The organism is Desulforhabdus sp. TSK, assembly GCF_022836495.1.
GTDB lineage: Bacteria > Desulfobacterota > Syntrophobacteria > Syntrophobacterales > Syntrophobacteraceae > Desulforhabdus.
Genome location: NZ_BQXM01000020.1, coordinates 1 through 57,671, shown reverse-complemented (window position 1 = coordinate 57,671; position 57,671 = coordinate 1). Strand labels below are relative to the sequence as shown.

The 57,671-nt window shown below is 58.1% G+C and carries 48 protein-coding genes and 1 pseudogene; 28 read left to right on the top strand and 21 right to left on the bottom strand.

Features of this window, described 5'->3' with window-relative positions; all coding sequences use genetic code 11:
- Positions 1 to 439: 439 nt before the first annotated feature.
- Both MWC30_RS12980 and MWC30_RS12975 read right to left on the bottom strand, forming a co-directional pair.
- Positions 440 to 1,834: a sigma-54 dependent transcriptional regulator gene (locus MWC30_RS12980; protein ID WP_244084618.1), complete on the bottom strand. Its 1,395-nt coding sequence runs from the start codon at positions 1,832 to 1,834 to the stop codon at positions 440 to 442.
- 279 nt (positions 1,835 to 2,113) lie between these two features.
- Positions 2,114 to 3,577: a nitrogen regulation protein NR(II) gene (locus MWC30_RS12975; RefSeq protein ID WP_244084617.1), complete on the bottom strand. Its 1,464-nt coding sequence runs from the start codon at positions 3,575 to 3,577 to the stop codon at positions 2,114 to 2,116.
- 390 nt (positions 3,578 to 3,967) lie between these two features.
- Between MWC30_RS12975 and MWC30_RS22530 the strand changes: the two genes are divergently transcribed.
- Positions 3,968 to 4,090, top strand: coding sequence for a hypothetical protein (locus MWC30_RS22530; protein ID WP_256461252.1), 123 nt, complete (start codon positions 3,968 to 3,970; stop codon positions 4,088 to 4,090).
- 418 nt (positions 4,091 to 4,508) lie between these two features.
- Positions 4,509 to 5,240, top strand: a complete 732-nt coding sequence (locus MWC30_RS12970; protein WP_244084616.1) for a tetratricopeptide repeat protein — start codon at positions 4,509 to 4,511, stop codon at positions 5,238 to 5,240.
- Between the two features lie 186 nt (positions 5,241 to 5,426).
- On the opposite strand, the gene MWC30_RS12965 is transcribed toward MWC30_RS12970, so the two are convergent.
- The 4 genes from MWC30_RS12965 to MWC30_RS12950 form a co-directional block, all read right to left on the bottom strand.
- Positions 5,427 to 5,990: a Uma2 family endonuclease gene (locus MWC30_RS12965; protein ID WP_244084615.1), complete on the bottom strand. Its 564-nt coding sequence runs from the start codon at positions 5,988 to 5,990 to the stop codon at positions 5,427 to 5,429.
- A gap of 153 nt (positions 5,991 to 6,143) precedes the next feature.
- Positions 6,144 to 6,758 (bottom strand): flavodoxin family protein, encoded by a 615-nt coding sequence (locus MWC30_RS12960; protein ID WP_244084614.1) that lies wholly within the window; start codon positions 6,756 to 6,758, stop codon positions 6,144 to 6,146.
- An 82-nt stretch (positions 6,759 to 6,840) separates the two neighbouring features.
- Positions 6,841 to 7,728, bottom strand: coding sequence for a peptidoglycan-binding protein (locus tag MWC30_RS12955; protein ID WP_244084613.1), 888 nt, complete (start codon positions 7,726 to 7,728; stop codon positions 6,841 to 6,843).
- Between the two features lie 42 nt (positions 7,729 to 7,770).
- Complete coding sequence (locus MWC30_RS12950; protein ID WP_244084612.1) at positions 7,771 to 8,547, bottom strand: lysozyme inhibitor LprI family protein; 777 nt, start codon at positions 8,545 to 8,547, stop codon at positions 7,771 to 7,773.
- Positions 8,548 to 9,276: 729 nt separating this feature from the next.
- Here MWC30_RS12950 and MWC30_RS12945 point away from each other — a divergent pair.
- The 6 genes from MWC30_RS12945 to MWC30_RS12920 all read left to right on the top strand — a co-directional run bounded on the left by MWC30_RS12945 (position 9,277) and on the right by MWC30_RS12920 (position 16,050).
- Positions 9,277 to 9,903, top strand: coding sequence for an RNA polymerase sigma factor (locus tag MWC30_RS12945; protein ID WP_244084611.1), 627 nt, complete (start codon positions 9,277 to 9,279; stop codon positions 9,901 to 9,903).
- Between the two features lie 126 nt (positions 9,904 to 10,029).
- On the top strand, positions 10,030 to 10,359 hold the full coding sequence (locus MWC30_RS12940) for a hypothetical protein (protein ID WP_244084610.1): 330 nt from the start codon (positions 10,030 to 10,032) through the stop codon (positions 10,357 to 10,359).
- Between the two features lie 161 nt (positions 10,360 to 10,520).
- The gene (locus tag MWC30_RS12935; RefSeq protein ID WP_244084609.1) at positions 10,521 to 10,970 is read left to right on the top strand and encodes a DUF1682 domain-containing protein; all 450 of its coding nucleotides are present in this window, start codon (positions 10,521 to 10,523) and stop codon (positions 10,968 to 10,970) included.
- Complete coding sequence (locus MWC30_RS12930; RefSeq protein WP_244084608.1) at positions 10,967 to 12,310, top strand: efflux RND transporter periplasmic adaptor subunit; 1,344 nt, start codon at positions 10,967 to 10,969, stop codon at positions 12,308 to 12,310. Before MWC30_RS12935 ends, MWC30_RS12930 begins: the two co-directional genes overlap by 4 nt.
- Before the next feature lie 27 nt (positions 12,311 to 12,337).
- The gene (locus MWC30_RS12925; protein WP_244084607.1) at positions 12,338 to 14,482 is read left to right on the top strand and encodes an ABC transporter permease; all 2,145 of its coding nucleotides are present in this window, start codon (positions 12,338 to 12,340) and stop codon (positions 14,480 to 14,482) included.
- Positions 14,483 to 14,565: 83 nt separating this feature from the next.
- Entirely contained in the window at positions 14,566 to 16,050 is a 1,485-nt protein-coding gene (locus MWC30_RS12920) for an efflux transporter outer membrane subunit (protein WP_244084606.1), read from the top strand.
- Between the two features lie 120 nt (positions 16,051 to 16,170).
- Here MWC30_RS12920 and MWC30_RS12915 read toward each other — a convergent pair whose 3' ends face one another.
- Entirely contained in the window at positions 16,171 to 17,010 is an 840-nt protein-coding gene (locus MWC30_RS12915; protein ID WP_244084605.1) for a substrate-binding domain-containing protein, read from the bottom strand.
- Positions 17,011 to 17,116: 106 nt separating this feature from the next.
- Complete coding sequence (locus MWC30_RS12910) at positions 17,117 to 18,145, bottom strand: zinc-binding dehydrogenase (protein WP_244084604.1); 1,029 nt, start codon at positions 18,143 to 18,145, stop codon at positions 17,117 to 17,119.
- A 256-nt stretch (positions 18,146 to 18,401) separates the two neighbouring features.
- Here MWC30_RS12910 and MWC30_RS12905 point away from each other — a divergent pair, with 256 nt between their 5' ends.
- The 4 genes from MWC30_RS12905 to MWC30_RS12890 all read left to right on the top strand — a co-directional run bounded on the left by MWC30_RS12905 (position 18,402) and on the right by MWC30_RS12890 (position 24,894).
- Positions 18,402 to 20,786 (top strand): penicillin-binding protein 1A, encoded by a 2,385-nt coding sequence (locus tag MWC30_RS12905; protein WP_244084603.1) that lies wholly within the window; start codon positions 18,402 to 18,404, stop codon positions 20,784 to 20,786.
- 94 nt (positions 20,787 to 20,880) lie between these two features.
- Entirely contained in the window at positions 20,881 to 22,815 is a 1,935-nt protein-coding gene (locus tag MWC30_RS12900; protein WP_244084602.1) for an ATP-dependent DNA helicase, read from the top strand.
- Between the two features lie 140 nt (positions 22,816 to 22,955).
- Positions 22,956 to 23,912, top strand: a complete 957-nt coding sequence (locus MWC30_RS12895; RefSeq protein WP_244084601.1) for a universal stress protein — start codon at positions 22,956 to 22,958, stop codon at positions 23,910 to 23,912.
- A 31-nt stretch (positions 23,913 to 23,943) separates the two neighbouring features.
- A complete protein-coding gene (locus MWC30_RS12890; protein ID WP_244084600.1) occupies positions 23,944 to 24,894 on the top strand; it encodes a DUF523 and DUF1722 domain-containing protein in 951 nt (316 codons plus the stop codon).
- Positions 24,895 to 25,119: 225 nt separating this feature from the next.
- Here the strand turns inward: MWC30_RS12890 and MWC30_RS12885 are convergent, their stop codons facing one another.
- Complete coding sequence (locus MWC30_RS12885) at positions 25,120 to 26,508, bottom strand: deoxyribodipyrimidine photo-lyase (RefSeq protein ID WP_244084599.1); 1,389 nt, start codon at positions 26,506 to 26,508, stop codon at positions 25,120 to 25,122.
- Positions 26,509 to 27,039: 531 nt separating this feature from the next.
- On the opposite strand from MWC30_RS12885, the gene MWC30_RS12880 reads away from it, so the two are divergent.
- The 5 genes from MWC30_RS12880 to MWC30_RS12860 all read left to right on the top strand — a co-directional run bounded on the left by MWC30_RS12880 (position 27,040) and on the right by MWC30_RS12860 (position 31,510).
- Complete coding sequence (locus MWC30_RS12880) at positions 27,040 to 28,560, top strand: PAS domain S-box protein (protein ID WP_244084598.1); 1,521 nt, start codon at positions 27,040 to 27,042, stop codon at positions 28,558 to 28,560.
- Positions 28,561 to 28,743: 183 nt separating this feature from the next.
- Positions 28,744 to 29,529 carry a TVP38/TMEM64 family protein gene (locus MWC30_RS12875; RefSeq protein ID WP_244084597.1) on the top strand — a complete coding sequence of 262 codons (786 nt, stop codon included), beginning with the start codon at positions 28,744 to 28,746 and terminating at the stop codon, positions 29,527 to 29,529.
- Positions 29,530 to 29,537: 8 nt separating this feature from the next.
- Positions 29,538 to 30,191, top strand: a complete 654-nt coding sequence (locus tag MWC30_RS12870) for a DedA family protein (RefSeq protein WP_244084596.1) — start codon at positions 29,538 to 29,540, stop codon at positions 30,189 to 30,191.
- 260 nt (positions 30,192 to 30,451) lie between these two features.
- Positions 30,452 to 31,129: a hypothetical protein gene (locus MWC30_RS12865; protein ID WP_244084595.1), complete on the top strand. Its 678-nt coding sequence runs from the start codon at positions 30,452 to 30,454 to the stop codon at positions 31,127 to 31,129.
- Positions 31,130 to 31,162: 33 nt separating this feature from the next.
- Entirely contained in the window at positions 31,163 to 31,510 is a 348-nt protein-coding gene (locus MWC30_RS12860) for an ASCH domain-containing protein (protein WP_244084594.1), read from the top strand.
- A 206-nt stretch (positions 31,511 to 31,716) separates the two neighbouring features.
- On the opposite strand, the gene MWC30_RS12855 is transcribed toward MWC30_RS12860, so the two are convergent.
- From MWC30_RS12855 to MWC30_RS12835, 5 genes are all read right to left on the bottom strand, one after another.
- Complete coding sequence (locus MWC30_RS12855; RefSeq protein ID WP_244084593.1) at positions 31,717 to 32,862, bottom strand: acyl-CoA dehydrogenase family protein; 1,146 nt, start codon at positions 32,860 to 32,862, stop codon at positions 31,717 to 31,719.
- A gap of 205 nt (positions 32,863 to 33,067) precedes the next feature.
- Complete coding sequence (locus MWC30_RS12850; protein WP_244084592.1) at positions 33,068 to 34,333, bottom strand: TRAP transporter large permease; 1,266 nt, start codon at positions 34,331 to 34,333, stop codon at positions 33,068 to 33,070.
- On the bottom strand, positions 34,318 to 34,827 hold the full coding sequence (locus MWC30_RS12845; RefSeq protein ID WP_244084591.1) for a TRAP transporter small permease: 510 nt from the start codon (positions 34,825 to 34,827) through the stop codon (positions 34,318 to 34,320). The genes MWC30_RS12850 and MWC30_RS12845 overlap by 16 nt, the downstream gene beginning before the upstream one ends.
- 15 nt (positions 34,828 to 34,842) lie before the next feature.
- On the bottom strand, positions 34,843 to 35,919 hold the full coding sequence (dctP, locus tag MWC30_RS12840; RefSeq protein ID WP_244084590.1) for a TRAP transporter substrate-binding protein DctP: 1,077 nt from the start codon (positions 35,917 to 35,919) through the stop codon (positions 34,843 to 34,845).
- Complete coding sequence (locus MWC30_RS12835) at positions 35,903 to 36,805, bottom strand: TRAP transporter TatT component family protein (protein WP_244084589.1); 903 nt, start codon at positions 36,803 to 36,805, stop codon at positions 35,903 to 35,905. The genes dctP and MWC30_RS12835 overlap by 17 nt, the downstream gene beginning before the upstream one ends.
- A gap of 374 nt (positions 36,806 to 37,179) precedes the next feature.
- Here MWC30_RS12835 and MWC30_RS12830 point away from each other — a divergent pair, with 374 nt between their 5' ends.
- Positions 37,180 to 38,379: a PLP-dependent aspartate aminotransferase family protein gene (locus MWC30_RS12830; protein ID WP_244084588.1), complete on the top strand. Its 1,200-nt coding sequence runs from the start codon at positions 37,180 to 37,182 to the stop codon at positions 38,377 to 38,379.
- Positions 38,380 to 38,392: 13 nt separating this feature from the next.
- Here the strand turns inward: MWC30_RS12830 and MWC30_RS12825 are convergent, their stop codons facing one another.
- On the bottom strand, positions 38,393 to 38,986 hold the full coding sequence (locus MWC30_RS12825) for a cob(I)yrinic acid a,c-diamide adenosyltransferase (protein WP_244084587.1): 594 nt from the start codon (positions 38,984 to 38,986) through the stop codon (positions 38,393 to 38,395).
- Between the two features lie 573 nt (positions 38,987 to 39,559).
- On the opposite strand from MWC30_RS12825, the gene MWC30_RS12820 reads away from it, so the two are divergent.
- On the top strand, positions 39,560 to 40,858 hold the full coding sequence (locus MWC30_RS12820; protein ID WP_244084586.1) for an ATP-binding protein: 1,299 nt from the start codon (positions 39,560 to 39,562) through the stop codon (positions 40,856 to 40,858).
- A 27-nt stretch (positions 40,859 to 40,885) separates the two neighbouring features.
- Here the strand turns inward: MWC30_RS12820 and MWC30_RS12815 are convergent, their stop codons facing one another.
- From MWC30_RS12815 to MWC30_RS12805, 3 genes are all read right to left on the bottom strand, one after another.
- Positions 40,886 to 42,073 carry a hypothetical protein gene (locus tag MWC30_RS12815; protein WP_244084585.1) on the bottom strand — a complete coding sequence of 396 codons (1,188 nt, stop codon included), beginning with the start codon at positions 42,071 to 42,073 and terminating at the stop codon, positions 40,886 to 40,888.
- Positions 42,074 to 42,086: 13 nt separating this feature from the next.
- Positions 42,087 to 42,854 carry a YbaY family lipoprotein gene (locus MWC30_RS12810; RefSeq protein WP_244084584.1) on the bottom strand — a complete coding sequence of 256 codons (768 nt, stop codon included), beginning with the start codon at positions 42,852 to 42,854 and terminating at the stop codon, positions 42,087 to 42,089.
- A 200-nt stretch (positions 42,855 to 43,054) separates the two neighbouring features.
- A complete protein-coding gene (locus tag MWC30_RS12805) occupies positions 43,055 to 44,140 on the bottom strand; it encodes an acyltransferase (protein ID WP_244084583.1) in 1,086 nt (361 codons plus the stop codon).
- Positions 44,141 to 44,271: 131 nt separating this feature from the next.
- On the opposite strand from MWC30_RS12805, the gene MWC30_RS12800 reads away from it, so the two are divergent.
- A complete protein-coding gene (locus MWC30_RS12800; RefSeq protein ID WP_244084582.1) occupies positions 44,272 to 45,468 on the top strand; it encodes an acyl-CoA dehydrogenase family protein in 1,197 nt (398 codons plus the stop codon).
- A gap of 204 nt (positions 45,469 to 45,672) precedes the next feature.
- Here MWC30_RS12800 and MWC30_RS12795 read toward each other — a convergent pair whose 3' ends face one another.
- Genes MWC30_RS12795 through MWC30_RS12785 form a run of 3 tightly spaced genes read right to left on the bottom strand, consistent with a single transcriptional unit; the run spans position 45,673 to position 49,414 of the window.
- The gene (locus tag MWC30_RS12795; protein ID WP_244084581.1) at positions 45,673 to 47,472 is read right to left on the bottom strand and encodes a YgiQ family radical SAM protein; all 1,800 of its coding nucleotides are present in this window, start codon (positions 47,470 to 47,472) and stop codon (positions 45,673 to 45,675) included.
- 2 nt (positions 47,473 to 47,474) lie between these two features.
- Positions 47,475 to 49,013: an aldehyde dehydrogenase family protein gene (locus MWC30_RS12790; protein ID WP_368860846.1), complete on the bottom strand. Its 1,539-nt coding sequence runs from the start codon at positions 49,011 to 49,013 to the stop codon at positions 47,475 to 47,477.
- A 38-nt stretch (positions 49,014 to 49,051) separates the two neighbouring features.
- Entirely contained in the window at positions 49,052 to 49,414 is a 363-nt protein-coding gene (locus MWC30_RS12785; protein ID WP_244084579.1) for a DVU0772 family protein, read from the bottom strand.
- 727 nt (positions 49,415 to 50,141) lie between these two features.
- Here MWC30_RS12785 and MWC30_RS12780 point away from each other — a divergent pair.
- From MWC30_RS12780 to MWC30_RS12745, 8 genes and pseudogenes are all read left to right on the top strand, one after another.
- Complete coding sequence (locus tag MWC30_RS12780; protein ID WP_244084578.1) at positions 50,142 to 50,672, top strand: nucleotidyl transferase AbiEii/AbiGii toxin family protein; 531 nt, start codon at positions 50,142 to 50,144, stop codon at positions 50,670 to 50,672.
- Between the two features lie 139 nt (positions 50,673 to 50,811).
- Positions 50,812 to 51,213, top strand: a pseudogene (locus tag MWC30_RS12775) (tyrosine-type recombinase/integrase); the annotation flags it as partial.
- Between the two features lie 337 nt (positions 51,214 to 51,550).
- Positions 51,551 to 52,393 carry a site-specific integrase gene (locus MWC30_RS12770; protein WP_244084577.1) on the top strand — a complete coding sequence of 281 codons (843 nt, stop codon included), beginning with the start codon at positions 51,551 to 51,553 and terminating at the stop codon, positions 52,391 to 52,393.
- 19 nt (positions 52,394 to 52,412) lie between these two features.
- Complete coding sequence (locus tag MWC30_RS12765) at positions 52,413 to 53,513, top strand: IS91 family transposase (protein ID WP_244084576.1); 1,101 nt, start codon at positions 52,413 to 52,415, stop codon at positions 53,511 to 53,513.
- A gap of 361 nt (positions 53,514 to 53,874) precedes the next feature.
- Positions 53,875 to 54,660 (top strand): nucleotidyltransferase domain-containing protein, encoded by a 786-nt coding sequence (locus MWC30_RS12760; RefSeq protein ID WP_244084575.1) that lies wholly within the window; start codon positions 53,875 to 53,877, stop codon positions 54,658 to 54,660.
- Positions 54,661 to 54,921: 261 nt separating this feature from the next.
- Entirely contained in the window at positions 54,922 to 56,148 is a 1,227-nt protein-coding gene (locus MWC30_RS12755) for a DNA cytosine methyltransferase (RefSeq protein ID WP_244084574.1), read from the top strand.
- 13 nt (positions 56,149 to 56,161) lie between these two features.
- Positions 56,162 to 56,584 (top strand): very short patch repair endonuclease, encoded by a 423-nt coding sequence (locus MWC30_RS12750; protein ID WP_244084573.1) that lies wholly within the window; start codon positions 56,162 to 56,164, stop codon positions 56,582 to 56,584.
- Positions 56,562 to 57,476 (top strand): HNH endonuclease, encoded by a 915-nt coding sequence (locus tag MWC30_RS12745; RefSeq protein ID WP_244084572.1) that lies wholly within the window; start codon positions 56,562 to 56,564, stop codon positions 57,474 to 57,476. Before MWC30_RS12750 ends, MWC30_RS12745 begins: the two co-directional genes overlap by 23 nt.
- Positions 57,477 to 57,671 lie beyond the last annotated feature (195 nt).

Below are 57,671 nucleotides of genomic sequence, written 5' to 3'. Positions count from 1 at the left end.
AAAGGCAATAAGGCAGCTCACGAGTAATAGGGTACCAGAACTGTAGGAGCGGCTTCCAGCCACGACATCGGAGAAGCCGCCATGCCCCCTGGTCACGGCTGGAAGCCGCTCCTACAAAACAAGCTACCCTTTGGGAGGTTATTTCTTTGGTATTGCCTAAAGCGCTATCAGGCGATGGGGAAGGTGCATTTCATGCTTCCGCCTTCACTGTGCTGTTAACGGGTAATACCTGGATTTTGTAGGAGCGGCTTCCAGCCGCGACTTTTTCAATCGTTCATTTTTGTCGCGGCTGGAAGCCGCTCCTACAAGGAGCTCGGGTAGTCCAGATCTCAGCCTTGCGGTGTAGTCAGGATTTGATGCGCTTGCTCTCTTTGTGCATTTCCTGCTTTGGAGCTGCCTGCAACGGACTGCCGAGGACGCCTTGATGAAAAGGTCGGCGCTACGAAACGCCCTGGGACATCCCCTCGTTGGATTCCTGGAGTCCGTGCTTCTGGATCTTTTTCCACAGGTTTTTGGGGTTGAGGCCCAGGAGCTTCGCGGCTCCGCATTGCTTTCCGCCGCACTTGCGCAGGGCGTTGAGGATCAGGTTGCGCTCCACGTTGTCGAGGGTTTCCCCCAGGGAGATGGGGGCGGCCTTGTCATCTCCATGGGGAGGGTAGGGCCGGTTGCTGAGGGTCATGCGCATGTCCTGGGCGCTCAGGATGGCTCCACTGCTCATGATGACCGCCCGTTCGAGGGTATTGGCGAACTCGCGGATGTTTCCCGGCCAGTCATGCTCCGTGACGATATCCAGTCCCTCGCGGGAAATGCCGCTCACCCGGGTGCCGAGCTTCCGGTTGATTTGGTGGATGAAATACTGGGCGAGAAGGGGCAGGTCTTCCTTCCTTTCCCGCAGGGGAGGAAGATGCACGGTGCCGACGTTCAGGCGGTAGTAGAGGTCCTCGCGGAAGTTCTTTTCCTTGATGAGGGACTTGAGGTCCTGGTTCGTGGCGGCGATGATCCGCACATCCACGGAGAGGGTTTTGCTTCCCCCGAGCCTTTCGAAGCCCTTCTGCTCCACCAGCCTCAGCAGCTTGGCCTGAAGCGAAAAAGGCATGTCCCCGATTTCATCCATGAGGATGCTTCCGCCGTCGGCCAGCTCGAACTTCCCCGGCTTGGCCAGGGCGGCCCCGGTGAACGCTCCCTTTTCGTGGCCGCAGAGCTCGCTTTCCAGGAGATTTTCAGGGATGGACGCACAGTTGATTTTGACAAAAGGGCCCGACGCGCGTTTGCTCAGGGCATGGATCACATCCGCAATGAGCTCCTTGCCGGTTCCGCTCTCGCCCGTGATGAGGACGGTGGTATCGAGAGGGGCGATCTTTTCGAGGACCGCCTTGACCCCTTTCATGCACTCGCTTTCCCCGATGATGCGGCTGAGGGGGCCGTTGCTCTGGAAGCGGCATTTTAGCTGACTCAGCTCCTTTTCAAGCCGCCGCTTTTCCAAGGCCCTTTTGATCACCACGTCCATCTCTTTCAAGCTGAACGGCTTGGTGAAATAGTCGTAGGCGCCCATGCTGATGGCTTCCAGGGTGACATCCTTGGACCCGTGGGCCGTCATGAGGATGATTTCCCCCTGGTTGGCCAGCTGTTTGATTTTTGGAATGGCCTCCAAGCCGGACATTCCCGGCAGCATGATGTCGAGGAGGAGCAGATCGAAGGATTTTTCCTCCATCTTTTCCAGGGCTTCTTCGGCGGACCCCGCCAGTTCCCCCTCATACCCCCGCTTTTTCAGCACTTCATTCAGAGCCGACTGCATACCGGGATCGTCGTCCACAATAAGGATATTCCAGGACATAGGCCTACCTTTCTTTTCCCTGCATGAAAAATCCCCCTCGATCCCCCTTTGACAAAGGGGGAGGGCGACATCACATTTCTCCCTTCATTAAAGGCATTGCGTTTCCGCTTTTGTACTCGATGCGGTACAAAGCTTTTGAGAAGGGGTAAAAAGTTTTTGATTTGGTGTACAAAACTTTTGATTTGATGGCTCCCTGTTTTTTGTAGGAGCGGCTTCCAGCCGCGACAGTGAGCCGGTCGCGGCAGGATGCCGCTCCTACAAAAAAGAAGTTTTCAATCCTTAAGGCGTATATGTTTCCGAAGTCTCCATGGGGAGAAGGACCGAAATCGTTGTCCCCCCCGAGGCGCCGCTCTGCACCTCCAGGCGGCCCCCATGGGCGGTGACGATGTTATGGGCGGTGGCCATCCCCAGCCCGGTTCCTGAAGGCTTGGTGCTGTAAAAGGGCTCGAAGATTCTTTCAGGCGGATCGACGCCGACCCCTGGGCCGTCATCGGATATTTTCACCAGGACATGGCCGGGGTCCCCGTTGCGGCCGTGCCGGCAGTCTGTGGCGATCCGGATCGCACCCTCCTTGCCGCAGGCTTCAAAGGCGTTGCGCAAAATGTTGAGGAAGACCTGGGAGAGCTTCGCCTTGTCTCCCAGGGGAGACGGAAGCTCCGGCGGGTAGCATTCCGCAACAGAGATGTTCTTTTGTGGGAAGCAAAGCTGCGCCGTACGGACGGCTTCGGCCATGAGTCCATTGAGGTCCACCGCTTTTTTCTCGTTCACGGGGTTTCTGGAAAAGCTCAGCACCTCTTCCACCAGGTGATTCAAGCGTTCGATCTGTACCAGGATATCCTCCACGTACTTGTGATGGGGATCCTCCCGGCTGAGATCCTCCTGAACCAGCTCGCTGAGGGCGCGGATGGCCCCCAGGGGGTTTCGAACTTCGTGGGCGATGCGCGCCGCCATCTGCCCGAGGGCCGCAAGCCGCTCCAGCCGGAGGATCTGCTCCTTCAGGGCGGAGAGGCTCGACGGATCGCGGAGGATGAGGGTGAGGCGCTTTTCGTGAAGGGAAATGTCCCAGGCGGGGCTGGTCTCCACCAGGTAATCCCTGGGCTCTCCCTTGTTCAGGGAAAGATTCATGAGCTGAGGCGACGGATGGGCTTCCCCCTGGAATCCTTCCTCGATCAAGCCGTAGAATGTTTGGTTCAAGAAATCGCCGGGAATAATGTCTTTCAGCGACCAATCCGCAGGGGGCTCCTCGCTGAGAGAGAGCAGGCTGAGAGCGGTTTTGTTGGCGCTTTTCACCTTTCCGGCTTCATCGATGGTGATCATGGCCTGGGGCAGGTTCTGGACGATGGAGCTTTCGCTCCTGAACCGGTCGAGGGACAGGCCGACTTTTTCGAACAGGAGCTGCAGGGCATTGATTTCGTTATCCGCCACAAGAACGGCGGGACCTGCCTCCATGGAAGACTGGCGGATCAGGCTGCCCATTTTATCGATGAGGTCTCTCATGGAATGGCTGATGAAAAGGGCTGCACACAGGTTCCCGAGACAGGCGATCGCCGCCATGAGCATCATCCAGGCTGTTGCCGTGGTTTTAGCGGCTTCGGCGCAGTCTCCGGAAGCGCCGTGAAAGGATGGCCCTGTGAAGCTCATGACGACCATGCCGCAGGCGATCATGACCAGCGGCAGGAGCGTCGGCAGCGCCACCACCAGGCGGAGACGAAATTTCGGGGGTTCTGCCAGGTTTTCTTTCATGGAGTATCCTGATGAAAAGTAACGATTATGTAATCTATCGATAACTATTAGTAATACACACCGGTAAATCAATCGCCGCTTCATGAAAAACGGAGTTCTCGTTTTATTCGGCATTTCGGGGGGATCGGATTAGATTTTTTGCCATGCAAATCCCCCTCTTTCCCCCTTTCATAAAGGGGGAGGAATTGAGTTTCCTTCCTTTCATAAAAGGGGAAGTGTTGCGTTTCCTTCTTTACCAAAGGGCAGTAACTGTTTCCCCCCTTTACCAAAGGGGGCAGGGGGGGATTTTATTGGTGGGGGTGAACACCACCATGTTCATGGCCGTTAGTCGGTTCATGCTCGCACGGCAGGGTGGCAGCAGATCCTGAACAGGAGCAAGCGCCAGGGTGAATGGAAAAGATCGCAATTTTTCGATACCGAGTAGGAGCGGCTTCCAGCCGCGACAGTGAACCGGTCGCGGCTGGAAGCCGCTCCTACAAAGAACAGGAAGCCATGGAATCGGAAGCCCTTTGATCAACGATTATTGTTCAGTGAATCTCCTGATTTTCCGAACAATCAAAGGGAACGGTCCAGCAACATCTTTGGGGAATGATATTGGGGAAAGACGGAGTGGGCCAAAATATGCGGGTTAAGGATTGAAAATTTCATTTATGCAGGAGCGGCACCGGCTGACTGTCGCGGCAGGCTGCCGCTCCTACAGAAACAGGGAGCCGTAAAATCAAAAGTTTATACGTTTTAGATGAAGATGCCGTCGCCAAGGCTTTTCATCCTTCGTCGTGCCCCCCAGTCATGGGGGTGATCCTGTGCAGGGCTGAGAATCGTACTTTCCGTCATTTCGACCAAACGGAGAAATCTTCATAGATCCCTCACATGCGTTCGGGATGACAAACATCAAGTTTTCAATTGTTCGCAGCATACACGGTAGAGGGAAATGCTAAGAATTGCATTTGCTTTGATCATCGTGCTCGTCGCATGCCGCCCCGTCTTTGCCGACATGCAGTCGGCAGTCAAAGCTTTTCAGCGAGGCGACTACGCCTCGGCGTTGCCGGAATTTCAAAAACTGGCCGGGAAAGGGAACCCGACGGCCCAACGACTGCTGGCGGGCATGTACGAGGGGGGGCTGGGGATTCAGAGAGACTACCGGGAAGCCTTCAAATGGTATCATTTTGCAGCGGAGAAGGGAGATCTTACCGCTCAGTTCATGGTGGCCCAGATGTATTATGAAGGTAAAGGGGGCCCGGTCGACTACGTGGAAGCGGCAAAATGGTACAAGACTGCCGCGGAAAGAGGGCATGGTTACGCCCAATACAACCTTGCCCTCATGTATGAGTATGGGCGCGGCGTCCCAATGGACAGGCGGGAAGCCTTGAAATGGCACCTCAAAGCGGCGAAAGGGAACATTGCCGAGTCTCAGCATAGAATGGGAAAAATCTGCATGGACGGGGACATCGTGCCGCAAAATCCCGCGCACGCCCTTTTCTGGCTGGAATTGGCGGCACGCAATGGAAATGAAGAGGCGGCGAGACTGCGGGGCCATCTGGCAGCCAGGATGACCGCCGCGCAGCTCCAGCAGGCCAAAAATCTGCTCCAAAACAGCGGATCCACGAAGGGAAACGACTTCTCCCCGGCCCTGTCATGCATGTTTTATAAAGGCAGTCCATGAGGCGTCAGGTCTATTATGCTTTTATTATACTCCAAACAGGTGAGATCTTGACTTATCGATGATCTTGTAGGAGCGGCTTCCAGCCGCGACAAAAATAGACGGCTCCGCATAGAATCGCGGCTGGAAGCCGCTCCTACGAAAGTCAAGATTTGAACCGTTCGCAGTATAACCGTGACAGTAGTGGTTCTACTCAATCCAGAGGTTCTTAAGGTCTATTTCAATGTCGACAAAGGGTTCCACCCGTACCCGATCACTTTCACCGAAGACGGATCGCAGGAGCCACCCGCCGGCTTCAAGTCTAAAGACTTCGAGCGTCTTGGCTATGGGATCGATGAGCCACAAGTAAGAAACGCCATGTTCCCCGTAGATGGCCATTTTTTTTATTCTATCCACCCGAACAGTGCTGGGGGAGAGAATCTCGGTAATCCAATCAGGAGATACAGAAATCCAATTGGTGTCTTCCGCTCGGGGAAATCTTTCTCTCCTCCAGCCCGCTATGTCCGGCACCAGGTAATTTTCTCCGAACTTGATTTCCGGTTCTCCGATGATGATCCACCCACCCGGCCCTCCTCCGCGACCAAACTGGTAAGGAGGCAGCAGTTCGCCCCCAAGAGCATAGGCCGAAAAGCCATGTATCCTTGATGGCCGGGGCGTGACAATCAGCTCACCGTTGATGATCTCCCCCACGACGTCTTCAGGGATGCCATAAAGGTCTTCATAAGTGGCTTCTCTCTTTGCTGCCTCAGCCACGCCCAAATCTCCTTCCGAGCAAAGCGTTACAAGGGGCAGGACGACCAGTGTCATGGACACGATCAACCCGATCATCAGCATGACCATGGGTGGGGACGGCCGACCAGGTAATGGGTGTAAGGGGGTACCCTGCGGAACAAAGCTGACAGAGCACTAGCCGAAAGACTCGTGACAGACCGGAAACGTTTTCCTGTGCGGCTCGATGGCTTTTCCAAGCCAGGCAATGGTCTCACCTAAATTCCGCATATTGGCGAGGGCCTCCTCGTCCTTCAGGACTGCCCCCTCCTCCAGTCCGAATCCTATGTTCCAATAGATCGAGCCCGGAACGATCATCTGAGACATGAGAAACATATGGTTGATGGTATCGAAAACGTGAGTGCCACCGCCCCGACGAACCGCAACCACCGCAGCGCCGATCTTCCCGCTGAACGCGCGATTGTTGGCCAATGCAACCAATCCGGAGCGATCCAGGACGGCTTTCATATCGGCACTGACATCCGTGAAATAGGTTGGAGATCCCAGAATCAGGGCATCGGCCCTGACCATTTTCTCCATGACTTCATTGAACATGTCCTTTTTCTGGGTGCACTTCAGGTCCTTGTTCTCAAAACATTTTCCACATGCGATGCAGCCGCGGATGTGCTTTCCTCCCACCTGAACATACTCCGTCTCCCAACCGGCCTTTTCCAAAGGCTCCAATACGTGCTTCAGCAGGGTTCTGGTATTTCCGCCTTTTCTCGGGCTGCCGTTGATGGCCAACGCATACATAGAAATCTCCTCATTTTGGCTGTTTTTCCGCTGCGGCGGATCTGCCGGTGAAGCCGCCCGGAGGCGACTTCAGCAAGGGGAGCTACTCTCCCCGGGTGGTATTGAGGCTCAGCTTGATTCTGGCCTCGGTGACCGGACCGGCGATGCCGTCGGCAACAATGCCCACCGCCGCCTGGAACTCTTTCACCGCCCTCCGCGTGGCCGGGCCGTAGCGTCCGTCAACGACCAGCCTGGGGTCCGCACCAAGATCATTGAGGGCTTCCTGAAGCCACTTCACCGAATCATCCTCGTTGCCCGCCTTCCAGGGCTCGTCAGGCTGACTGCCGGTCCTGAGGAGTGGCCACAGTTTGCTGAACCACCCTTCTCGATCCGGCAGACCGTTGAATCCCCCGTTGATGCGGAGGGTAATGGTCCGGAGATCGTTTCGGTCCGCGAAGGCGTTGAGACCGCTCCGCGTCCATTCGTGCAACGCCGGTTTGAGCGCATGCTCCGGGGCGGTCACCAAATCGGGGTCACCTTCGAAATCGACTCCGCAGGCAGCGCCCATGATGCGGTGACTGCCTCGACCCGTCGTCTGCAGCACCCCGTTTCCGCGGTAGCGAAATCCGTCACCGGGCTGCGTATTTCCGAGCTCACGCGCTTTGCGCGGATTGCCCAGGCCGTAGACGCGCTCGGCGATCTGTTCCGGATGCCCCTCGAGCCTGGCTGCCTCCGCCGCCGTCACCGCCGCACTGTGGTGATGCACGCCGAATATCTCCACCAGGCGGTCCGCCCTGTAGTTCATGCTCTCACGCAAGACCGTGAAGCCTCCGGTCTCGTGCAGGGCCTGAGCCAGGAAATGCGCCATGCGCAGGGGTGTCGTGATCCCATGCTCCTCGAAGAGCGGCCCTCCCTGGCGGAACGCCTCCAGGTAATTCCCGCGAGCCTGGGGAGCAACCTTTTTGACCACATCGATAACCTGGATCGTCATGAGACTCCCTCCCTTCCTTCCGTGGGATAGTGTTTTATCTCGCTATCGGCGGAACCGGAACGACTGAATAGAGCGCATGGAGGCTTCGTCGTTTCCGGCAAGGCCTTGAGTATCGACCACCACGGAACGCTTGCCGTCACTCAACACGGCCCACAGGCACTCACCGGCGGCAGCATGAAAGCCCTGTGAATCCGAAACGCCACAATCCACCACCGCCTCGATGCCCTGCCAGCCGGATCCTTCTATCGCCTCCACCGGGTGCACTCCCGAGCGCCCCCGGGCAATCCAGCCCTTCTCGTTTTTCTCGAAAACGGCCTTTTCGGCGGCCACCTGCTCCAGACCACCGTCAAAGACCTCGAAGGCGATGAGGTACTCACTGCCCGGCAGGGTATCGCCCACCAAGGCGACACAGGCTTTGCTGCCGCGACAGCCGAGCTTTACCTTTCGATGGCCCGGGTAGGAAAACTCAACGCCCAATTGCGTATCACGGAACGTCTTCCATTCCGCCTCTCCGGCCCCGGCCAGATGAGCCAGCCTGGACGCGTAGGCATTTCTCAGGCACTGATCATCACCGCACCTGTCCCTCTTGTTTTTCAGCCAATCTCTTTGCTCCGCTTTGACGCGGCCCGAACCACCGCTCTTTTGGAGAACGGCCGCATACCCTTCCGCGAGCTGTTCATCCAGGCGGGACAGGGCCGCATCGGCGCAGATTATCTTCTCCACCTGGGTCCTGGCCCTGGAGCAGTCGAAGCTCGCTCCGTCGGCGGTGCCCGGAGCGAGCATAGCGGCCATCAATAGAACAGGCACAACGAGAAACATACCGATGCAGTGCCAGCCCCACAACCTGCTATACTTCAAACGGCTGAGATGTTGAGTTATGGATGAACCTGTAGGAGCGGCTTCCAGCCGCGACAGAAATAGCCGGCTCCCAATAGAATCGCGGCTGGAAGCCGCTCCTACGAAAGTCAAGATTTGAACCGTTCGCAGTATACGCCGGCCCAATCGCCGAAGGAACGCGTGGGGTTGCTGAAAAGCACCACCCTCCGTGCCCGTCCTGTCTTTTCCCGGGGAGCCCCCATCATCGCCAAAATTTTTCACTTTTCAGGCCTCGCCGCTCATGGGTGTTGCCCCGTCTTGCCACGGTCGCCACCTTAGCCCGCTCAGTCGAGAAGGGGCAATCCGAGTGACTCCAGACTGCAATCGCGTGTGGATAAATATATCAAAAGGAGAAGGCGGATCAGGCTCTTAGACGAGCTCGCCGTCAAGACAACCAGGCTGATTGAAGTTTCTTACACGCAAACACCGAGTCGCAGTGAATATGATATCTGCACGAGAAAATGAAGGTTATAGAAGCGTTTCAAGCTGTACCGGATAAAATGATTAAAACCAAAATTTCTGGAAATGCAACAACAAATTATCCCCTTAACAACGGACATATTCCAGCAGGAAAATGAATTTTCATGTAACCTTTTGGTCATTGGGAGCCACTAAAGAAGGGAAAGGCAATGGAGCTGAGAGAATTGCACCCTCTTCCGGAGGAGCTTTAGGGTGTCGAGGGAACGGACCCTTTCGGGGGAAGCGCCCTCGCCGGAAGAAGAGACCGACACCGAGATCATTGGACGCGTCCTCGGCGGAGACGTCAATGCTTTCGAAGGATTGGTGAATCGCTACCGGTCCCGCGTCTTCGGCATCGTCATGAAACATGTCCCGGCCGATGGCACGGAGGATGTAGCCCAGGAGACCTTCCTCGAAGCCTATCGCTCCCTGGGGTCTTTTTCTGGGAGAAGCTCTTTCGGACAGTGGCTTTCCAGGATCGCCACACGCTGCTGTTACCATTTCTGGCGGGAGCGACGCGGGAGCCCAACCGTCTCTGTCAGCAGCCTTTCCGACAATGCGGAGGAGTGGATGGACCGGGTGCTTTCCGCCGGATCTCAGGAGTCTTTTTTGAAGGAAGCTGCAAAACAGGAAGCGGCGGAGGTTTTGACCCATGCCCTGGAGAAGCTTTCGGCGGCAGACCGGATGGTCCTGGCTCTGGTGCATCTCGACGGCTATTCCGTCCAGGAGACGGCGGACCTGCTGGGCTGGAGCACTGTGTCCGTCAAGGTGCGTGCGCACCGGTCCAGGCGGAAGCTCCGTAAAATCATCGGGGATTTGCTGCAGGAGAGGGGAGGCTAATGGTGTTGACTTAGCGTCACCCCGGTGAAAACCGGGGTCCAGAAAGTCCTTATTTTCCTGGATTCCGGCTTTCGCCGGAATGACGAAAGTTGGTCAAGTCACCAGCATTGAGAGGGGAGGCAGTCCATGAACAAGCAGAGCCATGAGGTGCGAAAGATTGAAGAAGCCCTCATTCACTTTCACCGGCATCGGCTCCACTCATCCATCGACCGATCCTGGCAGGCACGGCTCATGTCGCGCATCGCCAAGGAAGCTGGACCATGCGAAGCTCCGACTCTCAACGGCAACGGGATGGGGCGCACCGTCTGGCGCTTCGCCCTGGCAGCCTCCATCACGACGATTCTTCTGGCGGGGACGCTCCTGTTTGCCACCCAGGATCTTCAATACCAGGTGGCCGAGCTGATCCTGGACGATTCCGTCGGCATGGATCTGGCCGGATCGTTCATGAACCTGTAAGGGAGCTCATAAGTAATAGGGTACCGTAACTGTAGGAGCGGCTTCCAGCCGCGACATCGGAGAAGCCGCCATGCGCCCGGTCGCGGCTGGAAGCCGCTCCTACAAAGCAAGCTACCCTTTGGGAGGTTATTTCTTTGGTGCTGCCTAAGGAGGATCACCCTGTGAAAAAGCTCAGGCTGTGGACGGGACTCCTGACCCTGTTCCTTTCGGGGGCTCTCATTGGCGCCATGGGTGTCTGGATGGCCGGTGAGCACCGCATCATGGATGTGCTCCATCGCGGCAAAGGGGATTTGCCCAAAATCGTCATCGACGAGCTCACCCGCGAGCTGGATTTGAGCCAGGCGCAAAAGGTCCGCGTGACGGAAATCGTCTGCCGCGCCCATGGGGAGCTCATGGATCTCCGCCGGCGCACGCAGCCCGAGAAAAAACGGATCATCGAGCAGAGCATCCTGGAAATGAGGGCGGAGTTGTCCCCCGAGCAGCAGAAAAAGCTGGATGCTCTCCACCGGAAGAGGGAAGAGCGGCGGGCCAACTGGGAACGCATGCCGGGGGGCACAACCGTTCCCTGCCAATCCATACCTCAGAAACAGGAAAGTGAGAATTCCAAGTGAATCGAACCCACAAGCGAATGGTCGCGGCAGGCTTGCTCCTAATAGCCGGCGGCGCTCTGGTCTTCTTCCTCACAACCGCCAACAGCCAATCCTCGCCCGCCTTCCGGCTGGCCTCTATCACCCGGGGAGACCTGCAATCCGTCATCAGCGCCACGGGCACTGTAGAGCCGGAGGAACTGGTGGATGTGGGCGCCCAGGTGGCGGGAAAAATCCTCAGCTTCGGAACGGACGCGACGGGCAAGATTGTCGATTATGGCTCTCCCGTGGAGCAGGGAACGGTTCTGGCCAAAATCGACGACGCCCTGATTGCCGCGGATGTGGCCCAGGCGGAAGCGCAGCTGGGCCAGGCCACGGCGGCCCTGGAACGGGCGCAGGCCGACCTGCTGCAGTTGCAGGCCAAAAGCGTCCAGGCAGAGCGCGAATGGAACCGGGCGCGTAAACTGGGACCTTCGGACGCTCTTTCCCAGAGCGCCTACGATGCCGCCCTCTCGGCCCATGAAGTGGCCAAAGCCAACGTGGCCGTGGGGAAAGCAGCCATTGAACAGGCTCAAAAGACGGTGCACCAGGCCGAAGCGGTCCTGCGGCGCGCTCGTCAAAACCTGGACTACTGCACCATCAAATCCCCGGTGAAAGGGGTGATCGTGGACCGACGGGTGAACATCGGCCAGACGGTGGTGGCCAGTCTCAATGCGCCCAGTCTCTTTCTCATCGCCAAGGACCTGAAGCGTCTCCAGGTGTGGGTGGCGGTGAACGAGGCGGATATCGGCAGCATCCGGCCCGACCAGCCGGTGGTTTTTACTGTGGATGCCTTTCCCGGCGAAGTATTTGAAGGGAAGGTGGGCAAGGTCCGCCTCAACGCCACCATGACGCAAAACGTTGTCACCTACACCGTGGAGGTCAACACGGACAACTCCAGTGGGAGGCTGCTGCCCTATCTCACGGCCAATGTGAAATTCATCGTGAAGGAGCGCCACAACGTTCTGGCCGTGCCCAATGCGGCCCTGCGCTGGACCCCCGATCCCCAGAAAATCGTCCCTGAAAGCCTGGAGGCTTCCGAAGCGTCTAAGCCGGCCGGCAAGGACTCACGCGAAAACAAGGCCTCCTTGAAAGGGAAGACAGAGGAAGGGCGTGGGACTCTGTGGGTTCCCGAAGGAGACCTTGTGCGGCCGGTGCCCGTTCGCACCGGACTGAACGACGGCATCCAGACGGAAATCGAGGGAGAGGGACTGACCGAGGGAATGCAGGTGGTCATCGGGGAGCAGGTCAAGGGAGCGGCCGAGCCTGCCAAGACCGTCAATCCCTTCACGCCTCAGATGCCGGGGAGAGGACAGAGGCGGTAGCCCAGGAAACATACGAGGTCATATCCAGTGGAACTTGTGGAACTGAGAAACATTCATAAAGTCTACCAGGTGGGAGAAATCGCCATGCCCGTCCTGCGGGGAGTCTCTCTCAAGATCTCCGGCGGTGAGTACGTGGCCCTCATGGGCTCGTCGGGATCGGGTAAGACCACCCTCATGAACATCCTCGGCTGCCTGGACCGGGCTTCTTCGGGAGAATACCTGCTCAACGGTCGGGACGCCGGGGCGCTTTCCGCGGATGAACGGGCCGTGCTTCGCAACCAGACCATGGGATTCGTCTTCCAAAGCTTCAACCTGCTCCCGCGCACCAGCGCCCTGGAAAATGTCCGGATGCCGCTCGCCTATTCCCCCCATCCCCCGTCGGAGCGCGAGGGGCGAAAGCGGGCGGAGGCCATGCTGCAGCGGGTGGGACTGGGGGAACGGATCCACCATGAGCCTTCCCAGCTTTCGGGCGGCCAGCAGCAGCGGGTGGCCATTGCCCGCGCCCTCATCAACCGGCCTCCAATTCTTTTCGCCGACGAGCCTACCGGCAACCTGGATTCCCGCACCAGTGAAGAGGTCATGCAGCTTTTTCAGGAGCTGAACCGGGAGGGCGTGACCATCATCATGGTCACCCACGACGAGGCCGTCGCGCGGTGCGCCAGGCGTATCATCCGCATTCGGGACGGGGTTCTGGAATCGGAGCAGGTTTCGGACCCGCCGGACCCGGCAGAGGGCCGCAGGCAAGAGCACATGAACGATGGCGGCGCCGGTGAGGGCAAGGGCACCACCCTCAGGGCTTTCGCCGGCGCATGGCATATCCTGCACACGGCCATGACGGGACTGCGTCGGAATATCCTGCGGGCGGCCCTCACGACCCTGGGAATCATCATCGGCGTTTCGGCGGTCATTGCCATGATGGAAATCGGGCAGGGGTCGTCCAAATCCATTCAGCAGGCCATTGCCAGCATGGGAGCCAACAACATTTTGATCCTGCCGGGGACCGCGGCAACCGGCGGGGTTTCCTTCGGAGTGGGGACCAGTATGACACTCACCCCCGACGATGCCGTGGCCCTCCAGAACGAAGCGTCCGCCCTGCGTGCCGTCGCCCCCATTGTTCGAGCACGCACCCAGGTCATCTACGGCAACCGCAACTGGGTCCCTTCGGACATTTCCGGAACCACCCCCGACTATCTCGAGGTGCGGGAATGGGGCGTTGCCGAAGGGGAAGTTTTCAGCCTCCAGGACGTGCGCCGCGGCGCCAAGGTATGCCTCCTGGGGCAGACGGTGGCGCGGGAGCTTTTCCAGGGGGGATCTCCCCTGGGAAAGGAAGTGCGCATCAACAATGTCCCCTTCACCGTGGTGGGAATCCTGAATCCCAAGGGCGCCAACATGATGGGAATGGACCAGGACGACGTCGTCGTAGCACCCTGGACGACCATCAAGTACCGCGTGACGGCCAAGTCACTCGCCAGCACCAACCAGAGCGCGTCGACCTCCAGCACCGAATCTACCACCAAGACCACCAGCGATCTCTATCCTGCCGGGCAGACCAGCCTCTACCCCGAACAGTCGGCGACTCAGGCGGCCAACACGCCTTTGCCCGTGAGGTTCACCAATGTCGACCGGATCCTCGCCGCGGCAGCATCGAGCGCGCATGTGGAGAGCGCCATCGAGCAGATCACCGCCATCTTGAGGGAACGACACCGCATCCGGCCGGGAGAGCCCGAAGACTTCAACATCCGGGACATGACGGAAATGACGAAGGCCATGTCTTCCACGGCGACTATGATGACCCGGCTTCTCCTGGCCGTGGCCCTCATTTCCCTCCTCGTGGGCGGCGTGGGCATCATGAACATCATGCTGGTTTCCGTAACGGAGCGCACCCGGGAAATCGGCCTGCGCATGGCCGTCGGCGCATGGCGGAGGAATATCCTGCAGCAGTTCCTGACGGAATCCGTTGTGTTGTGCTTTCTCGGGGGCGCCGTCGGCATTCTCGTGGGACGCGGGGCTTCCACCCTGGTGGCCACGCTCCTGCGCTGGCCGACAGCCCTCTCCATGGAAGCCATCCTGGCCGCCTTTGCCGTCTCCACGAGCGTGGGCATCCTCTTCGGCTATTATCCCGCGTGGAAAGCATCGCGGCTGGATCCCATCAACGCCCTGCGCTATGAATGACCCAAACGGATGAAGAGAAGGACAGGACGCTGAAGAACGCTGACAGGCGCTGACTGACGCTGATAAACGATGAAAGATTTCTCATGCTGAGAAGAACCGCTGAACAGACCGCTCCCACTCGAAACGCAGGCGTACGCATCAACACCTTTTTTCTGGCCTTCGGACTTTGCTGGCTGGTGGGCTGCACCGTGGGCCCCCGGTTCGAACCGCCGAACCCCAGCCTCCCGACCGCATGGAAAGGCGCCACCGTGTCCGAATCCGCACGCATCAGCACGACCGTTCCCGAGCCCGTGACCCTGGTGGAATGGTGGAAGAGCTTCGATGACAGGACACTCTCTTCCCTCATCGAACGTGCCATTCGGTCTAACCTCGACCTGCGGCAGGCAACCGCCCGCATCCGGCAGGCGAGGGCGACCCGGGGCGTGGGGGCTTCCGCCCTGTGGCCGACACTGGATGCCTCCGCCCTGTACCGCCGCAGCGGGAGCGGCGATTCCTCGCCGGGAGGCGGGGGAGGGGGCCGGGACCTTTTCACCGCCGGCCTGGACGCGGCCTGGGAATTGGATGTCTTCGGCGGCACGCGCCGGAACATCGAAGCGCTGGACGCCGACGTCCAGGCTGCGGTGGAGGATCGCCGCGATGTTCTGGTGACCCTCCTGGCCGAAGTGGGCATCAACTACATGGACCTGCGGAGGCTCCAGGAGCAGAAGACCATCGCCGAGGAAAATCTTCTGGCCCAGCAGAAGACGTCGGATATTACCCGAAGGCGTTTCGAAGCCGGTTTCGTGAACGGCCTCGACGTGGCCAACGCCCAGGCCCAGACGGCCACCACGGCGTCCCAGATTCCCCTGTTGGAGTCCGAAATCCAGGCCACTATCTACAACATTGGCGTCCTGCTGGGGGAAGCACCGACGGCCCTGGCTGAAGAGCTTCAACCCCCTGCGCCCCTGCCTGCCGTCCCGCCCCGAATCCCGGTGGGACTGCCGTCGGACCTCATTCGACGCCGCCCGGACATCCGCCGCATGGAAACCCAGATTCACGCGGCCACCGCCCGCATCGGGGCCGCCACGGCCGATCTATACCCAAAATTCTCCCTGACGGGGTTCCTGGACTTTTCATCCGATAAACTGGGCTCCCTGGCAAATTGGAACAACCGGTCCTGGTCCGTAGGCCCCACCATCCAATGGCCCATTTTCACTGCGGGCCGCATACGGTGGAATATCGAAGTGCAGAAGGCGGTGCAGGAAGAGACCCTTCTCTCCTACGAACAGACGGTCCTGACGGCTCTGAAGGACGTGGAAACGGCTCTGACGGCCTACGCCAGGGAGCAGGAGCACCTCATGTTTCTGGAAGAATCGGTGGTCAACAACCGCAAAGCCGTGGACCTGTCGATGGAGCTCTACACGTCAGGGCAGACGGACTTCCTGAATGTCCTGTCGGCTCAACGGGCCCTCTTCCTTGCAGAAGAGGCTCACGTGCAAAGCATCCGCAACCTGGCTGTCGATGGGATCTCTCTCTACAAGGCACTGGGGGGAGGGTGGGAGACGAGGGAGGCGGGAACGGCACCGTAGTATACTCCGCACGGTTCAGAACCGAGCTTTTCATCTCACGCGGAGTCGCGGAGAACGCGGAGATCATCCAGGTTTTCTCCGCGTCCTCCGCGACTCCGCGTGAGTCAAAAAACTATCCGTTTACATCTGCTTGCCCGCATCAGGGAAGAAAAGGGACTGGCCGAATTTTTCCTTCCCGAACTCCCCGATCATCTTCTGAGTTTCGGGGGCTATCATGAAGGCTACGAAGGCCTCGGCGCCTTTGGCGTTGACCTTGGTGAACTTTTCCGGATTCACCTGCATGACGTGGTAGATATTGAGGAGCCCCTTGTCGCCTTCCGAAAGGATTTCCAGTTTCAGGTTGGATTTTTGAGCCAGGTAAGTGGCACGATCGGTGAGGGTGTAGCCCTGCTTTTCAGAAGCCATCTGAAGGGTCGCTCCCATGCCCTGGCCGGTTTCCTGGTACCATTTCTGACCGGCAGGAGTCACTTCGGCCTTCTTCCAGATGGAAAGCTCCTTTTTGTGCGTCCCTGAATCGTCCCCGCGAGATATGAAAATCGCCTGTTTGGCGCTGATGGCCTTGAAGGCCTCCATACTGGACATCCCCTTTATCTTGGCGGGATCGTCAGGGGGGCCGGCGATAACAAAGTCATTGTGCATGACCAGTTGATAGTTGGTCCCCACACCGGCGTCCACCAGTTTTTTCTCGGCTTCCGGCGCATGCACCAGCAGCACGTCCGCTTCACCCTTCTCTCCCATGGCCAACGCCTGCCCGGTTCCGACGGCAATGGTTTTCACCCGGTAGCCCGACTGCTTTTCAAAGGCAGGGATGAGAACATCCAGGAGCCCCGAATCCACTGTGGACGTCGTCGTCGCCAGGATCACGTCCTTGCTGTCCTGGGCGTGGGTCACGTTCCCGCTGAAAAGGCCAATGAGAGCGAACACAAACAAAATGGCTGCAACCGGTTTGAACAAACGCATCGTTCCCTCCTTGTGTGGTTATGGATGATGTATGTGGAATGAAATGGGTAGCAGAGTGGGCATTTGCTGTCAAGTTCGGCATAAACTTTACCCCATCTCCTTCCCGTCACGGCTCCAGCACGATTTTCCCGAACTGGTCGCTCTTCTCCATGGCTTCGAAAGCCTCACGTCCGGCCTGGAGGGGCAGGACCCGGTCGATGACGGGTTTGAGCTTCCCTTCCCACAGGAGGGCCGTCACGTCCCGGAAGTCCTGATGGGTGCCCATGGTGCTGCCAACCAGGCTGATCTGCTTGCTGAAGATGAAGCGGATATCTATTTCCGCCAGGGGCCCACTCGTGTTTCCCACAATGACAATGCGGCCGCCTCGCGCCACCGCCCGCATGCTTTTGTTCAGGGTCGCCGCTCCCACGTTGTCCACCACGACGTCCACGCCGCGCTTGTCCGTAAGAGCTGCCAGCTCCTTCACCCAGTCGCCGCGGGAACGGTCCAGGACGACATCGGCGCCCAATTCCCGCGCCCGAGCCGCCTTATCCGCATTGCCCGCCACCACATAGACCCTGGCGCCTGCCAGCTTGGCGATCTGAGTGGCCATGCTGTTGACTCCCCCGCCGGCCCCCACCACCAGGACTGATTCTCCGGCGCGCAGCCTGGCCCGGTGAATGAGCATCCGCCAGGCGGTGAGAGTCACCAGGAGCGGGGCGGCCGCCGTGGGAAAGTCGAGGAGCTCGGGCATGCGCATGAGCCCTTCCGCGGGAACCGCCACGTATTCGGCCAGTCCGCCGCGCACGTGCTCTCCCGGAATCCGGTAGCCCGGGCTCAGGCTGTGCTCTCCCCGCCGCGTGAATTCATCCTCCAGGGTGCTGATCCCGGGGTCCGACACGACCCGATCTCCCACCTTCCAGCCCGTGACGTCCGGTCCCACGTCGGCCACAACCCCGGCAACATCCGAACCTCCCCAGTGGGGCATTTCCAGCTTCAGCCCCGGCCAGCCCCGCCGTACCCAGATGTCCAGATGGTTGAGGGCACAGGCCTTGACGCGGATGAGAACTTCCCCCGGCCCCGGCTGAGGATCCGGAACTTCACAGAACTTGAGGACATCGGGAGCTCCGTGCTCGTGAAAACAAAGTGCTTTCATGATCTTGATTTCCTTTTTCGAGAGTGCGATGAAAAAACAAACGCTCGGTTCAAAACCGGCATGATGCAGAAACTGTCACGATGACTGCAAAGTAAAGACCGCTTCCGGGGAATTCAAGGCTTGAAGATGTTAATTCATTGATACTTTTAGAGCTTATGCTCGATTCATTCGGATCATTTCAAATAGGGATTGGATTTTCACGCTTTTCATCTACAATATTAAGTTTTAATTTTCTGTCACTTGCGAGGTATATTTCATGAAACGCACGGATCGCGCCGCCCGGAATTCGGGCAGGGGCATGTTCAAGTGGCTCTTCTTCACTTTTTTCGGGCTCCTGGCCACTGTCGTTCTCATCGGGGGCATCGCGGCTTTTGCCTTCTACCTCCAGTTGAACCAGTCGCTTCCCAGTGCTCATGCCCTCAAAAACTACCATCCCCCCCTGGTCTCCACCCTGTACGCCGCGGACGGCACGATTTTGGGGGAGCTCTACACGGAGCGCCGCTATCTCGTACCCCTGGAGCGGGTGCCGTCCCATCTCATCAAGGCACTTCTGGCCGCGGAAGACGCACGCTTTTATGAGCACGGCGGCGTGGACTTCCCCGGAATCGTCCGGGCCTTCTTCAAGAACCTGCAGGCGGGTGAAATCGTTCAGGGAGCCAGCACCATCACTCAGCAGGTGGTGAAATCCCTCCTCCTCACCCCGGAGCGCACCGTAACGCGCAAGCTGAAGGAGGCCATCCTCGCCTATCGCATCGATCGCACCCTGAGCAAGGATGAAATCCTCTATCTCTACGTCAACCAGATCTATCTCGGATCCGGCGCTTACGGGGTCGAAGCCGCCGCAAGGACGTATTTCGACAAGCACGTCGAGGAGCTGACTCTTTCCGAATCGGCTCTTCTGGCCGGTCTGCCCAAGGCTCCCAGCCGCTCTTCGCCTTTCCAGAACCAGGCCGCCGCCAGAGAGCGACAGAAGTATGTTCTCGACCGCATGGTGGAGGTGGGATTCATCCCGGCCCAGGAGGCCGAAAGGGTCTTTGCGGAGCCCCTGAATCTGAGCAAGCCCAAGCGATGGAGCCTCACGGAATTCGATCATTTCACCGAGGAAGTCCGCAGGCAGCTGGAGGCGACTTACGGCCGCGACGGCCTTTACAAGGAAGGGCTCAATATCTACACCACCCTGGACCGGCGCGCTCAGCAACTGGCGGAAAAAGCCCTGGACCAGGGACTGCGGAGGCTCGACAAACGCCACAGCCGCTACCGGGGGGTCCATCTCAATGTGCCGCGCGAGGACTGGCCATCGGCCCTCAGGGTCCTGAGCAGCAACAACGGCGAACTGAGCGCGGGCAAGGTCGTAGCAGCACTGGTGACGGAATACGATATCCCCAACAAGACCTGCCAGTTGCTCATCGGGGATACCCGGGGAGTGCTGCCTTCCACGGGCTGGGAATGGGCGAAAATTTCCAGCAGGCGGGCGGAGAAGCGGTTTCGCGTGGGCGACGTGATCCGGGTGCGGCTGGAAAAGTCGGAGAGCGACAAGACCTGGCTGACCGCTCTGGAACAGGACCCCGGCATGGAGGGGGCGTTCATGGCTATGGTTCCCCAGACGGGCCGGGTGCTCTGTCTCGTGGGGGGACGCAATTTCGCTCAGAGCCAGTTCAACCGGGCGACCCAGGCCGTTCGCCAGCCGGGATCGGCTTTCAAGCCCATGATTTATGCCGCAGCCCTGGAAAAGGGGTACACACAGGCGTCCATTTTGATCGATTCTCCCCTCATCCTGGACGATCACAGCCTCAGGGGAAAGTGGAGACCGGAAAATTACGATCGCAAGTTTTGGGGCCCCATCCTCATGAGAAGGGCTCTGGTCCATTCGCGAAACGTCGTGACGGTCAAGCTGCTGAGCGACATCGGCGTACCGTATGCCATCGAATATGCGCGGAACCTCGGGATCACCTCGCCCCTCACCCCCACCCTGGCGCTGGCGCTGGGAGCCTCGGGAGTCACTCTTTCGGAGCTGCTCACCGCCTACACCCCTTTTGCAAACGCGGGGGAGCGGGTCGAGCCGTACCTCATCGAAAAAATAGTGGACCGGGACGGCAATGTCCTGCATCAGCATCAAACCGAGTCCACGGGTGTCATGACTCCTGAGAACGCTTATGTCATGACGGACATGCTGCAGGGGGTGGTGCAGGAAGGCACCGGGAAAAAAGCCAAGGAACTGGAGCGGCCTGCTGCCGGAAAAACGGGAACCACCAATGAGCTGAAGGATGCCTGGTTTGTCGGCTACACACCCGACGTGCTGGCGGGCGTGTGGGTGGGCTACGACGACCACAATGTCTCCCTGGGAAAGGGGGAAACGGGAGGCCACGCGGCCTGCCCCATCTGGGTCTCCTTCATGAAGGAGTGGCTGAAGGACGCCCCCGTGGAGGCCTTTCCCATCCCGCCCGGAGTCGTCTTTGCAAAAATCAACCCCAACTCCGGAGGACTGGCCGGCTCACAAGATCCCTCCGCCATTTCCGTTGCCTTTGCAGGGGAAGTTCCTAAACTCCAGGCACGGCCCAGGCGTTCAGAACCTAAGGATTCGGCGGGCGAGTCTGGTCGCCCTGCCACGTCGGAATCCTTTTTCAAGTCCGATCTGTTTTGAGGGGCACACCAGATATTTTCACGGCCGGTACTCCTTTCATGAAGCCCCTCTTTGACCTTGAGCCGGTTGAGCAATACTGTGCAGGAACGGTAGCATGCAGCGTTATTTCGGCCCCCAGGGGCTTCTGGCCCAAAAGGTCACATCCTTCGATTTTCGCGCTTCCCAGCTGGAGATGGCCGAGGAGGTCTACCAATGCCTGACCAGTGAAACCCCGCTCCTGGTGGAAGCCGGAACAGGAACGGGAAAAACCTGGGCCTACCTTATTCCCGCCATTCTGAGCGGGAAAAGAGTCGTGGTTTCCACCGGCACCAAAACCCTCCAGGACCAGATCCTCGACCACGACATCCCGTTCCTGAAGCGCCTCATCGCTCCCCATCTTCAAGCCGTCTGTCTCAAAGGGCGGCGCAACTACCTCTGCCTCCGGCGCTTCCGGGACTTCTCCTATCAGCCCACCCTCTGGAACAAAGAGGAAGCCAGGCTCTTCAGACGATTTCAGCAGTGGGCTGCGCGGACTCCCACCGGGGACCGTGCGGACCTGGACTGGCTCCCCGACGGCTTCCAGACCTGGAACGAAGTGAGCTCCGGCAGTGAAGACTGCCTGGGGCAGCAGTGCGACGACTATTCCCGCTGCTTCATCACCCGCCTGCGCTTGGAAGCATCGCGTGCTCATCTCCTGGTGGTCAATCACCATCTTTTTTTCGCAGACCTGGCCCTGCGGGGAAAGGGGCTGGGAGAAATCCTCCCCGATTACGACGCGGTGATCTTCGATGAAGCCCATCAGCTGGAAGACACCATCGGCCTCTATTTCGGCCTGCAGTTCAGCAATTTGAAGATCAACGACCTGTTACAGGACCTTCATAGGGAGACTAAAAAGGACGCCGGGAAGACACAGCGCTTCCAGGAAATCCATTCCATCGCCGTGCAGCTTGAAGCCCTCAGCCGCCTGCTGTACCAGGGCCTGTGCCCGACGCCGGGGGCCCAGGGACGCTTTCCCCTGAATCTCCAGAAGGTGGGAAAATCGTTCGTCGACACATGCCGGCAGCTCCTGCACGCTCTGGAACAGCTGAGCGCGCTGCTGACCCCCAAAAGCGACAGCCCAGAAACCCTGGATCTTTTACACCGCCACAGCCTGGAAATGGCCGGGGAGGTCCGGAAGATCCTGGAGCAGGACAATCCGTCCCTCGTCTACTGGTACGAGCTTTCCGCCAAGGCGGTTTTCATTTATGGAACGCCCGTCGATGTGGCGCCGGTTCTCCGGGAAAAACTCCTCTCCCGCAAGTCTGCCGTGGTGATGACCTCCGCTACCCTCTCCATCGCAGGGTCCTTTGATTTCATCCGGAGATCCCTCGGGATGCCTCCTGAAACCCGTGAGCTCCTGCTGGCCTCACCCTTCGATTACGAGAAACAGGCTCTGCTGTATATCCCGTCGACCTTCCCCGCACCCCACGAACCGGGGTTTTGCGAACGCCTTGCAGAGGAGGCCTTGCAGATTCTGACCAAAACCCAGGGAAGGGCCCTCTTCCTCTTCACGAGCTACCGGAACATGAAGGAGACCCATGGGCTCCTCAAGGACAGACTGCCCTATCCCCTCTTCGTGCAGGGAGCGAAGCCCAAACGCACGCTCCTCGCGCAATTCAAGCAGGAAATCCATTCCATCCTTTTCGCCACGAGCTCTTTCTGGCAGGGGATCGATGTGCCCGGAGAGTCCCTGAGCTGCCTGATCATCGACAAGCTCCCCTTCGAAGTGCCCGACGATCCCCTCATTTCCGCCCGCATGGAGCACCTCGGAGCACAGGGGAAAAGCCCATTTGTCCATTACCAGGTACCCCGGGCCGTTATCCAGCTGAAGCAGGGCGTGGGACGCCTCATCCGGTCTCCCGGAGACCGGGGTGTCATCGCCATTTTCGATGTCCGCCTCCTGACAAAGAACTACGGACGGCTTTTCCTGAAGAGTCTCCCCCCCTGCCGGCGTGTGCATCACCTGGACGACATCCCCGGCGACTTTATCGCTCTCCTTGAGAATTGCTGATACGCAGCACTCTTGCATAGGGCAAAAGCAGAAAAAAGTAGTATATTATGAGAACATCGAATTCGATGAATATCGAAAGACCATAAGGATACAGAGTCTTGGTACTGACCGATCATTAATCCATCAATGGGAGGAGACCTATGGAAAAACAGATTCTCTTTGCGGTAGACGGTTCGGAAAAGGGCTTCAACGCTTTGTCCATCGTGGGTGATCTTGTAAAAGAGCAGTCCGATGTCCATTTACTTCTTTTCCATTGCGTTCAGCAACTGGCCGGGCTTGCGCCCGGGGAGATCGGCAGGGAAGTGGAACAATCCTACAAAGTTCCCCACGCCGCCCAGGAAAAAGTGGGCAACGCCGTGCTGGAGGAAGCCAAACGCCATCTCTTAGCCACGGGTTTTCCCCCGGAGCGTATGCAGGCCAAGCTGGCCCTCAACAGCACCGACCCCGCCCGGGATATCCTCCAAACGGCGGAGGAAGAAAAAATTCAGACCATTGTTGTCGGTCGACGGGGAAGGAGCCAGTTGGAAACCCTCCTCATCGGAAGCGTCTCCGCCAAAGTGGCCCAATATGCTCAGCATCGCACCGTCTGGGTGGTGGACACTCCCATTCATGAATCGAGGAAAGTGCTGCTGGCCCTGGAAGGCGGCTCTGATTCCAATGAATTGATCCACTATGCGGGCGAATTTCTGGCCTCGAACCCTCAGCTCCAGTTCACTTTCCTGCACCTCATGCCCCCTGTTCCTCCCACTTTCTGGGATGACGGCCATATTCTAGGGTCGGCCGAGGAAAAAGACCGCCAGTCCCGCATCGAAAAATGGCGCTCCGAATGGGTGGAACGTGTAGAAGGCTACATGACGGAGGCCCGTAAACACCTCGTCAGCCGGGGAGTTTCCGACAAGAATATCGAATCCCTGATCCTCCCCACCAAGCAGGGGGTCGCGCGGGATCTGCTGAACGAGATCGATGCCCATTCCTTTCAGATGGTCCTCATGGGGAAGAAGAGCTTCCGGGAGCGCAAGCCTTTCCTCATGGGCAGCCATGCCAACAAGGTGCTTCAGAATGTGACGGGAACCATACTCTGCCTGGTGGACGGCTGATGCTCAAAGATGACGGAAGGATAAAACGGTCATGGAAGCTCCCATAAGGTTGGGCATCAGCTCCTGTTTGCTGGGGAACGAGGTGCGTTACGACGGCGGGCACAAACTGGACAGGTTCCTGCGGGATACCCTGGGAAAGTACGTGGAATATGTGCCCGTCTGTCCGGAAGTGGAATACGGTTTGGGAATTCCCCGAGAAGCCCTCAGGCTGGTGGGGGATGTTGATGCACCGAGGCTCATGACCCAGCGTTCCGGGGTCGACCATACGGACGGGATGCTTCAGTGGGCCCGAAAGCGTGTGGAGGAACTGGAAAAGGAAGACCTGTGCGGATTCATCTTCAAGAGCCGTTCCCCCAGCAGCGGCATGGAACGGGTGAAGGTGTACAGCGACCAGGGAATGCCGTCCCACAAGGGAGTCGGGCTCTTCGCACGGGTCTTCATGGAGCATTTCCCCCTGCTGCCCGTGGAGGAGGAAGGACGCCTGCACGATCCGCCCCTGCGGGAGAATTTTATCGAGCGCATCTTTGCCATGAAGCGCTGGCGTGAACTGCTGAGCCAGGGGGAAAGCATCGGCCGCCTGGTGGAATACCACACGCGCCACAAGCTGCTGATGCTCGCTCACAGCCCCGCCCACTACCGCGCCATGGGGAAGCTGGTGGCCCGCGCCAGGGAACTGCCGCCGGGCGAGCTGTACCGGCAGTATCAGACCCTGCTCCTGGAAGGACTGCGCCTCAAGGCCAGCGTCCCCAAGAACACCAATGTCCTGCAGCACATGATGGGCTACTTTAAAAAGCAGCTCTCACAGGACGAGAAGGAAGAGATCCTGGAAATCCTGGCCCTTTACAGGAAGGGACATATGCCCCTCATCGTTCCCATTACTCTCATGAACCACTATGTGCGCAAATACGATGAAGCCTATCTCAAGCTGCAGCACTACCTGCACCCGCACCCCATCGAACTGCAATTGAGGAATCACGTGTAGGCCGCCCGGCTTGCCGGGGGGGAGCAGGATTCCCCTGGATTTATGCTCGGTCAGGTTCAGATTTTTTGAGTTGATGCCCCCTGTTCGTTGTAGGAGCGGCATCCTGCCGCGACGGTGAGCCGGTCGCGGCAGGATGCCGCTCCTACAAGCGGTTGGCAGCGATGACGACAGGGTTGAGGCAAGCCCCCAAGGCCATTACCATTATCTGTTCTCATGGTGAACATTTCACCTCCCTGCCTGCTGCACCAACTCCTGCACCTTCCGCACGTAGGCCCGGATATCGCACTTCCTTTCCAGGCCTGACGCCATCATGCAGCGGACTTTGCCGTACACGGGACGCTCCTTCCATGGCCGGTCGTGCAACCCGAAGACCCACGCCACATTGGCGTAGGAAGAGGGGTCACGGCCGTCCAGGAAATATTTGTTGTTGAGGGTGAGGGCCGTCTGGAACGCCTCCCGGGGAGTGCGGCTCCACTCCAGGATCTTCTTCCCCCAGTACATGCGCATGCTGTTGTGCATGTAGCCGCGGGCTTTCATCTCGTTCATCGCCGCATTCCAATAGATATCGTGAGTTTGCCCGCTCTCCAGCTCCTGCGGTGTATACAGCGGGCTTCTCGGGTCGTCTTCATGGTCGGCCAGGGTTGCCTGTGCCCAAGCCGGCAGGCAGGCATAGGAATCGTAGTCGGGCCGGTAATGCACGAAATTCATCGCCAGCTCCCGCCGCACCAGCAGCTCTTCCAGGAAGGCGTCCCGGTCTTTTGCCGGCTGATGGGTTGCGCCCATCACCTGGAGCGCCAGGTAGACGGGGGAAATCTGTCCGAAATGCAGGTACATGCCCATGTAGGACACATCGTCCGTCTGCGGCTGGTTGCGGTGGTCGGCATAGCGGGAGAGCTTGTCCTGCAGGAGCTCGCGCAGTCGGTCCTCGGCGGCCCGGGCGCCCCCGCGAAAGCGTGACCCGACGGGAGCCACGTCAGGCCCTTGCTGCAGCCTGGTCGCCGCTCCGCGAAGCTCCGCACGGTCCATCCCTCCCAGGGGCAGGTTCAGGGATTCCCGGAGGAGGGGGGTGGGCGGCAGGTCCTTCAGGAAAGCTTCCAGGTGTCGCCACAGCTTGGGGCGGAGAGTACGGGCGGCATATTCGGCTTTGTCCGACGCCGTTTCCACGGGCACGACTACATCCGATTCCACCTGCACCACCCGGCAGGGAGCCTCCCGGGCGACCTCCTGCCGCCAGGCCACCTGGTGCCGCAAGTACCCCCGGTCGCACACGATGAGGGATGCCCTGCCGCCCAATTCCAGGGCGACTCGAGGCGGACTCCCGTGCCGGGCGATCCACGGGATGCCCCTTTCCGCCAGGACGTCCCGGGTTTCTTCCAGGCCTTCCAGCATGAAGGCATAGTGCCTGGCGTTGGCTTCCGGGTAGTCGGGCATGAGCCCAAACGCCACGACACAGGGCTGCCCCAGGGCGTTGGCCTGCTCGATGGCGAGCTCCAACGCATGGTTGTACTGAGCCCTCTGGGACTGCTGCATCCAGTAGAGGACATACTCTCCCGCAACAGTATCCTTCTCATTGAGCCGCTGGATGCGCTCCATCTCAATTTTCCTGCTCTCCACGACCGATTTACCCTCCTGCCCCCTCTCGGGCGAAGCATCGTAGATACTCCCCCCAAAGCCCGAAAATACGCTATGTGTAAATACTCGATGCGGATCGAACCTTTCGATGTGACGGCCTTGTTTTGTAGGTTGTCGCTGTAACCGCTGTACTTTTCGCGGTCCCCGGCGATCAAGATCGAACCTTTCGATGTGACGGCCTTGTTTTGTAGGAGCGGCATCCTGCCGCGACAGTGAGCCGTCGCGGCAGGATGCCGCTCCTACAAAACAAGGCATTGAACCCCTAAGAGGTCTCGCCCACCAACCATTCAGGCTGAGTCGACCATTGTACTCTTGCCAACTCGTTCAAGATCCAGCAAACTGGCAAAAATGACGATGTATTTACGGCCGAAACCTATTTGACCCCCATCGCAGGGGAGCAATGTTGTTGGCCTAACGTCACCCCGCCAGAGCGTCTTTATTTACCTGGATTCCGGCTTTCGCCGGAATGACGGAAGTTGGAAAAGTTAACAGCATTGTCGTAGGGGAATACCCATGACTCACCGCACATCACCCGAACACGCCGGAATCATCAAGATATGCCAGGGAGACATCGACTACCAGGGCATTGTGGAGCACATCAACGACGGCGTCGTGATCATCCGGGAAGAGCAAATTATTTTTGCCAACAATGCCTTCTACGAAATTTCCCAAAGCGGGCCGGACGAAGTCCTTCAATCAGATTTTTCCAAATTCGTCTCCCCCGTCGACCGCGAAAAAGTCCGAGAATACTGCAGGGGGCTTCTGTTTGCAGAAGATCTCGCCGATACCATCGAATTCCTCATGCCCGTGAGAGAGGGTGAGGCCATCATCGAGATGAAGGTAAGCGTCGTGGACTGCGGTGGAACCCCCGCCATACTGGGCGCCTTGACGGATATCACCGAGAGGCGCAAGACGCGGTTCGAACTGCAGCGCATCAAGGAACGGCTCGAAAGCATCATCCAGTCCATGACGGAGGTTGTGGTGTCCCTTTCACCGGACGATTTTTCCATCCGGGCCATCAACCCCTCGGCCGAAGCGCTCTACGGCATTCCGGTGCGGGACTTCGTCAGCGGCGAGAATCACATTCTGAATTTTGTTCACCCCGATGACCTGGAGAAAGTGGATCGATTCTACAGGAACCTGCCCGAAGCGGAGTTCGATCAACTGGAATACAGGATCATCCACAGAAACAAGAGCATCAAATGGGTTGAGGATGAAGGGCACGTCGTTTACACGGGTAGTGGGCACATTCGAAGGATCGATCACGTCATCCGGGACATCACCGAAGAGAAAAAGGCCCTCGACGCACTGAAGCTGAGTGAAGAAAAATACAGGGATTTTTTTGAATCCACCAGCGATATGGCCTTCACCATCACGCCGGAAGGCGATTTCATCGACATCAACGAGGCGGGGTTGAAGCTCCTGGGCATCGAGAGCCTGGAGGAAGCCTACGAGAGCAACGTGCGCAATTTTTACGTGGATGGCGCGGAGCGGGACGAGCTCATCAAGGAAATCTACGGCAAAGGGCACGTGGAAGGCATGCAGGTGCGCTTCAAGAACAGGGCGGGAGACATCATCGAAGTGGCCGTCACGGCACGGGCCAAGATTGGCGACTCAGGCCGGCATCTCTATCACGAAGGTATTGTACACAACATCACTCAAACCCTCGAAAATCAGCGGAACCGGGTGCTTCGCAACGCTGCGGGAGGTATGTGCCATTACCTCAATACCCACCTCATGCAACTGGACACCTCCCTGGAGCTCATGGCGGGAGACATCAAATCTCTGAAGGCACTCCTGGAGAAGTTGGACCGGAATGAGGAGGAACCGGGGGCCATCGCAGAGGAGATGAAAGAGGTCGTTGAATCCTTTCTTTTTTCTCATGAAAACATTGCCGATGCCTATCAAAAGATCTCAGAAGTGACGAAGGCATTCAACAAGGCTTTTCTCTACAAGGAAGAATCGTATTCCAGCGATACGATTCTGAACATTTTCAGCGCTTACGGCTATGAGGAAGACGACGCGAAAGGTTAGAGGTCCATTCGGGACAGAGGATCCTGTCGGCATGGAAAAACAAGTGCAAAATCGCTCAAGCCGGTAGACTCGGGAGCTCAAATCCGTTAAAGTGTGACGAAATGGTCTGGAACATCGGCCCCGGGACAAGGGATGACCGTATGATCAACCGCACCAGTTAGAGACATTGAAGACAAGGGACCGATGAACGATTCGACGAATACCCCTGGCGGTGGTGGTCGCTTCTGGAGGCTGACCAAGGTTTTGGTGTGCCTCTATATTGTCGGCGGCGGAATATGGTTGTATCAGCAGGGCTTCTTTCAGCTGTTTCTGGATAGAGAGCGCGTTGTCGAGTTCATCCAGTCCCTTGGCCCCTTCGGCTTTCTGGGGTTCATTTTGCTGCAGACCGCCCAGGTGGTTTTGGCCCCCATTCCGGGGGAGCTCACGGGAATCATCGGAGGGTACCTTTTCGGGGTGGTTGGAGGAACGGTCCTCTCCACCATCGGACTGATTTTGGGATCTTTCATAGCTTTCTCCATTTCCAGGAAGTTCGGTCGCCCCTTTGTAGAACGGTTCGTGGACAAAGCCGTCATGGACCGCTTCGACTACCTCCTCCACCACAAGGGGGTCTTTCTGATTTTCATGCTCTTTCTCCTGCCCGGCTTTCCCAAGGACTACCTCTGCTTCATCCTCGGGCTGGGGCATCTCACCACCTGTGAATTCCTTGTCATCAGCAGCGTCGGACGCCTCTTCGGAACGGTCCTCCTCACCCTGGGGGGCGGCTTCATCCGCTACCAGCAATATGCTCAGCTCTATGTCCTGGCGGGAGTCGCCGTCGCCGTCATGCTCACGGCATGGATGTTCAGGACCCGGTTGGAAAACGTTTTGAGCTCACTGCATAAAAGGAAGGAGCATCTTCCGGCCGGCACTCTTTCCAAGCTGCCGTCCCCGACTTTATCCACTTCCCAATGTGCCAAGGTTAAGAAATAGGAGTTTTCATGATCACCGACCTGATTTCCAATCTCGCCATCCGATGCCTCGACGCCACCGGCTACCTGGGAGCAGCAGCCCTCATGGCGCTCGAAAGCATGATCGCACCGGTTCCCAGCGAAGCGGTCATGCCATTCGTGGGGTTTCTGGTGGCGGACGGAAAATGGAATCTGTGGCTTGCCATAAGCATGACGAGCTTCGGGTCCCTCGTCGGGTCCCTCATTTCGTACTTCATGGGTTATTACGGTGGAAGACCGCTGGTCCTGCGCGTGGGGAAATACCTCCTGCTGGACGAGCACGACCTGACACTGACCGAAAGATTCTTTCAGCGGCGGAGCGGCACTCTGACCCTCTTCCTCAGCCGCTTCATCCCGGTCATCCGCCACCTCATCTCCATTCCCGCAGGGACGGGCCGCATGCCCCTGGGGCCTTTCCTACTGGCCACCCTCATCGGCGCCACCCTCTGGAATTCCTTCCTCCTCGTCTGCGGAATGAAGCTCCGGGAACATTGGAGCCTGGTGCAGACCTATTCCCACCAGGTGGACATCGTGGTCGTCCTCCTCATTCTGGCGGGCGCGGCATGGTTCGCCAGGGCACGATTTACCTCCCGATCCGCAGCCACGGCCAGGACTGAAGCCGAGAGAAAGATGGAGCTGTCGTGACGGCAGGCAAATTTTGATGGTGGGGCGGCGTCCGTCAAAATTTTCCTCTGAGCACCGCCTCATACTCCGTTTCCTCCCCGCCGCATTCTTTAGCTTGCCATGGCTTCGCACAGAAGAGAATTCCGCTTGGTCCAAGAGGGATACGACCACCCCCGGCCGTTCGGACAGGCGGAAGAGACACGCCGAAGGCGGGAGAGCTTCCCTGGAGGGTGCCGGCAAGAGCCCCGCACGAAAAGGGCGGAGCGTTTCGTGAGGTTCTCATGAATCCTTGGATATTGCTCGACAGTGCGCGGGCGCCCAAAAACGGCGGAGAGCTCCGGCTCTACCAGCGTGGGACTGAATTTTCCATCCGTGTGGACCATTGTGAGCTCATGAACAGCCGGGTACATGGGTCGGAAGACGCGCTGGGCGCGCTCGCCTGCGCAAGGATACAGGATCGGCCCAGCCCGCAAGTCCTCATCGGCGGACTGGGCATGGGATATACCCTGGCCGCAACACTGCGGGAACTCAGCGCGGAAAGCCGGGTCGTGGTGGCGGAACTGGTGCCGGCAGTGGTTGCATGGAACCGCGGTCCCCTGGGGGAACTGGCGGGCCGGCCATTGGAAGACCGACGGGTCACGGTTCGCGAGGTCGATGTCGCGCAGCTCCTGCGGGAGGAACAGCGCGCCTATGACGCCATCCTCCTCGACGTCGACAATGGTCCCGAGGGACTGACCCGGAAAGGCAACGACTGGCTCTATGGTCTGAACGGACTGAGTGCGGCCTTCATGGCCCTTCGGCCGGGAGGCGTGCTGGCCGTATGGTCGGCAGGTCCGGACCAGGCATTTACACAGCGGATGTACAAGGCAGGCTTCACGGTGGAGGAGGTGCGCGTGCGGGCTATTAGCGGCCGCAGAGGCCCCAGGCATACCCTGTGGATGGCCGCCCGCCCCGCTTAATACACGAAGGCAAAATCGGAAACGCACCCGCTCATGAAAGCCCTTTCCATCCAGCAACCCTGGGCGAGCCTGATCGCCTCCGGGCGAAAAACCATCGAAACCCGCAAATGGAAGACGGACTACCGGGGGGATTTGGTGATTGTCTCTTCAAAGCGCCCGAAGATCGAACCGGCAGGTTGCGCTTTGGCCATTGTGAGGCTGGTGAATTGCCGTCCCATGACACGGGAGGATGAGGCTGCCGCCTGCTGCAGCCTTTATCCCGGGGCCTACGCGTGGGAACTGGAGTCGGTGCGGACCATCGCCCCTTTTCCCGTGAAGGGGCGGCTGGGGTTGTACGAGGTGGCCCTGCCCGAGGGCGTGCCTGGAGTCGATTGCTCTTGAACCAAACCTGGAGGAGAAAGCTTCGATCGAGTGCTTCAGAATTGCTCACCTTGGAATTTAGGGTCTTCGCGGATTAACGTGAAAATGCCACAAAAACGATTCCCCCCTACGGAAATCCAATTGTCCCCGTCACGCTAATCCGCAATGAACCGAAATCTCTGTCAGCGTCTTCAGCGTTCCCGTCCCTGCGTCCCATTCCGCAGCCCTTACCCCAACCGAGCCATGACCTCCCGGAATATGACCAATTTCTGGATATCCTGAGTCCCCTCCCCCAGGGAAGCAGCCCAGGCGTCCATGGGGAACTTGTGAACGGGGTGCTCGAAAACAACGGACGCCGCGCCAAAGAGATCGGCGGCCCACAACCCCACCTCCCGGGCGATCTCCACCGTGAGATACTTGGCCATGGAGGATTCCAGCCGAAAATCGTCTCCCCGGTCCTTCTTCCAGCACGCCTTGTACAACACCAGGCGGGCCGCCTCGATGCGGCTGTAAAAGTCTGCAATTTCAAAGGACTTGGCCTGATACGAGGCGATCTTCCGCCCGAAGACTTCCCGCTTCGCGGCGTGCCCCACACCCAGTTCGAAAGCCCCCACCGCCGTCCCCAGGGTGAGAGCGCTGATGGTCACCCGGCTGTTGGTGAAAATTTCCAGGACCTGCTGGAGGCCTCGGCCGCAGGCTCCCAGCAGGTTCGCATCGGGCACGAACACGTCCTTCAACTGGAGGCGGGTGAGGTCCGATGGAATCCAGACCTGCTTGTTCAGCTTTTTCCGCGTGATCCCATCGGACGCGAGGTCCACCAGGAACATGGACATTCGCCGGTTCCGCTCGGCGTCAGGATCCGAAACAGCCGTAATGAGTGCCACATCGCCGAGGCTGCCGTTGGTGACGTATCCCTTGGTGCCGTTCAGCACCCAGCCGCCATCGACCTTCTCGGCCTGGAGGGAAATATTGGCCACATCGCTGCCGGCGGTGGGCTCCGTATTGCCCAGGCACAGGAGGGTCTCCCCCCGGATGGCGGAGGGGAAATATTGCTCCTTTTGGGCCTCGGAGCCGAACAGGGTCAGCCCTTTGGTCCCGAGGGATATCTGCACCAGGACGGCGACAGCCACGCCGGGGGAAATCTTCGCCAGATCTTCCATGAGAACGGACTGCTTCAGGACCGACTGTTCCACGGTTCCTTTCGCCCCACGGTCGTAGGCCAGCCATCCCTCCTTTCCCATCTCCTGGAAAAAGCCTCGCGGGACAGCCCCTTCCCCATACCATGCCCCAACATTCGGCACGAGATGGACGTTCAGAAAATCTGTAAAGCGCCTGCGATCTTCAATGATTTCATCAGGAAGTAGAAAATCCATGGTGGTCCTCCTTTTTGGCGGCTCCCTGCTCGTGCAGGAGCGGCATCCTGTCCCGGCGGGTCACCGTCGCGGCGGGATGCCGCTCCTGCAAAGACGAAACTCTGAAACCTCAATGGGTATAAGTTAACGCCCATCGCACCGAGAAGCGAGGGAGGATTTCAAAACGGATCTCTCGGCCGATCTCGCCAAGGCACGGCGCGGGAGTCTACCGGACCCAGAGCAGGCTCAAGGCAGGGAGATAGGTGATGACGGCCAGGCTCAGCAGCAGGATGATGAGGAAGGGCAGAGAGGCCTTGTAAAGATGCACGATGGATTTCTCGAAGCGCAGGCTGGCGATGAAAAGACTCATGCCGATGGGAGGCGTGGAATACCCGATCTGGAGGTTGGCGAGAAAAATGATCCCCAGGTGGATGAGGTTGACATCGTAGCTGAGAGCCAGGGGAATGATGAGGGGCACCACGATGACGAGGGCGGAAAAAACGTCCAGCAGGCAGCCCACCACCAGCAGGAAGAGATTGAGGATCAGCAGGAAAAGGTACTTGTTGCTGACATAAGCCTGCATGAGCCCGAGGATCTTGTTGGGCACCTGCTGATCGATGAGAAACGCATTGAAAGCGAGCGACGCGCCCAAAATGATGATGATGCCCCCCACCATCATCGACGTTTTGACGATCACCGTCGGGATGTCATTCAGCTTCACTTCCCGGTGAATGATCATCTCCACCACGAGGACATAGAAGGCCGTCACGGCGGCCGCTTCACTGACGGCCAGGAACCCGCTGAAGATTCCCCCAAAGAGCACGACGGGCAGGAAAATCTCCCACATGGCTTCCCGCGTTGCCGACGCCAGTTCCCGGAAGTTGAAACTGGCTTTGCTTCCTGTCGTACCGAATCGCAGGGCGGCATACATGCTGTAGAGGGAAAGGAGGACCACCATCAGAATTCCCGGGGCGATGCCGGCCAGGAAAAGGTCCGATATTTTCGTATCTGAAACCACACCGTAGATGATCAGCGGGAGGCTTGGCGGGAAAAGGAGCCCCAGGCTTCCTGCCGTGGTGATGAGTCCGAGGGAAAATTTGTCCTTGTACCCGTCTTCGAGCAAGGCAGGGTAGAGCAGTCCCCCCAGCGCCACGATGGTCACTCCGGACGCTCCCGTGAGGGCCGTGAAAAACGCGCAGCAGAGGAGAGAGACGATGGCCAGTCCACCGGGTGTCCGCCCCAGGAGAGCGGCGGAAAATCGCACGAGCCTCCTGCTGGCACCGCTTTCGGCCAGCACATACCCCGCGAAGGCGAAAAGCAGCAGCGCAATGAGCATGGGATTGGCTGCCAGCCGATACATCTCGATGATGACGATGGAAAGGTCCACATCCAGGAAATAGAAGCTGAGAAAAGCTGCCCCGGCGATGACAATGAACAGCGGGACTCCCGATAAAGCCAGAACCCCCAACAGAAGACTCAGGAGAGCTTGCATGTTTGTCCGCCGTTTCGCCCCGAAGAGAGGCAGAAGATGAGCCGATGCGCATAACGAAGGGACATGACGGCAAAACCGAAGGGAAAGATGGCCTCGAGCCACCAGTAGGGAACAGAGGAAAAAGCGAAATTCCCCGCTCCCTTCTCATTGATGACGAAGACCCAGGATTCGTAGCAGAGAAGGAGGCTCACCAGGAAGGAAAACAAATCGGTCACCAGGCCCAGCACGGTCTTTCCCGCTCCGGGGAGCAGCCTGGGGAGGATATCGATGGCGATGTGCTTGTTTTCGGCCGTCGCGCGTGCAGTCCCCAGGAGGCTCACCCAGAGCACGATATGCCGCAGGAGTGTGTCGCCCCAGACAATGCCCATGGAGAAAAAATTCCGGAGCACGATCTGGAGCAGGGAAAACCCCGTGAGGAACAAAACGAGCCCCACCAGGACCCACTTCTCGAGGGTCCCGTACCACCGGCTCAAAGCCGTCCATTTACCCAGCATAGCGGAAGCCGCTGCTCATGGTTTTGAAGGGTGCTGGGCCCGGTATTCCGCCAGTGCAGCCCTGACTTTGCTCACCGCCGCCGGAGGCAGAAACTTGGCATCCAGTCCGGCCATGGCTTCATCGCTCAGGTCATTGAATCCCTTGACATGAGCCGCATCGGGCGTCACCTTTTGCACTCCCCGCTTCAGAATGATCTGAATGGCTTCGTCATTGTCTTTGCGGGTTTTTTCATTGAGGCGCTGCAGGTGGGCGGCGCAAACCTTCCTGACGGTTTCCTGAAGGGAAGGCGGCATCTTTGCCATGATCTTCCTGTCCACCAGGAGCGCCCCGCCGATGTAGGAGAGGGGAAGGTCCGTGAAGTATTTGACCTGGGTGTTCCACTGGGTGACGAGGGCGTAGTAGGGTGAATTGTACACAACATCCAGGAGATGCGTCTGCAGAGCCACGAGGACGTCCGGGAGCCCAATGGCCACGGTCGAAACCCCGGCCCGGTCGATCATGGCCTGGGACATGGGCATATTGGCTTTGGCCCAGACCTTTTTGCCCTTCAAATCCTCCAGACCGGCGATGGGGGAGGTGGACATGAAATAGAGAAATCCCAGCTCCGGCCAGCCCAGGACTTCGTAACCCTCCTTCAGGAGCGCAGCCTTGAAGTCCGGCTCCATTTTTTCCATGACGTAATCCACCTCCCCATAATTGCTGAACAGGAAGGGGATCTGGAGCGATCGAAGCGCCGGATCCATATCGGTGAGAGCGGTGGCCGTGAAGACCGCGGCATGGACGAGGCCCACCCGGAGCTTTCTGAGGACATCCTCTTCGTCCCCCATGACAAACCCCGCGAACATCTTGAACCCCACTTTGCCCCCCGTCTCCCGCAGTACTTCGGCGTTCATTTCGTTGCAAACCTGCATGAGGGAGCTGTTTTCAGGGGCCAGGGTGGCCAGCTTGATTTCAAACTCGGGCTTGTTTTCGGCAAATGCCGAAGCCGCCGGCAGCATCGCCGCCACTGCCAGGAAGCAAAAAAGGCAGCATGCCCTGCGGGTCAGCCTGCTGTTGATGGATTTGCCAATGGTTTCAAGGAGTCTTTTCAAAATATTCCTCCGTCTTGGAAAGGAGCCTTCCGGCTTTTTCCTGGGCCATCACGTTGCTCAGGGTGAGGTCGGGAACTTCATCGGGAGAGGCCGCCTGGACTTCCTTCAGAGTCTTCACGAAAAGATCGCGATTCCCCGCCCCCCTCGCATAATATTGAGCATAAAGGACTTTCGCCGCCAGGGTCTTGTCGCTCCCCAGGGCGAAGGCCTTCTGAAAATGCTCGTTCGACCTGGCCAGATCTCCCCCCAGGGAGGGAGGCTTGGCGGCCAGGTAGACCCCCATGAGCAGGTGAGGCCCCCCGTGGTTGTACGTGTCATCCAGTTCCAGGAGCCGCTTCATGAGCACCTCCAGGGCGGGAAGGTCCGCAACGGCTTCCACACTGCTGATATTGGTGCTGATCCAGCCGGCCCAGGCATTGGCCGTCCAGAAAAGAGCCGGCATATCCTTCCGGGTGTACTGCTCCAGGAACTGGTCGAATTCCTGCACATTTCCCGCCACCGACCGTCCGAAATCCCCGCGGGATGATAGGGCACGAAATCCATAGTCTTTAGCCTTTTTGTAGAGGATTTCGGCTTCCTTGCTCTGCTCGTCCGTCAGAAAGGAAGAAGCATAGGTAGCATATCCCTGGCAGCCCGCAATGAGAAGCTCTTTGTTGTCGGGAGCAGCCTCGATGAGTCCGTCCAGGAGCATGAGGTAGGCGGGCATTCCCTGCTGCACGATGGTGGGACTCGTTTGGCGGGCCGCAGCCCGTCCCACATCCTGCACCGTGAGGGCCACAGCGCCCACCCGAGCCTGTTTCATGGGGAGGCAACCTGCAACGGACACGACCATTATTCCCAGGCAGATAGCCAGACAGCGACCGGCGGGAGTGAATTGAAGGAGCATTGGACCGACATCCCTCCATAAAGTTGATGATCCATACCACATTTGCACACATCGGCAAGGTTAATACTTATTGGTTGAAAATCGGTTTGTCAAGAATCACGGCTTGAAGCGGCCGGCGAAACGCTCCTGCCGTCCTTCCCTTTTTTCCTCGGGGTTTTCGTTGCCAAGCCCCCCTCCAGATCCTTATATACACTTGAAGGATTGCAAAACTGTTTTTTGTAGGAGCGGCATCCTGCCGCGACAGTGATCGAGTCGCGGCAGGATGCCGCTCCTACAAAAAACAAGGAACCATCGAGACGGAAGTCCTATACCTCTCGAGCATAAAAGAATTACGACGGCCAAGCGTCGTTCCCCCACCAACCAGGAGCCGACACATGAATAAAGAAAAGCATTTTTCCTCCATGGGCAAATCCACCCGGGCCATCCACTCGGGAAAACTGGCGGATTCACTCTTTGGCGAGGTCTCCGTCCCCATATTCCAGAGCTCCACCTTTGCCTTCCCCAGCGCGGAAGAGGGCGCCGCCCGTTTTTCCGGGGAGAGCCCCGGATTCATTTACACACGTCTCAACAATCCCACGGTCAACGCCCTCGAGGACAGCGTGGCCTCCCTGGAACAGGGCTTCGGCGGAATGGCCACTGCCACGGGAATGGCGGCCATCAGCACGGTTTTCATGACTTACCTGCACCAAGGCGCCCACGTCGTTTCGACGGATTCGGTGTACGGCTCGACGCGGGTCCTCCTGGAAATGGAATTGCCGCGATTCGGAGCCCAGGCCACCTTCGTGGACACTTCCGACCCCGAAAAGATGCGCAAGGCCTTGCGCCCGGAAACCCGCATGGTCTTCATAGAAACCCCCACCAACCCCACCATGATCCTGACGGACATCGAAGCGGCGGCTCAAATCGCCCACCAGGCAGGAGCCATCCTCGTGGTGGACAACACCTTCGCCAGCCCCTACCTGCAGCGGCCTCTCCAGCATGGAGCCGACCTCGTGGTCCACAGCCTCACCAAGTTCCTCAACGGCCACAGCGATGTGGTGGGAGGAATGATCGTCGCCGGAGATGAAGAAAATTTCAAGAAAATCCGGCGCGTTCTCAGCCTTTTCGGCGGCACCATGGACCCCCATCAGGCCTGGCTCATCCTGCGGGGAGTGAGGACGCTCCCCCTCCGCCTGGAAAGGGCCCAGGAAAATGCCCGACACATCGCCGCCTTTCTGAGCACTCACCCCAAAGTCACCTGGGTGAGGTATCCCGGACTCCCCGAACACCCTCAGTACGCCATCGCCCAAAAGCAGATGGACGGCTTCGGCGCCATGATCTCCTTCGGAGTCAAAAACGGCCTCCAGGGCGGCGTTACCGTCATGAACCACGTGAAGATCATCACCCTCGCCGTTTCCCTGGGAGGCGTGGAATCCCTCATCGAGCACCCCGCATCCATGACCCATGCGTCCATCCCCCGAAAAGAACGGGAGGAAGCAGGGATCCTGGACGAACTGGTGAGGCTCTCCGTGGGGTGCGAGGATTTCGAGGATCTCAGGGAAGACCTGGACCAGGCCCTGAACCAGATCCCGTGATCCGTTGTTTTTTCTAATAATCGATCCCGGGCTGAGGCTCGATGTCCTTCCGGTAAGCATGCTTGATTTCCTGGACCTCGCTCACCGTATCGGTCAGGGCAACGATGTCGGGATGCGCGTCACGGCCCGTCAAAACGAGGTGCATGAGGGGCGGCTTGAGCCGGATCAGCTCCAGCACCTGTTCCAGGTTCACGAGGTTCAGTTTCAGGGCATTGTTGATTTCATCCAGGACGATAAGATCATAGCGTCCTGACTCCACCTTTTCCCTGGCCAGCCGTATGGCCTGCTGGGCAGCTTCCCGATGCACGGCATGGGGATACGGATTTCCCTGGATGCCGCAAAACCCCATGCCCGACGGAATAAGCTCCACGTCGCAGTCCAGATTTCGGATGCCGTCCCATTCGCCCGTGTAAATGTCACCCTTCATGAACTGGATCATGGAAACCTTCATGCCGTGCCCGCAGGCTCGCACCACCATGCCCACGGCCGACGAGGTTTTCCCCTTGCCATAGCCCGTGAGGACGACAATGAGCCCGACCCTCCTTTGGGGTTTGAGGTACGTGATTCCCAGTTCCGGATGCAGACGTTCCAGTTTCTTGATGTCCATTTTCCGTCTCCCCATGTGACCATCGGCGGAGGCTAAGTCCATCCCCCTCTCCGCGATGGAGATGTTTTTACGGCTCAGCATGAAGGCAGGCAGGATTCTTCACCACTCGTCGATACCGGCAGGCTAAGGAGGGGAAGATCCAACCCGTCGTTTCTGCAACAAATATAATCATCCGGCGCAGGGATCCCCAACCTCAGAGCATCATCCACGGGAAAGCTCCTGGAATTCTCGCGCCCGACAGGTTACAAAATTGTTCGGTAGGAGATGATCCCGGATCGCCTCACAGAGAAGCGCGGGGAGGCACTCCTGGAACGACGGCCAGGCCCCGAAGGCAATCACCTCAAATGGATTCCAGGTGACCCCCGGGAGGATTCGAACGCTTTGAATGAGGTAACAATAATGTACGGCATCTGATGCTCCATCGCTGAAACGATCCCCTTGCATGCTCCATGGGTAAGCCATCGCATTGGTTGGCACGTATTATGATTGTCGCACCGGGGAAGGGGAAAGCCCTTAAACCCGGAGAACCCTGAATCCATAAAGTTCCACACCCGAAAGACGGGAAACCTGAAGATGAAAGACACTGAAAAGACTCGAGAAGCGCTTCTGGCGGAAATCGAGGAGCTGCGTCGCATGTGTGCCACCCAGGAAGGGTGTGCCATCGAGGCGCGGCGGGCCAAGGAAGCCCTCCAGGACCAGCTGCATTTCCTGCAAACCCTCATCGACACCATCCCCAACCCCATTTTCTACAAGGATACCCGGGGGCGCTACCTTGGCTGCAACAAGGCTTTTGAAGAGCGCATCGGCATGACGCGCGGGGAGATCGTCGGCAAGTCCGCAGAGGACCTTTTCCCACAGGGGCTTGCGGCGAAATATGACGAAATGGACCTGGCCCTCCTGCATCACCCGGGGATCCAGATCTATGAGAGCTCCATTGTCTACCCCGACGGCGCGCACCACGACATCATTCTGAACAAGGGCACATTCACCAACGCAGAGGGAAATCTGGCGGGACTGGTGGGAGTCACGGTGGACATTACGGAGCGCAAGAAAGCCCAGGAGGCACTGCAGAAGGCTCATGACGAACTGGAGCTGCGGGTGGCCCGGCGCACGGCCGAACTGGCCAGGGCCAACGAGGAGCTGCGCCTCGAAATCGCCGAGCGGCAAAAAGCCGAGGAAGCGGTCCGAATCAGCGCGGAAAAACTGAAGCTTTTCGCCTATTCCGTCGCCCACGACCTCAAAAGCCCCAGCGTCGGGATTTACGGCCTCACGAACCTTCTCCGCAAGCAGTACCATGACCTCCTGGATGACAAGGGCAGGCACCTGTGCGGCCAAATCCTGAAGGCGTCGGAGCTGGTCGTCGCCCTGGTGGAAAAAATCAACATTTACGCCGCGACGAAAGAAACGCCCCTCAGCATCGAGAACGTCCAGATGCGGGAAATCTTTCAGATGCTGCGGGAAGAGTTTTCCACCCAGTTGAGCATCCGAAGCATCCAATGGCACGAGCCCGAGACACTGCCGGAAATCAAAGCCGACCGGCTGTCGCTCCTCAGGGTTTTCAGGAACCTCATTGACAATGCTTTGAAATACGGAGGAGACGGTCTCACGCACATTCAAATCGGGTACGACGAGACCCCGGAGCTCCACATTTTTTCCGTGACGGACGATGGGGTGGGAATCAAAAGGGAGGATTCAGAGTCGATCTTCGAGCTTTTCCACCGCAACGCCTCATCCAGGGGCACCCCCGGGACGGGATTGGGTTTGGCCATCGTGAAGGAAATCGCCGAACGGCACGAGGGAAAAATATGGGTGGAGCCGGGGCGGAAAGGCGGCAGCACCTTCTATCTGTCCATATCCAAAGCACTGCAATAGTACTGCAACGAGAGCTCTTACGAAGGGTCAATAGAAAAGCTCGTACCCGCCCCGATCGTAAAGGGTGCGAATCTGGTGGGACAGGGTATCCGGAAGATAGCGCCCCCAGAGCTTGATGGGGAGCCTGTCCACCTTCACGCAGGGGCTGAAGCCCACGGCAAAAAGATACTCCAGCAGGAACTCCACATTCATGGAAATGTTGCCCTTGTAGAGGCGGTTTTCTCTCTGGGCTACGATGCGCTTCTCGTGAATGCAGTTGCCCAGCTCGGATTCCACCGTCTCCGGATAAGTGGAGAGAATGACCTCCACAAATATGCTGGGATGGCCTCCTGCCAGCAGGGAATCAAATTCCCTTCTCAAGCGCTCCTCGGGAATGCCCCGGTTCCGATATCTTTCCCACCCCCGGGTTGCTTCGTATCTTCGGCAGACCTGGTCCGCATCCCAGAGCACATCGAGGATGAGATTGGTGGCCTGGTACGGGCCAAGGTAGGTTTCCTTTTCGATGATGCGGATGCGAGGGTCGGCCGACAGGAGCTTTTCCAGCTGAGCCAATTTTCCCTGCCCCGCAATGACCTTCATGCCCCCCACGTCATGGATGGCCAGGGAGTCCCTGTCGAACTGGATGTGCCCCTCGCTGAAGCTGCGAGCCACATATTCTTCCGCTTCCACAAACTCGCGCGTCATGACATCTTCGGGGCTCAGGAGATATTCCAGGGGAACCCCGGCCTCGGCAGCCCGCTGCAGGGCCATTTCCCTCGCCTGGCCCTGGACCAGGTGAAAAATCCAGGTGGCAATCTTCCGGTTGGCTTTTTCAGCAATCCGGCGTGGACGCTTGATGCGGTACACCCCGAGCAACCGGTCGTCCCCTCCGAAGCACAGGACCCCGTTGATGGGAGCTTCCCGGTAGTAGTAATCGGGATTCTTGCGATACATGCGGATGAGCTCTTCCACCCGCGGGGTCATCTCCTCGTTTCCAGCACAAAGGGCGTCCCGCAGCTCCCCTTTGAGGTAAATGTGCTTCTTGCGGGGGAGCTGATCATGGATGGCCCCGAGCATGGAATCGGCCAGGGCTCCCAGGGTTTCTCCCAGGACAAAGCCGTCGCTGATGAGGATTTCCGTCAGCCGCAGGGCGTCGTTGGACTCGGGCTGCCCGCAGAACCAGCGTTCGGCAATGTGGAAAAGATCTTCACGGTGTACAAACGAAGTCAGATACATGAGAACCGCTCCCTTACCGGGCGGGTGGTGACACCACGACTTCAACGGTTTCGGGGTTTCCCCCGGTCAGGACCGGGCAGGGGGAGGCATTGACAAAGAGGGTCTTCCCGGCGGCAATGATGCGGGCCTCGATTTCGTAACGGTGATCCGGCCGGATAGCCGCTGTGTCATAGCCCACTTCAAAGGCGATGGGCACCTGGCTCGTCCGGGAGACGGTCTGTGTCGCCACGGGTACCGGCGTCCCGCCCTGTGGGGAAACATCCACCAGGCGTACCTGGAGTACCGCATCAGGGGGAAGGGCGATCCGCTGCAGGTAGATGACCGTACCCTTCACTTTTCCACGCGCCCCCTGACGCAGAGGGCCGCCTTCCCGGGTGTAGGTTCCTGCAAGATAATCCTCCCGGGCGCTCAACGAGAGGGACGTATCCGTGAGACTTTCGATTTTGAGCCGGCTCTCATAGGGTTCGGGATATTTCTCCGTCCGGGTCGTAAGGACGAGCGTGTCGCCGCTCCGGCGCCAATTCATTCCTTTCAGACTGTAGATGTTCACCAGGGCCAGTTCACCATTGGGCTGGAGACTCAAGCCCTCCGTCCCACTGACGCCGTCCCGGATGGGGCGCATCCAGACACCCGGAAGCAGATCCGCCCCGCCGGTAGAGGAAGCTGACTGTTGCTTCTCCGGGGAAGTCACCATGGGTGCCACCGCCGGAGCCGACCGGGAGCTCCCACAGCCTGCAAGAAAAATCATCATCACCAGTCCCATCAACCCCATTTTTTTCATGGCCACTCCTTCCTGGAAAAGGCAGGTGCTCACACCCCCGGCTGAAGAGCCAGTCGTGTCGAGATCTATCACGATGCAGCATATAAACCCTTTGTACCGCCCCGCGCCATACAGCGCAAGGCCGGATCTCCGGCAAAAAGCGAAAACCGCCGGTTTTGCTGTTCCCGGGTAGAGAATATGTTCTGGCGCTCAAAATAAAATTACACCATTTTCTCTACGGCCTTATCGATCCATCGTGCCAGGACATAGCACGCCGGGCCCACGGTGAAGGTCAGGAAGGCCAGGGCGAGAAACGGCCCCAAACCCTTGATAGCCCAGAGAGCACTGTAGCTCAGCAAAGGCTGATGGACCAGGTAAATGCTGTAAGATGTTGCCGCCAGGCGCGTGACGATGGGGGAGCTCCCCCATTGCGCCGTCATGGGCAGCAGGAACAACGCCATCAAAACCACGAAGGAGCAGGCAGCTTTGTAAACTCCGAGGAGCGGGAGCCGCATCTCCCAAGCGAAGGGCATGCCCAGCAAAACAAACAACAGGGAACCTCCGACGAAAGCGGTGAAGCCCGGGTCGAAGGGGATGCCCGGGAGGGAGCGGCCGGCGGGCTGCCACGCTCCGGCCATCCACATGCCCACGGCAAATTCGGGCAGGCGGCCGGGCAGGTTGAAGTAAACGAGATAGCCCGCCATCCCCAACGCTGAATCCGGATGCGATTCCAGGTAGCGGGCCAGGATTTCGCACCCGCCCCAGGACAAGGCGCAAATGAGGAGGCAGGTCTGTGCCGCCCCCAGCCTCACGAACAGCTTCAAGAGCCATGGGAAGAGCAGGTAGAACTGCACGAGCAGTCCCATGTACCAGTAGGCCGCCATGTTCGATAGGAGAGTGGAATACTGGAAGCTTTGCAGGAAAACGGCGTGCTTGAGGAATGTGAAAACGGCGGCGCTCCACTCCGTGCGGAACAGAACGATATTTCCGGCGCAAAAGAGGAGGAGCGCCAGGTAATACGGCGGCAGGATGCGGAGCATCCTGTACCTCATGAACGGCCCGCAGGAGGGGAGAGGGCGCCGAGAGGCTCCCAGGTGGGGCAGGGCGAGCAGAAACCCCGAAAGGATATTGAAAAAAACGACACCCAGCCCCCCCCACCGGAACAGGGCGCCGAAAAGCCGCTCCGCAATGCCGTCCAGGTGGTCCGGATGCGGTCCATTCCATGCATGGTGCAGGAAAATGCCCAGCATGGCCAGGACCCGAATCAGGTGGACCTGGAAAAGAGCGTCTTTGGGAAGTCTTGTCAAAGCATGGCCTCATGGTTCTATAATGTTCAGGAAAATGACTTTGGACCTCAACCCGACCTGTACGAGGGCATTGTCTCGAGTCTTGAGCACTATAGGCAATTCCGGCAGCTTGCGCCATCAGGAAAGGAGCCATGATGAAACCGTTCGAAGGAGTCGACTACTACCAGGTGGAGGACCTGCTCACGCAGGAAGAGCGGGACGCGCGCGACAGGGTGCATGACTGGGTCCGGACACGCTACCTGCCGCGAGCCGCGGATTGCTTCGAGGAGGGAGTCTTTCCCACGGATCTCATCCCGGAAATGGCGGAATTGGGGCTCCTCGGCATGAAGCTGAAGGACTTCGGCGGAAAGGGGGTCAACAACGTCACGTACGGCCTGGTGTGCCGGGAGCTGGAGCGGGGAGACAGCGGCCTCCGCTCCTTCGTGTCCGTTATGAATTCCCTCGTCATGTTCCCCATCGCGGCCTTCGGGAGCGACGCCCAGAAGCAACGGTGGCTGCCGGCCATGGTGCGGGGAGAAAAGATCGGCTGCTTCGGCATGACGGAGCCCCAGGCGGGCTCCGATCCCCAGCACATGGAGACCCGGGCGCGCCGGGAAGGCGACGCCTACGTGCTGACGGGTCGGAAGATGTGGATCACCAACGGCCACATTGCTGATGTGGCCATCATCTGGGCCCGGACGGACGCCGGCATCCGCGGCTTTCTCGTGGAGCGCGGGACCCCCGGCTTCACAGCTCACCCCATCCAGCGCAAAATGTCCATGCGCGCCTCGGTGACGTCCGCCCTCGTCCTCGATGACGTGCGCATTCCCGCCGAGAACCTGCTACCCGGCACCACGGGCCTCAAATCGGCCCTCACCTGCCTGAACGAAGGACGGTACGGCATCGCCTGGGGAGCGGTGGGAGCGGCCATGGCGTGCTATGAAACCGCGCTCCACTACGCCCAAAACCGCATCCAGTTCCAGGTTCCCATCGCCTCCTTCCAACTCGTGCAAAGCAAGCTCGTGAAGATGCTGACGGAAATCACCAAGGCGCAGCTCCTCTGCATCCGCCTGGGTCGATTGAAGGACGAAGGCAAAGCCCGGCACACCCATATTTCCATGGCGAAAATGAACAACGCGTCCGAAGCCCTCAAAATCGCGCGGGCGGCTCGGGACATTCTCGCCGCCAACGGCATCAGCCTGGCCTATCCCGTCATCCGGCACCTGCTGAACCTGGAAACCGTCAACACCTACGAGGGTACCCAGGACATTCACACCCTGGCCATCGGGCACGACATCACGGGGTTGGACGCTTTCGGCGCTCCTCGCTCGGGGGAAAAGGGACGCTGAAAACGCTGAGAGGCGCAGAAAAAACTTCTTGGTGCCGAAGATTGGAAATACGCGGCCATTTCTTTGTAGGAACGGCTTCCAGCCGTGACAGGAACGGATAGGTGCAGAGTTTGTCGCGGCAGGATGCCGCTCCTACAAAAGGGGGTGGCTAAACGGTTACATCACTACCAACCTCGGCACTCAGCACGCGCCTGGAGGAAATTTTCAAGAACGACGGCGACGGTCGGGCGGCTTTTTCCTTTGCGGACGGGGCGTTACCTCGGGCTCCCGAGGGCGCATGGATTCCAGGACGAGCCGCTGCAGCCGGCGTTCCCGGCCTCCGCGGGGAACATGGAGGGGAGCCAGGGTATCCCGATTAAGGCCCGTCACGTACATGGCCGTGGCGAGTGTCCCGGGGGTGGCGGTAAAATCCTGGAACTGCCTGACGGCCAGCCCCAGGCTGCGGATCTTCTTTGCCAGGGCTTCCATGTCCTGGAGGGTACATCCCGGATGCGCCGAAATGAAATAGGGCGTGAATCGTATGGTGCGCCCTTCCTTTTCCATCAGTTCCCGGCATTTTTTCAGGAATTGGGGCAGGACTCCCGCTCCGCTCTTGTGCATGAGCCGCAGGATTTCCGGTTCCGTGTGCTCCGGGGCGATCTTCAGGGCCCCCGGCGTGTGGTGGAGCAGGAGGCGCGACAGCAGCTGCGGCGTCCGCAGAAGGAGCTCCATCCGCAGCCCCGAGGAGACCATCACATGCTTCACCCCTTCCACCTTGGACGCCTTTTCCAGCAGGTCCAGGTAGACCGGTTCGTTGGTGCGCAGGCTGGGGCAGACCTTCGGGAAGAGACAGTCGTGGCGCGTGCAGGGCGAAGCCTTGGCACAGGAGGTGCCGTAGAGGTTGGCCGTGGGGCCTCCCAGGTCGCTGACCGTCCCCCGGAAGTCCGGCATTCGAGTCACCCGGCGCACTTCCTCCAGGACGGATTCGCGGCTGCGGCTCACCACGACGGGCCCCTGGTGGCGGGCAATGGCGCAGAAGGAGCAATTCCCGGAGCATCCCCGAACGATCGTGACGGAATGGCGGATCATCCGGTAGGCGGGCACGTCTCCGGCGGCAGGGTGCGGCGCGCGGAGGAAGGGAAGGGCGTAGACGACGTCCAGCTCGGCCGTCGTCAAGGGGGCTGCGGGAGGGTTCTGGAGGACCCACATGGCCTGCTGGCGCTGCAGGACAGGGACGTTGGAGAGAGCCCGTGCATGACGGTCCACCGCCAGCTCCGCCGCCATGAAACAGCTCACGTCGTTTTGAATGTCATCCCAGGAATCCAGCACGAGAGGCGGCCCGGGAGAAGCCCCGGGGCATTGCGTGTCCAGCAGGTCCCGTTCCCTGCCCGTCAGGCGCTCGCAGGTCCCCGGGATGCCATGAAGCGGCTGACCGCGCTCCAGCCTGCGCGCAATGTCGAGCACCGCACGCTCGCCCATGCCGTACACCAGCAGATCGGCCTTGGCGTCCGTCAGGATGGAGGCGCGGAGCTTCCCCTGCTGGTAGTCGTAGTGCACGAAGCGCCTGAGGGACGCTTCGATACCCCCGAGGACGACGGGAACATTCCCGTAGGCCGCCCGCGCCAGGTTGGCATAGATGAGGGTGGCGCGGTCGGGCCTGCGCTTGGCCGTTTTGACCTTTTCCGCCCCGAAATAGGGATTGCCGCCCGGCGAGTAGTCGTCCTGATCCCTCACTTTGGCGTTGCCGCTGTAATTGGTGACGATGGAATCCAGGTTGCCCGCCGTGATCCCGAAAAACAGGCGCGGACGCCCCAGGCTCATGAAGTCTTCGGGGGTATCCCAGCGCGGCTGCGGCAGAACCGCCACCCGGTATCCGTGCGCTTCGAGCCAGCGCCCTATGAGGGCCACTCCAAAAGAGGGATGGTCCACATAGGCATCTCCCGTCACCAGGATGACATCGACAGCGTCCCAGCCCCTCTGGAGCATTTCTTCGCGGGTGGTGGGCAAAAATTGACTTTCGCGCATGCTCACTCGACTTCGAACCGTACCCCCTGGGCCAGGGGCATGTCGCCCGACCAGTTGATGGTGGTGGTCTGACGGCGCATGTATGCCTTCCAGGCGTCGGAACCGGCTTCACGGCCGCCTCCCGTATCCTTTTCGCCCCCGAATGCGCCGCCGATTTCCGCCCCGGAGGTGCCGATGTTGACGTTGGCTATGCCGCAGTCACTGCCCCGGTGACTGAGGAAATATTCGGCCTCTCGCAGGTTGTTGGTGAATATCGCCGATGAAAGCCCCTGGGGCACACGGTTGTGAATATCGACGGCCTCTTCCAGCGTGTCGTAGGGGATGAGGTAGAGGATGGGGGCAAAGGTCTCCTCCCGAACGACGGGAGCGGACGGGGGCGCCTGGCAGAGAGCGGGCTTCACGTAGGTTCCGGCATCGAAAATGCCTCCCGTCAGGATTTCCCCGCCGTAAAGGACCCGGCCGCCCTGGCCCTTCAGGGCTTCGAGAGCTTCCTGCATCCTGGCCACCGCCTCGCCATCGATGAGGGGCCCCATCAGAACTCCCTCGTCCAGGGGGTTCCCGATGCGCACCTTTCGGTAGGCGCTGGTAAGATCCTCCGCCAGGGTGGAAAAAATGTCGCGCTGTACGATAACGCGCCGCGTCGTGGTGCAGCGCTGGCCGGCAGTACCCACGGCTCCGAAGGTGATGGCGCGCACCGCCAGGGAGAGGTCCGCTTCGGGAGTGACAATGATGGCGTTGTTGCCGCCCAGCTCCAGGAGAGATCGCCCCAGCCGCCCGCTGACGGCCCGGGCGACCCGACGCCCCATGGCGACGCTGCCCGTGGCTGAAACGAGGGGCAGCCGGCTGTCGGACGCCATCCATTCGCCCACATCCTGTCCGCCCCCTGCCACCACATTGAGGATCCCTTCGGGGAGATTCTCTTCCTTCAGAACACCCCCCATGATCTTCATGGTGGCCAGGCTGGTGAGAGGCGCCTTGCTGGAAGGCTTCCAGACCACCGTGTCCCCCGCCACGAGGGCGATCATGGCATTCCAGGACCAGACGGCCACGGGGAAATTGAAAGCCGTGATGACTCCGATGGGTCCCAGGGGATGCCATTGCTCGTACATGCGGTGGCCGGAGCGCTCACTGGGCAGGGTCACTCCGTAGAGCATGCGGGACTGCCCCACGGCGAAATCGGCCATATCGATCATTTCCTGGATCTCGCCCTCCGCCTCGGAACGGATCTTACCCACCTCGAGGCTGAGGAGGGTCCCCAGGTCCTGCTTGTAGCGCCGCATGGCGTCCCCCATGCGCCGAACCACCTGTCCGCGCCGGGGAGCGGGCACCTGGCGCCATGCCTGGAAGGCCGACACAGCCCGTTCCATGATGCGATCGTAGTCTGCACGGGACGCCTGCACCACACGGCCCATCACCCGCCCGTCCACGGGGGAAACGGATTCCAGGGGGGCCCCACGGCACTCCAGCCACTCCGTACCGCTTCCGGCTCCTGAATTCTCTTCCGACAGGTTCAGTTTTTTTAATATTTCCAGCACATGCATCGACTTCTCTCCCCGCAGGGGCGGCACACGGCAAACCTTCAGCAGTTCAGAGCTTCCTTCAGCCAGGCCTTCAGATCGTCGTTGACGGCGTAGACCCCCACCCCCGGCTTCCGCCCGGCTTCCTGGATGGCCTTATCGATCAACTCCGCCGGCGCCTGGATCTTTGCGATTTCATCCCGTCCCTGGGTGTCCTGACGGACCAGGGTCACCTGGATGGGCTTCTCCCAGTCGTAGATGACGAAATAATACGATTCCTGGTCGGCAGTGCGCACAAAACTGTCCTTTCTGGCCCAGCCCGTTCCCCATTCGAGGTAGGTCTCCACCGCCGTCTCGGGCGTCATCTCCCAGTCCAACTGGGCGACGAGGTCCCTGCGTTCCTTCAATTCTTCAAGATTCAGCATTCGATCCCCCCTTTTCGAGAATATTTCTCTTTTCAAGATAACCGAAAGGCGGAGTTTTGCAATGAGCAGGTTTGGAGGGGCACAGTTCATCCGCCGGTTCCATTGTCCGGCATGAGCGGAGTGTCGGCTGTGCAGCAGAATTTCTCCGATCTTTTCCCGTGAGCGATTCATTCTTGAGGAGAACAGAACTGGTTTTGGGGTTCCCTGTCCTGAAGAAGTTCGTAGGAGAGCGTGATGGCGTGGAATGCCTGCTGTTGCTGGGCGTCCGTTTGTTTTTTCCGCTGCAATTTGCTGAGAAAATGGGAAATGCTGTCAGTCTGCATATTGGGGAAGTGAAACGTTTTTCAGAAATCCCAGTAATAGTGCAGCCACTTCAGGTAGGATGCAGTCGCATTGCTGTCCCCCTGTTCCGCAGCCACTCCACGAATTGTGCCTGCAAAGGGGAAGGGATGTTGAGCATACGGGGTTCTCCAGTTTCAGTATATCTCCCTATTTTTCGTGATAGCCAGAAAGAGGCAGCCATATTTTCGGAAAATTCTTGCAAGAACTTTATCTATAAAATATAAATAACATCAGGATGATGGGTAAACCATTTCGCCGCAGAGATCCACAAATCAGTCCCGACTCTCCACGTTGAAAATCTTCGACCTGCCCCACGTCCCGGAGATATACAGAAACTATAGAATCACTTGTTCGGGTGCAAGGAAAGCATGATCGAGGACACAATATGACACCAAAGCAGTTTTATGACTGGCAGACGGCGGGTGGCACAGACGATGTTATGCGTTTGGTTGATTGTCTCGAGCGAGCGGATCTTGCATGGTGCGCAATCGGAGGCATAGCTGTTAACCACTGGGCAACTGAAACCATGGTCACCCAAGATCTTGATTTTGTTGTTACGGCAGAGTCCGTGGAGCTTGTCACGAAAATTCTCGAAGAGGCGGGATTTAGATTTGAACGTTTTCCATGGTCAATCAATTTCCGGGGTCGTTCCAAAGTGAGCATTCAATTGAGCACGGAAGGCTTCTACAGAGACTTCCCAAGCCGGTCAGTTCCTGCAGACATACATGGAATTCTTATGCGGGTTGCGTCTCTGGAAGACACTCTGCGCGGAAAAATCAAAGCATGGCGGGACCCGGAAAGAAGGCAAAGCAAGAAACTCAAAGACCTTGGCGACATTGCCCGCCTGGTCGAGAGCCATCCTCACCTGTGGGAGTTGCTTGATCCAGATTTGAAAGAGATCATAGAGAAGCAGTAACTTCAGGTGTGGGACCGAACGAGGGGATCAAGGCGGACCATCACCACGCATGGAAATCACCGGCTTGTCATCCAGTTCATAAAAAAGGAAAAAAGGGACAGAAAAAAAAGAAAAGGGGACAGGTAAATAATGCTTGACACTTCATCAACGGGACCTTGAAGAAGGATTCGGGCATGTGTACCTGCCGTTTGCACTGGCGAGAAAGTACCCGCATGCGGACCGGGACTGGTTATGGCAATACGTTTTCCCATCCAGGAAACGCTCGATGGACCCGCGGACCGGAACCGAACGGCGGCACCACATGGATGAAACGGTGTTGCAGAGAGCGGTCAAAGAATCGGCTAGAAAGGCGAGGATCAACAAGGTGGTCGGCCCGCATGTGCTGCGCCACTCTTTTGCCACCCATCTGTTGGAAGCCGGCCATGACATCCGGACCGTTCAAGAGCTTTTGGGGCACCAGGACGTGAAGACGACCATGATTTACACACATGTGTTGAATAAAGGCGGAATGGGAGTTCAAAGCCCTGCCGACAGGCTCTGATTAGGGGGGATATGCGGCTTGCGGCAACAGTATATACCGCCTGCCGACAGACAGACAATTCCTGTCAGGGGGCCTCTTCCCCCTATTACTTCCATCGGAAGCAGCTCGAATACCTCGAAGTATACACGGCTCGTCGAGCCGCATTTTCCGATTTACTTTAGGCAGTCTAGTATAATGTTGCACTAAACCGCTACGCGGTAGCCTGCGTACAACCCCACGACCATAGCACCTTCCTTTATATTTTTTCCAATGATCTTGTGAAGTTCTGAGTCATCTCTATCTCTCAAGATATCACTGTGAGCTGTCTTTTCACACACCTTGGGAGAAAGGAGATACCATGACCGAGCTCAGAAGAAGAATGGCAGAGGAGATGCAGCTTCGTGGTCTTTCGCCGCAGACTCAGCAGTCGTACATCGATGCCGTGAGGGGGCTTGCCAAGTACTACCACCGGCCTCCCGATCAGCTCGGGGAAGAAGAGATCCGCAATTTCTTTTTGCATCTGATCAATGAGCGAGGAGCGGCCCGCAGCACCGTCACCATCTATCTGTGCGGGATAAAATTCTTTTATGAAAAGACCTTGGGCAGAGAGTGGCCCGTATTTAGTCTGATCCGACCGCAGAAAAGAAAGAAGCTTCCGGTGGTTCTGAGCCTGCCCGAAGTTCGGCGTCTGCTCTACCTGGTGAAAAACCCGGTGGCAGCGATGGCCTTGCGCATGATTTACTGCTGCGGCCAGAGATTGTCCGAGGGGATTCACCTTCAGGTCAGCGATATCGACAGCCAAAGAATGCTGGTTCACGTGCGCAACGGCAAAGGAGGAACAGATCGATACGTGCCTTTGCCGGAGAAGACCCTCGAGTGCCCGCGGGCATACTGGGCGGTCTGTCGGCCCAAGCCCTGGCTTTTTCCGATGAGAAATGGAACGGGACCTATCTCCGATACGAGCCTGCAGAAGACTTTCAAAGCCGTTGTGCGCCAGAGTGGAATAGAAAAGAACGCATCCATACATACGCTGCGCCACTCCTATGCAACCCATCTTTTGGAAAATGGTATCGATCTGCGCATCATTCAGGAGCTGCTCGGACACAAAAGCCCGCAGACGACTTCCATCTATACGCACCTGACACAAAAGACGATCGACCGGCTCCAGGCAACAGTCAATTACTTGATGAACAAGCTTTGAACCTGCAAAGTAGTACCTGATGCCGGAGCTTGCCGAGATCTTCAGGCTCTACGGCCCCGACTACCTCGGGCAGTTCAGTGATTGCATGCTGCCGAGTCATATCAGGGCGTTGTGCGACATAGCAGATTGCCGCACCGAGGCCCTTGGAGGCCATGTCTTCCAATGCGACCAGTGCGGACAGGTCCACTACGCCTATCACTCCTGCCGCAATCGCCACTGTCCTCAATGCCACGGCAAGAACACGCGCCGATGGACCGAGGAGTGTGAGAAGTTTTTGCTTCCGGTCCCCTACTTCCACCTGGTCTTCACGCTGCCACAGGAACTGCGGCCCATCGTCAGATCCCACCAACGAGAGCTGCTTGGCATTCTGTGCCAGGCGGCTGCCCGGGCTTTCATGAAACTGGCAAGCGATCCCCATTACATCGGCGGACGACCAGGGATTCTGATGGTAGTCCACACCTGGACCAGGGCCATGATTTATCATCCCCATGTGCACTGCCTCATCCCGGGAGGCGGGCTTTCTTCCGATGGCCCTGCTTGGTTGCCCTGCAAAAAAAACTACCTGGTGCCGGTGACCGCTCTATCCTTAATCTTCCGCGCAAAGTTCATGCAACTTGCAAGAAAGGCGCTCCCGCGGGTGCGGTTTCCCGGTTCCGTCTGGCAAAAGCAGTGGGTGGTCTACAGCAAACCCACGGTCCAGGGTGCCGCCAAGGTATTGCGCTACCTTGCTCGCTATGTCCATCGGATAGCCATCGCCAACAGCCGCATCCTTTCCATCGCCAATGGCCAGGTTCAGTTCCGCTACAAAGACTCGCGCCAAAAAGCGTGGAAAACCATGACCCTTTCTGCTCAGGAATTCATCCGCAGGTTCCTGCGGCATGTTCTTCCCGCCGGCTTTCACAAAGTGCGCTATTACGGCATCTTCGCCCCATGCAACCGCGTTCTGCTCAAGCGAGCAAAGCAACTTCTGGCAGACGCAGACGACAATACAACGGACCCTTTGCCCGATGCCGGCAAAGATCCCACTCCCCTTTGCGACCCTACACTTTGTCCCTTCCGCAAGGTTGGCCATCTCATTTTCGTCGCAACAATTCCTCGCAAAGGCAGAGACCCGCCATGAGAAACCATGAGAATCAAACAGGCAATCGACTCATCACAAAAAGGCTAAGAAGATTTTCCGGCATCGCAGGATACCTGCGGCCTCATTCCCCAAAGAGCCCTATATATACCTGTGCCGGCGCTCCTACCATCCCAATCCAGATCTTTGTGCGCCGGCAGAGGGCACGCATCTTATCCATTCAATCCTTGAATTCATGTGCAACCTCGTTCATATTGGACCCATCGGGATGCACCTCACCTATTGAATCTCCATAATCTCAACCTACACTCATTCATCGAGCGGTTCAGTGCAACTCGACTTTTTGCGTCGGCTACGCGCCGCAAAAACTCTTAATCGTTCGGCGTGGCATGGGAGGCGTAGCATGGGGGAACTTGTGGAGCCCAAGATCCAAGCAGAACTCCAACGTGTCGCGGATACTGAGGATCTGCGCGTTCTGTACGCCGTAGAATCGGGTAGCCGTGCGTGGGGTTTCGAATCCACTGACTCCGACTGGGACGTGCGTTTCATCTACCTACGCCGCCCTGACTGGTATCTGTCGGTTCAGAATCGACGCGATGTCGTAGAGTTAGCGCTGGACGGCGACCTAGATATCAGCGGATGGGACCTGAAGAAGGCGCTCGTCCTGTTCGCCAAGTCAAACCCTCCGCTGCTCGAATGGCTTCGTTCTCCGTTGGTATATGTGGAGAGTTCGTCGGTGGCGGAGAGGCTACGCAATCTATCGGCGAGGTACTTCTCGGCGCGTGCCTGCACGTACCACTACTTGCACATGGCTGAGGGCAACTACCGGGAGTACCTCGACGGCGATCAGGTGCGTCTCAAGAAGTACTTCTACGTCTTGCGTCCAGTTCTGGCATGCCGCTGGATAGAGGAGCATGGCGCCATGCCGCCAATGGAGTTCGCCACACTCGTGGAGGATCAGTTGCCTGCCCCGCTGCTCCAGGCTGTTGAGTCCCTGCTGAGCCGCAAGCGTGCCGGTGATGAACTTTCCATCGGCCCGCGAATCCACGAGATCAACGAATTCCTCGATTCAGAGATTGCTCGCTTGAGAACGCACGCGACCTCCCAAGGGCCGCTAGAGTCTCCGGATCTTGACCTGCTCGATTCGGTATTCAGGTCGGCGTTGAGGGAGGTATGGGATAGCCGTTGAGTGCCGTGTGATTCGTTCACGCGCCGCGGCCAACTAGCGCGTGGAGCCCGCCGGCATTGGCTTGCGTGTCATTCGCGAACGTCGAAACGCTGGCGACTAACGAGCAAACCGTTCGGCTGTCTCCGTCTCGTTTGGCCTCAGCCTTGAGGGTACAAGCTTTGAGTAACACCGTTTCTGTCTAGTCGTGGTATAATGCCATACGACTTGCGGTATCGGAGGATTCCTTCCGAAATTTTACACCACTTGTTGACAGGGGTTGAAATGCTCTCGACCGAGGCTGCTCTTTTACTGGAGGAAGATCAGCAAACATATGAGGCCCGCTCTAAGGGAGAATTAATCGACTTGCCATACAGATACAAATTGATCGACCTCTTCTGTGGGGCCGGCGGCATGACGCTCGGGTTCTCTGAGAAGTTCGGTCACCCCTTTGAATCGATCTGGGCTAATGACTTCAACCAGTTCTGTGCTGAAACATACAATAGAAACTTCGGCCCACATTGTGTTTCCGGAGATATTGTTGAAATCCTCAGAGATGGGAATCTCGAAATACCATCCGCTGATGTCGTCATAGGGGGACCTCCGTGTCAAGGGTTCAGCCTACTGAATAAGCAAAGAGACGGTGATCCGAGAAAGCAATTGTGGCGGCCATTCCTGGAAGTTGTTGAAAGATGCAATGCCCAAATCTTCGTGATGGAGAACGTGCCGCAGTTGATCGGCACGTTTGAACATGGCGAAATCGTTGGTGTTGCTGAGTCACTTGGTTTCAAAGTCTGGCATGGAAAACTTTTGGCGGCAGACTACGGAGTTCCGCAACTGAGACTCCGTGCTTTCATCATTGGCTGTAGATTTGCCAACCCGTCCTCGCTGTTCCCTCCCAGGAAATCCCATTTCAGCAGAAATTCGGGCAGTGTTCAGCTTAGTTTTGCAGGCTTTGGACGAGATAGCTACCTTCAAAACCCTAGACCTTGGAAAACGGTTAGAGATGCTATTGGTGACCTGCCGCCCCCTGAAGGAACTGAGATTAGGGACCTTCCCCCTCCCCTGGATCTTCACTTTGGGAGGAGTCCGACGCAAAAGAGCCTGGAAAGGTATAAGGCTATACCTAAAGAGGGAATGAATCGTTTTGATTTGCAGAGGATTGTTCCCGAACTTACACCTGACTGCTGGATCAGGAAGAAACAGGGTGGAACGGATCTGTTTGGTCGACTTTGGTGGGATAGACCGGCTTTCACGATTCGTACTGAATTCTTCAAACCTGAGAAGGGGCGGTATCTCCATCCAGAGCAACATCGGCCAATTACACATAGGGAAGCAGCACGCTTTCAGAGCTTCCCGGACGATTTCAGATTCACAGGCTCCAAAATCGAGATCGCCAAACAGATAGGCAATGCTGTCCCACCTTTGCTTGCTGCACGTGTAGCCGACGTCGTCCGTGTACTTCTCTCAACACAGTCTGAGAACTCGAATGGACGTCTTCAGCAAGGATAAAAGAAGCCAAATAATGTCCAAGGTTGGAGGCAAAGATACCAAGCCGGAGTTGATCGTCAGATCTTTGCTTCATAGAATGGGTTATCGCTTCAGGATTCATCGCACCGACCTTCCCGGCAACCCAGATATTAGCTTGCCGAGACACAGAAAAGTGATATTCGTTCATGGATGTTTTTGGCATGGTCATGTTGAGTGCCCACGAGCCAAGAGGCCTTCGACAAATCGGGAATTTTGGCAAAAGAAACTCGACAAGAACATCGAAAGGGACCGGCAAAACGTGACCAAACTCGTAGCCCTTGGATGGGCTGTTCTGGTTATCTGGCAATGTGAGGTGAAGGATTTACCGAAGTTGAAGCAGAGGATAGAGATTTTCATCGGGAAAGACACTGAACAATCCGGGATATCAACAGAAGATGACAAAATCAGAGGCCATTAGAAAAGACCTCGAAAAGCTGATCATCAATTTCGACAATGAATTGAAGTCGGACAGTCTTCGACAAAAGGTCCTGGCACTCGTCCCGTGCTTTCATGCTTTGAGAAACCTTGGGAAGTCGCTGATTCCAAGAAATGTGGCGCGGAGCGCGAGAGATAGATTATTACACTATTTCCAAAAGTACCCTTATACCGTAATCGGCGGCGACGAACTTCTTGTTGTCTCGGGAATTCAGGAATATGCTCGAAGGATCAGGGAACTCAAAGTGCAATACGGTTGGCTCATAGTGAACGGAATAACGGCCAAGGAGATGACCGAAGAAGGCGAGTTCCCGTTTGAGAATGTTGATGTTTCAAAGATGGGACCCTCCGACTACCTTTTGTTGAGTACTGTGCAAGATCGGGACGCTGCTCATCGATGGTTTCTGGCGAATGAAATCAGAAAGGAGAACTTAGCGGTCCGAGATAAGATTCTGAAGTATTTTCTCAAGAACGTGGGCAAGCAGATATCGGGAGAGGAACTGCGATATGTGGCGAAAGATAGATCAGAATGGGCCAGACGTGTCAGAGAACTGCGCACGGAATTTGGGTGGCCCATCGTAACCAAGAATACCGGCCGTCCCGATCTGAACATAGGAATATACGTTTTGGAGGCGGATCGGCAGAGCCCCGAACATGATCGACATATTCCGGACACGGTGAAGCGAGGAGTCTTAAGAAGAGATGGCTATAAATGTCGGAAGTGCGGGTGGACTCATGATGAATGGAACAGATCCGATCCACGTCATTTAGAACTGCATCACGTGAAACCTCATGTTGATGGCGGAGAAAACACGGAAGAAAATCTGCTAACACTCTGTACTGTTTGTCACGACGATATCCATCGAAGCATTTGATACGCATTATCCCTTTGGAAATACTTAAGCCTGTGGCTACGCGAGTTGATCTTCGCCTCTATGAACCCAATGTCAGTTAGGCCGTTATGTGGCAACGGTTCACACAGTCTGACATGCCATACTTGATCACCGTTTCGCAGCGTTTGAGGCTCGACAACCTACAGTGACGAGCAGGGTCTGATCGAGTGTAAGATG

Coding starts and splice junctions, on each gene's coding strand:
- MWC30_RS12960 (WP_244084614.1), bottom strand. CDS start 6,758: ATGTATGCGTTGGCCATCAACGGCAGCCCGAGAAAAGGCGGAAATACC.
- MWC30_RS12800 (WP_244084582.1), top strand. CDS start 44,272: ATGATGAAACCGTTCGAAGGAGTCGACTACTACCAGGTGGAGGACCTG.
- MWC30_RS12910 (WP_244084604.1), bottom strand. CDS start 18,145: ATGAAAGCACTTTGTTTTCACGAGCACGGAGCTCCCGATGTCCTCAAG.
- MWC30_RS12830 (WP_244084588.1), top strand. CDS start 37,180: ATGAATAAAGAAAAGCATTTTTCCTCCATGGGCAAATCCACCCGGGCC.
- MWC30_RS12880 (WP_244084598.1), top strand. CDS start 27,040: ATGACTCACCGCACATCACCCGAACACGCCGGAATCATCAAGATATGC.
- MWC30_RS12845 (WP_244084591.1), bottom strand. CDS start 34,827: ATGCTGGGTAAATGGACGGCTTTGAGCCGGTGGTACGGGACCCTCGAG.
- MWC30_RS12765 (WP_244084576.1), top strand. CDS start 52,413: ATGCCGGAGCTTGCCGAGATCTTCAGGCTCTACGGCCCCGACTACCTC.
- MWC30_RS12920 (WP_244084606.1), top strand. CDS start 14,566: ATGCTGAGAAGAACCGCTGAACAGACCGCTCCCACTCGAAACGCAGGC.
- MWC30_RS12905 (WP_244084603.1), top strand. CDS start 18,402: ATGAAACGCACGGATCGCGCCGCCCGGAATTCGGGCAGGGGCATGTTC.
- MWC30_RS12755 (WP_244084574.1), top strand. CDS start 54,922: ATGCTCTCGACCGAGGCTGCTCTTTTACTGGAGGAAGATCAGCAAACA.
- MWC30_RS12955 (WP_244084613.1), bottom strand. CDS start 7,728: ATGACGATCCAGGTTATCGATGTGGTCAAAAAGGTTGCTCCCCAGGCT.
- MWC30_RS22530 (WP_256461252.1), top strand. CDS start 3,968: ATGGAAAAGATCGCAATTTTTCGATACCGAGTAGGAGCGGCTTCCAGC.
- MWC30_RS12770 (WP_244084577.1), top strand. CDS start 51,551: ATGACCGAGCTCAGAAGAAGAATGGCAGAGGAGATGCAGCTTCGTGGT.
- MWC30_RS12900 (WP_244084602.1), top strand. CDS start 20,881: ATGCAGCGTTATTTCGGCCCCCAGGGGCTTCTGGCCCAAAAGGTCACA.
- MWC30_RS12795 (WP_244084581.1), bottom strand. CDS start 47,472: ATGCGCGAAAGTCAATTTTTGCCCACCACCCGCGAAGAAATGCTCCAG.
- MWC30_RS12785 (WP_244084579.1), bottom strand. CDS start 49,414: ATGCTGAATCTTGAAGAATTGAAGGAACGCAGGGACCTCGTCGCCCAG.
- MWC30_RS12835 (WP_244084589.1), bottom strand. CDS start 36,805: ATGCTCCTTCAATTCACTCCCGCCGGTCGCTGTCTGGCTATCTGCCTG.
- MWC30_RS12850 (WP_244084592.1), bottom strand. CDS start 34,333: ATGCAAGCTCTCCTGAGTCTTCTGTTGGGGGTTCTGGCTTTATCGGGA.
- MWC30_RS12750 (WP_244084573.1), top strand. CDS start 56,162: ATGTCCAAGGTTGGAGGCAAAGATACCAAGCCGGAGTTGATCGTCAGA.
- MWC30_RS12950 (WP_244084612.1), bottom strand. CDS start 8,547: ATGTTTCTCGTTGTGCCTGTTCTATTGATGGCCGCTATGCTCGCTCCG.
- MWC30_RS12870 (WP_244084596.1), top strand. CDS start 29,538: ATGATCACCGACCTGATTTCCAATCTCGCCATCCGATGCCTCGACGCC.
- MWC30_RS12825 (WP_244084587.1), bottom strand. CDS start 38,986: ATGGACATCAAGAAACTGGAACGTCTGCATCCGGAACTGGGAATCACG.
- MWC30_RS12875 (WP_244084597.1), top strand. CDS start 28,744: ATGAACGATTCGACGAATACCCCTGGCGGTGGTGGTCGCTTCTGGAGG.
- MWC30_RS12790 (WP_368860846.1), bottom strand. CDS start 49,013: ATGCATGTGCTGGAAATATTAAAAAAACTGAACCTGTCGGAAGAGAAT.
- MWC30_RS12895 (WP_244084601.1), top strand. CDS start 22,956: ATGGAAAAACAGATTCTCTTTGCGGTAGACGGTTCGGAAAAGGGCTTC.
- MWC30_RS12970 (WP_244084616.1), top strand. CDS start 4,509: ATGCTAAGAATTGCATTTGCTTTGATCATCGTGCTCGTCGCATGCCGC.
- MWC30_RS12860 (WP_244084594.1), top strand. CDS start 31,163: ATGAAAGCCCTTTCCATCCAGCAACCCTGGGCGAGCCTGATCGCCTCC.
- MWC30_RS12745 (WP_244084572.1), top strand. CDS start 56,562: ATGACAAAATCAGAGGCCATTAGAAAAGACCTCGAAAAGCTGATCATC.
- MWC30_RS12815 (WP_244084585.1), bottom strand. CDS start 42,073: ATGTATCTGACTTCGTTTGTACACCGTGAAGATCTTTTCCACATTGCC.
- MWC30_RS12915 (WP_244084605.1), bottom strand. CDS start 17,010: ATGCGTTTGTTCAAACCGGTTGCAGCCATTTTGTTTGTGTTCGCTCTC.
- MWC30_RS12940 (WP_244084610.1), top strand. CDS start 10,030: ATGAACAAGCAGAGCCATGAGGTGCGAAAGATTGAAGAAGCCCTCATT.
- MWC30_RS12865 (WP_244084595.1), top strand. CDS start 30,452: ATGAATCCTTGGATATTGCTCGACAGTGCGCGGGCGCCCAAAAACGGC.
- MWC30_RS12855 (WP_244084593.1), bottom strand. CDS start 32,862: ATGGATTTTCTACTTCCTGATGAAATCATTGAAGATCGCAGGCGCTTT.
- MWC30_RS12975 (WP_244084617.1), bottom strand. CDS start 3,577: ATGAAAGAAAACCTGGCAGAACCCCCGAAATTTCGTCTCCGCCTGGTG.
- MWC30_RS12980 (WP_244084618.1), bottom strand. CDS start 1,834: ATGTCCTGGAATATCCTTATTGTGGACGACGATCCCGGTATGCAGTCG.
- MWC30_RS12890 (WP_244084600.1), top strand. CDS start 23,944: ATGGAAGCTCCCATAAGGTTGGGCATCAGCTCCTGTTTGCTGGGGAAC.
- MWC30_RS12760 (WP_244084575.1), top strand. CDS start 53,875: ATGGGGGAACTTGTGGAGCCCAAGATCCAAGCAGAACTCCAACGTGTC.
- MWC30_RS12820 (WP_244084586.1), top strand. CDS start 39,560: ATGAAAGACACTGAAAAGACTCGAGAAGCGCTTCTGGCGGAAATCGAG.
- MWC30_RS12810 (WP_244084584.1), bottom strand. CDS start 42,854: ATGAAAAAAATGGGGTTGATGGGACTGGTGATGATGATTTTTCTTGCA.
- MWC30_RS12780 (WP_244084578.1), top strand. CDS start 50,142: ATGACACCAAAGCAGTTTTATGACTGGCAGACGGCGGGTGGCACAGAC.